This is a genomic window from Actinoallomurus sp. NPDC052308 (assembly GCF_040679195.1).
Classification (GTDB): domain Bacteria; phylum Actinomycetota; class Actinomycetes; order Streptosporangiales; family Streptosporangiaceae; genus Actinoallomurus; species Actinoallomurus liliacearum.
The window spans coordinates 1-56,078 of sequence record NZ_JBFAUM010000026.1; the positions used below are offsets into that span (position 1 = coordinate 1).

At 71.7% G+C, this 56,078-nt stretch carries 52 protein-coding genes and 2 tRNA genes (1 of these 54 running past the window's edge); 25 read left to right on the top strand and 29 right to left on the bottom strand.

Features of this window, described 5'->3' with window-relative positions; genetic code table 11:
* Nucleotides 1-87: 87 nt before the first annotated feature.
* Nucleotides 88-1,497 (bottom strand): trigger factor, encoded by a 1,410-nt coding sequence (gene tig / locus AB0L00_RS36800; RefSeq protein WP_364442012.1) that lies wholly within the window; start codon nt 1,495-1,497, stop codon nt 88-90.
* Nucleotides 1,498-1,795: 298 nt separating this feature from the next.
* On the opposite strand from tig, the gene AB0L00_RS36805 reads away from it, so the two are divergent.
* Both AB0L00_RS36805 and AB0L00_RS36810 read left to right on the top strand, forming a co-directional pair.
* Nucleotides 1,796-2,167: a hypothetical protein gene (locus AB0L00_RS36805; protein WP_364442013.1), complete on the top strand. Its 372-nt coding sequence runs from the start codon at nt 1,796-1,798 to the stop codon at nt 2,165-2,167.
* A 237-nt stretch (nt 2,168-2,404) separates the two neighbouring features.
* The gene (locus AB0L00_RS36810) at nt 2,405-2,815 is read left to right on the top strand and encodes a pyridoxamine 5'-phosphate oxidase family protein (protein ID WP_364442014.1); all 411 of its coding nucleotides are present in this window, start codon (nt 2,405-2,407) and stop codon (nt 2,813-2,815) included.
* Nucleotides 2,816-2,857: 42 nt separating this feature from the next.
* Here AB0L00_RS36810 and AB0L00_RS36815 read toward each other — a convergent pair whose 3' ends face one another.
* Entirely contained in the window at nt 2,858-3,088 is a 231-nt protein-coding gene (locus AB0L00_RS36815; RefSeq protein WP_364442016.1) for a hypothetical protein, read from the bottom strand.
* A gap of 147 nt (nt 3,089-3,235) precedes the next feature.
* On the opposite strand from AB0L00_RS36815, the gene AB0L00_RS36820 reads away from it, so the two are divergent.
* Together AB0L00_RS36820 and AB0L00_RS36825 are read left to right on the top strand one after the other, a co-directional pair.
* Nucleotides 3,236-3,688, top strand: coding sequence for a YbhB/YbcL family Raf kinase inhibitor-like protein (locus tag AB0L00_RS36820; RefSeq protein ID WP_364442017.1), 453 nt, complete (start codon nt 3,236-3,238; stop codon nt 3,686-3,688).
* A gap of 67 nt (nt 3,689-3,755) precedes the next feature.
* Entirely contained in the window at nt 3,756-4,124 is a 369-nt protein-coding gene (locus AB0L00_RS36825; protein WP_364442018.1) for a DUF3140 domain-containing protein, read from the top strand.
* Nucleotides 4,125-4,202: 78 nt separating this feature from the next.
* On the opposite strand, the gene AB0L00_RS36830 is transcribed toward AB0L00_RS36825, so the two are convergent.
* A tRNA-Pro gene (locus AB0L00_RS36830) sits at nt 4,203-4,276 on the bottom strand.
* Between the two features lie 837 nt (nt 4,277-5,113).
* On the opposite strand from AB0L00_RS36830, the gene AB0L00_RS36835 reads away from it, so the two are divergent.
* The 3 genes from AB0L00_RS36835 to AB0L00_RS36845 all read left to right on the top strand — a co-directional run bounded on the left by AB0L00_RS36835 (nt 5,114) and on the right by AB0L00_RS36845 (nt 6,855).
* A complete protein-coding gene (locus AB0L00_RS36835; RefSeq protein ID WP_364442019.1) occupies nt 5,114-5,749 on the top strand; it encodes a hypothetical protein in 636 nt (211 codons plus the stop codon).
* A gap of 114 nt (nt 5,750-5,863) precedes the next feature.
* Nucleotides 5,864-5,937: transfer RNA gene (locus tag AB0L00_RS36840), tRNA-Gly, on the top strand.
* Between the two features lie 384 nt (nt 5,938-6,321).
* Nucleotides 6,322-6,855, top strand: coding sequence for a hypothetical protein (locus AB0L00_RS36845; RefSeq protein ID WP_364442020.1), 534 nt, complete (start codon nt 6,322-6,324; stop codon nt 6,853-6,855).
* A gap of 57 nt (nt 6,856-6,912) precedes the next feature.
* Here AB0L00_RS36845 and AB0L00_RS36850 read toward each other — a convergent pair whose 3' ends face one another.
* Together AB0L00_RS36850 and AB0L00_RS36855 are read right to left on the bottom strand one after the other, a co-directional pair.
* Nucleotides 6,913-7,179 carry a hypothetical protein gene (locus AB0L00_RS36850; RefSeq protein ID WP_364442022.1) on the bottom strand — a complete coding sequence of 89 codons (267 nt, stop codon included), beginning with the start codon at nt 7,177-7,179 and terminating at the stop codon, nt 6,913-6,915.
* A gap of 102 nt (nt 7,180-7,281) precedes the next feature.
* Entirely contained in the window at nt 7,282-7,695 is a 414-nt protein-coding gene (locus AB0L00_RS36855) for a hypothetical protein (RefSeq protein WP_364442023.1), read from the bottom strand.
* A gap of 367 nt (nt 7,696-8,062) precedes the next feature.
* Between AB0L00_RS36855 and AB0L00_RS36860 the strand changes: the two genes are divergently transcribed.
* Nucleotides 8,063-9,085, top strand: a complete 1,023-nt coding sequence (locus tag AB0L00_RS36860) for an NADP-dependent oxidoreductase (RefSeq protein ID WP_364442025.1) — start codon at nt 8,063-8,065, stop codon at nt 9,083-9,085.
* Between the two features lie 13 nt (nt 9,086-9,098).
* Nucleotides 9,099-9,491 (top strand): MerR family transcriptional regulator, encoded by a 393-nt coding sequence (locus tag AB0L00_RS36865; RefSeq protein WP_364442027.1) that lies wholly within the window; start codon nt 9,099-9,101, stop codon nt 9,489-9,491.
* Nucleotides 9,492-9,613: 122 nt separating this feature from the next.
* Here the strand turns inward: AB0L00_RS36865 and AB0L00_RS36870 are convergent, their stop codons facing one another.
* Together AB0L00_RS36870 and AB0L00_RS36875 are read right to left on the bottom strand one after the other, a co-directional pair.
* On the bottom strand, nt 9,614-10,093 hold the full coding sequence (locus AB0L00_RS36870) for a GNAT family N-acetyltransferase (RefSeq protein WP_364442029.1): 480 nt from the start codon (nt 10,091-10,093) through the stop codon (nt 9,614-9,616).
* A 118-nt stretch (nt 10,094-10,211) separates the two neighbouring features.
* Nucleotides 10,212-11,330, bottom strand: coding sequence for a PP2C family protein-serine/threonine phosphatase (locus tag AB0L00_RS36875; RefSeq protein WP_364442030.1), 1,119 nt, complete (start codon nt 11,328-11,330; stop codon nt 10,212-10,214).
* A gap of 206 nt (nt 11,331-11,536) precedes the next feature.
* On the opposite strand from AB0L00_RS36875, the gene AB0L00_RS36880 reads away from it, so the two are divergent.
* Nucleotides 11,537-11,710 (top strand): hypothetical protein, encoded by a 174-nt coding sequence (locus tag AB0L00_RS36880; protein ID WP_364442031.1) that lies wholly within the window; start codon nt 11,537-11,539, stop codon nt 11,708-11,710.
* Nucleotides 11,711-12,048: 338 nt separating this feature from the next.
* Here the strand turns inward: AB0L00_RS36880 and AB0L00_RS36885 are convergent, their stop codons facing one another.
* The 3 genes from AB0L00_RS36885 to AB0L00_RS36895 all read right to left on the bottom strand — a co-directional run bounded on the left by AB0L00_RS36885 (nt 12,049) and on the right by AB0L00_RS36895 (nt 15,027).
* The gene (locus tag AB0L00_RS36885; protein ID WP_345362977.1) at nt 12,049-12,519 is read right to left on the bottom strand and encodes a ribose-5-phosphate isomerase; all 471 of its coding nucleotides are present in this window, start codon (nt 12,517-12,519) and stop codon (nt 12,049-12,051) included.
* Nucleotides 12,520-12,598: 79 nt separating this feature from the next.
* Complete coding sequence (locus tag AB0L00_RS36890) at nt 12,599-13,576, bottom strand: hypothetical protein (protein WP_364442033.1); 978 nt, start codon at nt 13,574-13,576, stop codon at nt 12,599-12,601.
* A gap of 41 nt (nt 13,577-13,617) precedes the next feature.
* Nucleotides 13,618-15,027, bottom strand: a complete 1,410-nt coding sequence (locus tag AB0L00_RS36895) for an aldehyde dehydrogenase family protein (RefSeq protein WP_364442034.1) — start codon at nt 15,025-15,027, stop codon at nt 13,618-13,620.
* Nucleotides 15,028-15,236: 209 nt separating this feature from the next.
* Here AB0L00_RS36895 and AB0L00_RS36900 point away from each other — a divergent pair, with 209 nt between their 5' ends.
* Both AB0L00_RS36900 and AB0L00_RS36905 read left to right on the top strand, forming a co-directional pair.
* Nucleotides 15,237-16,340 carry a HoxN/HupN/NixA family nickel/cobalt transporter gene (locus AB0L00_RS36900; RefSeq protein WP_364442036.1) on the top strand — a complete coding sequence of 368 codons (1,104 nt, stop codon included), beginning with the start codon at nt 15,237-15,239 and terminating at the stop codon, nt 16,338-16,340.
* 25 nt (nt 16,341-16,365) lie between these two features.
* Complete coding sequence (locus tag AB0L00_RS36905) at nt 16,366-17,169, top strand: heavy metal-binding domain-containing protein (protein WP_364442139.1); 804 nt, start codon at nt 16,366-16,368, stop codon at nt 17,167-17,169.
* A gap of 77 nt (nt 17,170-17,246) precedes the next feature.
* Here the strand turns inward: AB0L00_RS36905 and AB0L00_RS36910 are convergent, their stop codons facing one another.
* Nucleotides 17,247-17,861: a DsbA family protein gene (locus tag AB0L00_RS36910; protein WP_364442037.1), complete on the bottom strand. Its 615-nt coding sequence runs from the start codon at nt 17,859-17,861 to the stop codon at nt 17,247-17,249.
* 296 nt (nt 17,862-18,157) lie between these two features.
* Between AB0L00_RS36910 and pepN the strand changes: the two genes are divergently transcribed.
* Nucleotides 18,158-20,689: an aminopeptidase N gene (pepN, locus tag AB0L00_RS36915; protein WP_364442038.1), complete on the top strand. Its 2,532-nt coding sequence runs from the start codon at nt 18,158-18,160 to the stop codon at nt 20,687-20,689.
* 98 nt (nt 20,690-20,787) lie between these two features.
* Here pepN and AB0L00_RS36920 read toward each other — a convergent pair whose 3' ends face one another.
* A complete protein-coding gene (locus tag AB0L00_RS36920) occupies nt 20,788-21,366 on the bottom strand; it encodes an ATP/GTP-binding protein (RefSeq protein ID WP_364442040.1) in 579 nt (192 codons plus the stop codon).
* A 487-nt stretch (nt 21,367-21,853) separates the two neighbouring features.
* Here AB0L00_RS36920 and AB0L00_RS36925 point away from each other — a divergent pair, with 487 nt between their 5' ends.
* A complete protein-coding gene (locus AB0L00_RS36925) occupies nt 21,854-22,873 on the top strand; it encodes a hypothetical protein (protein ID WP_364442041.1) in 1,020 nt (339 codons plus the stop codon).
* On the opposite strand, the gene malQ is transcribed toward AB0L00_RS36925, so the two are convergent.
* Nucleotides 22,870-25,053, bottom strand: a complete 2,184-nt coding sequence (gene malQ, locus AB0L00_RS36930; RefSeq protein ID WP_364442042.1) for a 4-alpha-glucanotransferase — start codon at nt 25,051-25,053, stop codon at nt 22,870-22,872. The two genes, AB0L00_RS36925 and malQ, sit on opposite strands and share 4 nt — an antisense overlap.
* Nucleotides 25,054-25,075: 22 nt before the next feature.
* Nucleotides 25,076-26,485 carry an amidase gene (locus AB0L00_RS36935; protein WP_364442043.1) on the bottom strand — a complete coding sequence of 470 codons (1,410 nt, stop codon included), beginning with the start codon at nt 26,483-26,485 and terminating at the stop codon, nt 25,076-25,078.
* A gap of 202 nt (nt 26,486-26,687) precedes the next feature.
* Between AB0L00_RS36935 and AB0L00_RS36940 the strand changes: the two genes are divergently transcribed.
* Both AB0L00_RS36940 and ilvD read left to right on the top strand, forming a co-directional pair.
* The gene (locus AB0L00_RS36940; RefSeq protein ID WP_364442044.1) at nt 26,688-27,545 is read left to right on the top strand and encodes a nuclease-related domain-containing protein; all 858 of its coding nucleotides are present in this window, start codon (nt 26,688-26,690) and stop codon (nt 27,543-27,545) included.
* Nucleotides 27,546-27,651: 106 nt separating this feature from the next.
* Entirely contained in the window at nt 27,652-29,496 is a 1,845-nt protein-coding gene (ilvD, locus tag AB0L00_RS36945; RefSeq protein ID WP_364442046.1) for a dihydroxy-acid dehydratase, read from the top strand.
* A 120-nt stretch (nt 29,497-29,616) separates the two neighbouring features.
* Here ilvD and AB0L00_RS36950 read toward each other — a convergent pair whose 3' ends face one another.
* Complete coding sequence (locus AB0L00_RS36950; protein ID WP_364442047.1) at nt 29,617-30,423, bottom strand: methyltransferase domain-containing protein; 807 nt, start codon at nt 30,421-30,423, stop codon at nt 29,617-29,619.
* On the bottom strand, nt 30,420-32,525 hold the full coding sequence (locus AB0L00_RS36955; protein ID WP_364442049.1) for a prolyl oligopeptidase family serine peptidase: 2,106 nt from the start codon (nt 32,523-32,525) through the stop codon (nt 30,420-30,422). The genes AB0L00_RS36950 and AB0L00_RS36955 overlap by 4 nt, the downstream gene beginning before the upstream one ends.
* A gap of 115 nt (nt 32,526-32,640) precedes the next feature.
* Here AB0L00_RS36955 and AB0L00_RS36960 point away from each other — a divergent pair, with 115 nt between their 5' ends.
* The 3 genes from AB0L00_RS36960 to AB0L00_RS36970 all read left to right on the top strand — a co-directional run bounded on the left by AB0L00_RS36960 (nt 32,641) and on the right by AB0L00_RS36970 (nt 34,394).
* On the top strand, nt 32,641-33,336 hold the full coding sequence (locus AB0L00_RS36960) for a hypothetical protein (protein WP_364442050.1): 696 nt from the start codon (nt 32,641-32,643) through the stop codon (nt 33,334-33,336).
* Nucleotides 33,337-33,610: 274 nt separating this feature from the next.
* Nucleotides 33,611-34,120 carry an HNH endonuclease gene (locus AB0L00_RS36965; protein ID WP_364442051.1) on the top strand — a complete coding sequence of 170 codons (510 nt, stop codon included), beginning with the start codon at nt 33,611-33,613 and terminating at the stop codon, nt 34,118-34,120.
* A gap of 70 nt (nt 34,121-34,190) precedes the next feature.
* Nucleotides 34,191-34,394 (top strand): zinc ribbon domain-containing protein, encoded by a 204-nt coding sequence (locus tag AB0L00_RS36970; RefSeq protein ID WP_345362896.1) that lies wholly within the window; start codon nt 34,191-34,193, stop codon nt 34,392-34,394.
* Between the two features lie 123 nt (nt 34,395-34,517).
* Here AB0L00_RS36970 and AB0L00_RS36975 read toward each other — a convergent pair whose 3' ends face one another.
* A complete protein-coding gene (locus AB0L00_RS36975; RefSeq protein WP_364442053.1) occupies nt 34,518-36,443 on the bottom strand; it encodes an ABC transporter permease in 1,926 nt (641 codons plus the stop codon).
* Nucleotides 36,444-36,445: 2 nt separating this feature from the next.
* Complete coding sequence (locus tag AB0L00_RS36980) at nt 36,446-37,216, bottom strand: ABC transporter ATP-binding protein (RefSeq protein WP_364442055.1); 771 nt, start codon at nt 37,214-37,216, stop codon at nt 36,446-36,448.
* 420 nt (nt 37,217-37,636) lie between these two features.
* Here AB0L00_RS36980 and AB0L00_RS36985 point away from each other — a divergent pair, with 420 nt between their 5' ends.
* Both AB0L00_RS36985 and AB0L00_RS36990 read left to right on the top strand, forming a co-directional pair.
* Nucleotides 37,637-38,953: a sensor domain-containing protein gene (locus AB0L00_RS36985; protein ID WP_364442057.1), complete on the top strand. Its 1,317-nt coding sequence runs from the start codon at nt 37,637-37,639 to the stop codon at nt 38,951-38,953.
* Complete coding sequence (locus AB0L00_RS36990; RefSeq protein WP_364442058.1) at nt 38,938-39,597, top strand: response regulator transcription factor; 660 nt, start codon at nt 38,938-38,940, stop codon at nt 39,595-39,597. The genes AB0L00_RS36985 and AB0L00_RS36990 overlap by 16 nt, the downstream gene beginning before the upstream one ends.
* A gap of 334 nt (nt 39,598-39,931) precedes the next feature.
* Here AB0L00_RS36990 and AB0L00_RS36995 read toward each other — a convergent pair whose 3' ends face one another.
* The gene (locus AB0L00_RS36995; RefSeq protein ID WP_364442059.1) at nt 39,932-40,507 is read right to left on the bottom strand and encodes a GNAT family N-acetyltransferase; all 576 of its coding nucleotides are present in this window, start codon (nt 40,505-40,507) and stop codon (nt 39,932-39,934) included.
* Nucleotides 40,508-40,510: 3 nt separating this feature from the next.
* Nucleotides 40,511-42,172, bottom strand: coding sequence for a tetratricopeptide repeat protein (locus AB0L00_RS37000; protein WP_364442060.1), 1,662 nt, complete (start codon nt 42,170-42,172; stop codon nt 40,511-40,513).
* Between the two features lie 307 nt (nt 42,173-42,479).
* Here AB0L00_RS37000 and AB0L00_RS37005 point away from each other — a divergent pair, with 307 nt between their 5' ends.
* From AB0L00_RS37005 to AB0L00_RS37015, 3 genes are all read left to right on the top strand, one after another.
* Nucleotides 42,480-42,770 (top strand): hypothetical protein, encoded by a 291-nt coding sequence (locus AB0L00_RS37005; RefSeq protein WP_345362876.1) that lies wholly within the window; start codon nt 42,480-42,482, stop codon nt 42,768-42,770.
* 213 nt (nt 42,771-42,983) lie between these two features.
* The gene (locus AB0L00_RS37010) at nt 42,984-44,012 is read left to right on the top strand and encodes a mechanosensitive ion channel family protein (RefSeq protein WP_364442061.1); all 1,029 of its coding nucleotides are present in this window, start codon (nt 42,984-42,986) and stop codon (nt 44,010-44,012) included.
* 13 nt (nt 44,013-44,025) lie between these two features.
* The gene (locus AB0L00_RS37015) at nt 44,026-44,409 is read left to right on the top strand and encodes a globin (RefSeq protein WP_364442062.1); all 384 of its coding nucleotides are present in this window, start codon (nt 44,026-44,028) and stop codon (nt 44,407-44,409) included.
* A 1-nt stretch (nt 44,410) separates the two neighbouring features.
* Here the strand turns inward: AB0L00_RS37015 and AB0L00_RS37020 are convergent, their stop codons facing one another.
* The 5 genes from AB0L00_RS37020 to AB0L00_RS37040 form a co-directional block, all read right to left on the bottom strand.
* Nucleotides 44,411-45,607 carry an MFS transporter gene (locus tag AB0L00_RS37020; protein WP_364442063.1) on the bottom strand — a complete coding sequence of 399 codons (1,197 nt, stop codon included), beginning with the start codon at nt 45,605-45,607 and terminating at the stop codon, nt 44,411-44,413.
* A 144-nt stretch (nt 45,608-45,751) separates the two neighbouring features.
* Nucleotides 45,752-47,164: a S28 family serine protease gene (locus tag AB0L00_RS37025; RefSeq protein WP_364442065.1), complete on the bottom strand. Its 1,413-nt coding sequence runs from the start codon at nt 47,162-47,164 to the stop codon at nt 45,752-45,754.
* 73 nt (nt 47,165-47,237) lie between these two features.
* A complete protein-coding gene (locus AB0L00_RS37030) occupies nt 47,238-47,717 on the bottom strand; it encodes a thioesterase family protein (protein WP_364442066.1) in 480 nt (159 codons plus the stop codon).
* Between the two features lie 181 nt (nt 47,718-47,898).
* Nucleotides 47,899-48,471, bottom strand: a complete 573-nt coding sequence (locus AB0L00_RS37035; protein WP_364442068.1) for a YbhB/YbcL family Raf kinase inhibitor-like protein — start codon at nt 48,469-48,471, stop codon at nt 47,899-47,901.
* Between the two features lie 23 nt (nt 48,472-48,494).
* Nucleotides 48,495-49,370, bottom strand: coding sequence for an alpha/beta hydrolase-fold protein (locus AB0L00_RS37040; RefSeq protein ID WP_364442070.1), 876 nt, complete (start codon nt 49,368-49,370; stop codon nt 48,495-48,497).
* 64 nt (nt 49,371-49,434) lie between these two features.
* Here AB0L00_RS37040 and AB0L00_RS37045 point away from each other — a divergent pair, with 64 nt between their 5' ends.
* Nucleotides 49,435-49,881: a MarR family transcriptional regulator gene (locus tag AB0L00_RS37045; RefSeq protein ID WP_364442072.1), complete on the top strand. Its 447-nt coding sequence runs from the start codon at nt 49,435-49,437 to the stop codon at nt 49,879-49,881.
* Nucleotides 49,882-49,974: 93 nt separating this feature from the next.
* Here the strand turns inward: AB0L00_RS37045 and ettA are convergent, their stop codons facing one another.
* The 4 genes from ettA to AB0L00_RS37065 form a co-directional block, all read right to left on the bottom strand.
* Nucleotides 49,975-51,672, bottom strand: a complete 1,698-nt coding sequence (ettA, locus tag AB0L00_RS37050; protein ID WP_364442073.1) for an energy-dependent translational throttle protein EttA — start codon at nt 51,670-51,672, stop codon at nt 49,975-49,977.
* A gap of 10 nt (nt 51,673-51,682) precedes the next feature.
* Entirely contained in the window at nt 51,683-52,999 is a 1,317-nt protein-coding gene (locus AB0L00_RS37055) for a GGDEF domain-containing protein (protein WP_364442074.1), read from the bottom strand.
* Between the two features lie 888 nt (nt 53,000-53,887).
* Nucleotides 53,888-54,421: a single-stranded DNA-binding protein gene (locus AB0L00_RS37060; protein WP_364442076.1), complete on the bottom strand. Its 534-nt coding sequence runs from the start codon at nt 54,419-54,421 to the stop codon at nt 53,888-53,890.
* A gap of 138 nt (nt 54,422-54,559) precedes the next feature.
* A protein-coding gene (locus AB0L00_RS37065; protein WP_364442078.1) for an ABC transporter crosses the window boundary here: on the bottom strand, nt 54,560-56,078 show its 3' portion. Its footprint extends 221 nt past the window's final position; the window shows 1,519 of its 1,740 coding nt (coding positions 222-1,740); the start codon falls outside the window, past its right edge; the stop codon is at nt 54,560-54,562.

The following is a 56,078-nucleotide window of genomic DNA, read 5'->3' on the forward strand; positions in this document are numbered from 1 at the left end:
ATTCTGCCTTGCCGGCTTCCCTGCCGTCGCGGGCAAAACGTAGGGGCGGCCCCCCCCGGCCCCCCCCCGTCCGGAAATTCAGCCTGCTCAGGCGTCCGTCTTCTCATCTTCGGCCGCAGCGGACTCGGCGGTGTCGGCGCCGGCCTCCGCGGCGGCCTCCGCCTCGTCCTCACCGGCGAGCCGGCGCTGCAGCGCGGCCAAGTCGACCTCGGCGCCGTTCTCGTCGGTGGCCTTGACGTGCTCGACGACGAGGTTGAGGGCCTTGCTGCGCAGGACCTCGGACACCACGGCCGGGATCTGGTTGTTCTCGGTCAGGTGCCGGGCCAGGACGTCGGGCTGCACGCCCATCTGCAGGGCGTTGGAGACGACGTACTCGGTCAGCTCCTCGTTCTCGACGGTCAGCTCCTCCTGGAGGGCGAGCTGGTCGAGAATGAAGCCGCCCTTGACCGCCTCGCGGGCGTCCTTCTGCAGCTCCTCGTCGTACTCCTCGGCGGTCTGCTCCTGCTGCTCGAGGTACTTCTCCCGGTCCAGGCCGTACATCTGGAGCTGCTGGTCGAGCTGCTCGTTGCGGCGCTGGACCTCGCTCTCGATCACGCTGTCCGGGAGCGGGATGTCGATCTTCTCCATGAGCGCCTCGAGAGCCTTGTCACGGGCCTGGCCGAGCTGCTGGGCGCGCTTCTGCTGCTCCAGCCGCTTGCGGACGTCCTCGCGCAACTCCTCGATCGTGTCGAACTCGCTGGCGAGCTGGGCGAACTCGTCGTCGAACTCCGGCAGCTCCTTGATCTTCACGCTCTGCACGGTGACCGTGATCTCGGCCTCCTCGCCGGCGTGCTCGCCGCCGACCAGAGTGGAGGTGAAGGTCTTGGACTCCTCGGCGGTCATGCCGGCGAGCTGCTCGTCGAGCCCGTCGATCGAGGAGTTGCTGCCCACCTCGTAGGAGTAGCCGGTGGTGCGGGCGTCCTCGACGTCCTCGCCGTCGATCTTCGCGGCGAGGTCGATGGAGACGAAGTCGCCCTCCTGCGCCGGCCGGTCCGCGTTGGTCAGCGTCGCGAAACGCTCACGGAGGTTGGAGATCGTCTGCTCGATCTCCTCGTCGGTCACGTCGACGGAGTCAACGGTGATCTCCAGGCCGTCGTATTCCGGCACGTCGAACTTCGGCCGGATGTCGACCTCGGCGGTGAACGCGAACTGCTCGTTGTCCTGCAGCTCGGTGATCTCCACGTCGGGCTGGCCGAGCGCGAAGACCTCGCTCTCCTGGACGGCGCGACCGTACAGGTCGGGCAGCGCGTCGTTGACCGCCTCCTGCAGGACCGCGCCCCGTCCGACGTACTGGTCGATCAGGCGGGCCGGCACCTTGCCCGGGCGGAAGCCCTTGATGCGGACCTGCTGCGAGATCTCCTTGTACGCCTTGTCGAGGTTGGGCTTCAGCTCGTCGAAAGGCACCTCGACGGTGAGCTTGACCCGGGTCGGGCTCAGCTCCTCAACATCGGTCTTCACTGGGGCGGTCTCCTTGATCCGGCCGCGGCACGGATTTCACGTTGGATGTCGTGGGCGGCGGCGTTGTCAGCCGGTCGCGGGCACGCCGAATGCGGGCACCGCGCGCCTTCGCGCGCCAAGTCTATGGTGTTCGGCCATGTCCACGGACAGTCGGGGCGGCAATGCGTGCCCAAGTATTGCGAAAGGGCGCTCATTCCGGAGGCCCCCTGGCCGCCGTCGGGTTCCTCAGCACGAGGATCTCCACAGTGGGCACCAGGAAGCACCCACGAATCAGTAAATGTCGTGCCATGATGCTGCGATGCTCCAGACCCGCGTCCTCAGCCTGTGCCTGCTCGGCGCGCTGGCCCTGTCCGCGGCAGGCTGCGGCGGGGTGAACAAGAAGGCGTGCGGCCGCCTGGAGAACACCCTGAACGGCATCCGCCGGCAGGCCATGGCGCAGGTCGACGACCCAACCCAGGTGGCGCGGACGTACGCCTCCGGCGCCGCGACGCTCCGGGGCCAGGCGAAGAAGACGGACGGGAACCTGCGCAAGTCCGCCGAGAAGGCGGCCGGCGCGCTGGACCAGCTGGGCCGGCAGGTGCAGGCGGCCGCGGACGGTACCGGGTCGAGCGTCGACTCGTCCGCGCTGATCGCCGCCACCAACGATCTCAAGCACACCTGCGGCTCCTGAACCCCCGGATCACGCCGTCCGAGGCGGACCGGCCCCCTGGGGACGGCACGCCGTACCGCGCGTCATCCCTGGAGGCGACGCGCCGTACCGCGCGTCCGCACCGCGTTCGTACGGCGTGGCGGGCGGGACAAGGGACCTTCGTCCCCGGATTGGGGGATCTTCGTCTCACCGCGGCCACACCCGTCCTCATTAGCGTGGTACCCGTGTACACCCTGGACCCTGGGTGAGGAGTGTCCTGTGTACGACTCCGGTGGCCTGGAGATCCTGTCGGATGAGGAGTGCCGTCGGCTGATCACCGCGGTCCCGCTCGGCCGGATCGTCTTCACGGACCGTGCGCTCCCGGCGATCCAGCCGGTCAACTTCCTCATGTCCAACGGACAGGTGATCATCCGAACGTCGTCCGGGTCGAAGCTCGCCGCGGCGGCCCGTAACGCCGTGGTGGCGTTCGAGGTCGACGAGTTCGACCCGGCGATTCAGGCCGGCTGGTCCGTGGTGATCGTCGGACACGCCCGCATCGTGTCGGAGAACGGCGAACTCTCCGAACTCCGCGGGCTGCCGCTGCGTACGTGGGCGCCGACCGCCCAGGACCACTTCATCGCCATCACTCCGGAACTGATCTCCGGTCGCCGGCTGCCCAAGGCGGCCTGACCGCCGACGCCTCCTCAGGCCGTACCTGCTTCCCGGCGCGGATCAGGCGCGTACCTTCTCGACGCCGACCGCACGCGCGCACGCCGCGCAGCAGAAGATCCGGTCGCCGGCCTCCGTGCCGTGCCCGAGAACCCGGCAGCCGCAGTGCTCGCACACCGGGGCGATCGCGTGCGCGGCGCACTCCACGCTGTCGAACACACGAGACGCACCGTCCGCCGTGATGACGGTGAACGCCTTGTCGTACTCATTGCCGCAGACATCACAGTGAGCCATGAGATAACCCCCGAGTTTCGTCATACCGCCACATCCCTAGCGGTTCCCCGTCGGTCGGCGGTCGAAGCGACCGCGGAGAGAGTTCGCGCAGGTGGAGGACCCGCCCCGCACGGTCGGCCACGGTCCGGAGCGGGCAGGACCCTCACCATGCGACAGATCACGCTGGGCAGCCCCGCGTTCGGCGACCACGCGGAGATTCCGAAGGAGTACGCACACGAGGCCGGCGACGTCTCGCCGCCGCTGCGGTGGTCGGAGGTGCCGGAGGAGGCGGTCGAACTGGTCCTCAGGTGCGAGGACCCGGACGCCCCGGTCGGCACGTTCGTCCACTGGCTGCTCGCGGGGATTCCGCCGGAGACCGAGGGCATGGCGGCGGGCGACCCGCCGACCGGCGCCGTGCCGGGGCGCAACGACTACGGCCGTCCCGGCTACGGCGGCCCGCACCCGCCTCCCGGCGACCGGCCGCACCGGTACGTGTTCCGGTTGCTGGCCCTGTCCGAGCGTTCGGGCCTGGCGCCCGGGTTCTCGGCCGGGGATCTGGACGAGGCGGTGGCGGACAGGGTCCTGGCGACCGGCACCCTGGTCGGCCGCTACGGCAGGTGAGCCGCATGTTTCCCGTCCGGCGGGTAGGGCGGGGCGGGAAGAGGACGTCTACGACGGAGGAGGAAACGTGGCAGACCGTACCGCCCCCGAGGTCGGGACGCTGTGGGAGGAGTTCCACCGGCTCGTCAACATGACCTCGGAGGAACTGCGAACGTGGTTGCTGACCGTCACCTCGGGTGAGGAGGCCTTCCCCGACGATCCCGACAAGCTGTGGTTCGGCCTCGGGACCGAGGTGGTGAAGATCCTCGGGAAGCGCAAGGTGGACCTGACCGACGACGACCTGGAGACCATGCGCCGCACGGTCGACGAGATCACGCGGCGGCTGGAGTCGCGGCCGGAACGCGGCGCGGCGAACGACGCGTGGCGCCGGTCGCTGATGACCCTCGGACACGACCCGCTCAGGCCGGACCGGCGCGGAAGCGGCGACCTGCCGTGAGCCCGCACCGGCCGCGATGACCCGATGAGACGAGGAACCCCCGGGCGTGCCGCCCGGGGGTCCTCGTGATGCGGAATGTCGGGCTGGGGAGATTCGAACTCCCGACCCCTGCGACCCAAACGCAGTGCGCTACCAAGCTGCGCTACAGCCCGTGAGTCACCGAGTGTACCGAAAAGCCGCCCTTCCCGGCTGCCACACTGTTCTCACGTACGGTGACAGGGTCGCTGGTAGCGGGCAGGGCTCGGCGCACCGGCCGGGGGACCACCGTACGCCGGGCTCAGCGGCGCGGAAAATAACGGGCTAAAGGGAATTCAGCGCCAAACCGGAAATGTACCGGCGCGCCACGGGGCCCCTCCCCCACGCACTCGACGAGGACACTTCGCCCGGTTTGTCACCAGCCGATATTCACGGTCGGTAATCACGTCGGCGCTAAAAGTGATCTTATTAATGGTGCGATCAATTAATGCGTCCACGGTGGTCGCAAAGCGCCTCTGATCAGCTACTCTAATGCACACGTCACACGATCGGGAGTCCGGGAGCCCCGCGTCCGTCGCGGGTTCCGGCGCCTCGACCGTCACTGCCGGTAATGCGGAAGATCGCCTCGAGAGGCGTTACGAGATCGTTTTTAAGCGGCCGCTCAGCAGCGGGTTCGCCCGCGACCGCGGCGACCGAGGAGTGCCGCCGACACCCGCGGGTGTCGCACAACAGAAAAGGCATCAGGGCCGCCCCCATCTCCGACCGGGGACTGTTGGCGCAGCCGGCGGTAGACGCGGGCGGCCCCCTCCTCCATCGAACCTGCCGGTTTCGGGAACAGACAAGGCTCGCGGGAGTTCATGAAATGGCTATTTCACGCGTTTTGCCGCCATTGCACTGGCCACACGGCGGTCACGGGTTGCCATCGCGTCCTACCGTACGCCACCGGCGGTCCGCCGGTCGGAGGTTTGGCGCTTCCGACCGCGGCGAACCGCCCACGGTTACCGGCGGCCGCCATGGATGACCTGGGGACACGGTCGTCGACCGTCACAAGCGGGACATCGGGCGCGGCCGCCGTCCTGGCCGGGACGCCTCCGTCCTCGACCGTCACCGACGACGGGACACCACCGGTGGCGGCCACCATGGACGAACGGACGTCGTCCGCGCGCAAGGGGGGCGCGTCCTCGCCCGCGCGGCACCGCCACGCCCGTCCCCGCCCCCGGCGGAACCGCGGCGTCCTGTACGTCGCCGGCGGACTGTTCGGGGCGAGCGGGACCGGATGGTGGCTCTCGGAGGCCCGCCACGACGGCCTGCACATCACCGGCCTGCACCTGCCACCGTCGGTGGTGCTCTGGGGCCTGGTCGGGCTGGCCGGCTGGGGGACGATCCTCCTCCTCGGCGAACTGACGCTGTTCGTCCTCGCGATCGTCAACGTCGCGGATCGTGAGGTGCACGACCGCTGCCGCAACCTGATGATCTTGTGGGGATACGTCCTGACGCTCGGCACGCCCCGCCTCTTCCGGAGACTGCCCGCGCAGTTCGCCCAGCTGTTCACCGAGGAGGGGACGGCCTCCCGGCCCACACGGCCCGCCCGCGACCGGCCGGCCGGCCGACGACCGCGCCGTCCCCGGCCGCCGCAGGACCGAGGATAGGGGCCGAGCGTGCCTACGATCACCGCCCACGCGTGCACAACCGGGGCTCGGGAACCGGTACGCTACGCGAGGGACGTTGTGGGATCGGCGGTCATCCGCTCTTCTCCGGCGCACGCGGGCGTAGCTCAATGGTAGAGCCCCAGTCTTCCAAACTGGCTACGCGGGTTCGATTCCCGTCGCCCGCTCCAACGACAAGGCCCAGGTCAACCGGCATCCGGCGACCCGGGCCTTTGATTTTCGACCCCAGGTTCGCGCAGGTCAGAGGCGGTTGGAGGCACGGGGGCGTCCGGCTCCGCAAAGTCGTGTTGTGAGCCGTAAGCCAGGTCAACGGCGGATCAGGTGCTCGTCATGGTGGATGGCCATGACAGCCCAGGTCATCCGGCGTTCCGGAACGTGGACCTTCGTTCTTTGGCCGGTCCTGGTGGGCGTTCGTGCCAGATCCGACCAGATCAGGCTGCCGGAGGTGTTCCCGACGGCCGGCGCGTAGGGACGCCGTGGGGGACCTGACGCCCGTGCACCGAAGGGCTGGAACCGCGGGGGCGGCTGTCAGTCCCCATTCGTAGGATCACCGCATGTCCGATGCCTTCACCGTCTTGTGGACCCATGACACATGTCGTGCGCTGCGCAAGGCGGGTCGCGTGGGTGAGCGGCCGCCAGTCGCCTTCAGCGGTGTCCACTCCTCTCTGCCCGCCTGGTCGGGGGCACGCGTTGGGGACGAGGTGTACGCGCTGCACGTCAACCGGTGCGTCGTGTACGTGGTGACTCGGATGCGGGTGATCGACATGGAGCGGCGCGACTGCTGCGGCACCGAGCCGGCGACATGGCGGGATCCGGCTTTCGCCGGGCACGGCGACTGGTCGATGCTCGGCGCCGACGGCTGCGGCGCAGCAGCGGTGCACGTGGACGCGACGCCGGTGCGCTTCGACACGCCGATTCCGGGTGAGCTTCTGACAAGGCTCGAATGGCGTAACCGCCGAGGGCGGACACGCACGTTGAAATACGTCGTGGACGGCCGTCTCGAACGCTCGATCAGCCTCCAGGGGTTCTACCGTCTGGTCGCCGAGTCCGCTGCCGAGCTGGCGGAGCTCTCCGGCGACGCGGTGTAGACGGGCTGCCCGGCCCACATCCGTGTACTCACGCGACAGGTCCGGGGCCGCGCGGACTCACAGCTTGCCGTCGATCAGCACGGTGCGGTGGCCGTCCAGGCGCCGGGCGAACTCTTCGACGAACCCCGGTCGGAACGGGGGCCAGTTCCAGAATGTAAAGCCCAGGTGACCGAAGACGAAGTAGTCATCGGCCCACTTCCATGCGGTCGGCTGCACCCGGCGTGAGCACGCCGGGCAGGGGATGACGACGTCACGGCCTTCGTCCCAGCCATGTACGACGTCACGGAAGGACTCCCATGCCGCATCGTCGAGCTGGTCTCTCATCACCGCGAACGGTGCGAACCTACGGCAGGGAACCGATGAACATGCCCGATGCGGGCAGGCCCTCTTCCCGAGGCCTCGGGAAGAGGGCCTGCCCGCATCGCTTCACAGGAAGCGCTGCAGCATGACGACGAAGTCGTCATATCCCTGTTCGCGGAGATATACGAGGAACACGTCCATCGGCGGAAGGTTGCTCCGATAGGGCGCTGAGGACGGGCCCGCATAAAGCCCGCCGCCAGGCCCTGCGTATAAGCCACCTCCCGGGCCCGTGTAGAGGCCACCGCCAGGACCGGTGTACAGCCCGCCGCCCGGACCGGTGTACAGACCCCCGCCGGGCCCCGCGTACAGCCCGCCGCCGGGGCCGGCATAGAGGCCGCCGCCGGGGCCGGCATACAGTCCGCCGCCCGGACCGGTGGACCTCCCACCGCCCGGGCCGGTGTACTCGCCGCCGCCGGGCCCGGCGTAGAGGCCGCCGCCCGGACCCGCATAACGGTCCCTGGGCCACATGTTGATAATCATGCGGCGAGTGTAAGAGCGGTGCCTGACGCCGGGTACTGACGAGAACGACAGACAACGCCGTACGGCCACGGTCTGCGACGTCTCGCCAAGGTGCTGGTGGACGCCCAAGCCCACATGATCCAGCGGGGCCGGCCCGACCTGGCGGATCATCTCGCCGACTTGACCCACCGGTTGCGGGCCGACGGAGACGTGATCGCAGCGCACGGCGGGACAGCGTACGGCGGGACAGCGCATGGCCGAGCGGCGCACGGCGGGGCGGCGCACGGGCGGGCGGCGTACGGCGGGGTGGGCTTGCCTCTGACGTATGGGTCAGGGGTTAGCGTCTCGGCGCCCTGTCACCCGGTCGAATCCGTCAGAGGAGCGTTCGATGTCCGATCTGCCGTCCGTTTCCCGTGAAGTGCGTCTCGAGGCCGTCCCCTCCGGGTTGCCGCGGCCCGAGAACCTCGCCGTCGTGGAGGCGCCGCTGCCGGCCCCCGGCCCCGGCGAGGTCGTGCTGCGGAACCGGTTCTTCACCGTGTTCGCGTCCCTGCGCACTCTGCTCGGAGGCGGCGTGGAGGGAGCGCCGTTCCCTCCGGTCCGCCCCGGGGACGCTCTGTTCGGTCCGGCGATCGGCGAGGTGGTCACCGCGCCGGACTCCGGCGAACTGCGCGTCGGCGACCTGGTCTCCCACTGGTGGGGCTGGCGCGAGTACGCGGTCGTGCGCGCGGCCGACTGCTCGCCCCTCGCCGGTACGCTGCCCGATCCGGTCATGCACCTGTCGCAGGGCCGGACCGTGTACGGGGCGCTGACGCGCGGTGCCAGGCTGCGGCCGGAAGACACCGTCTTCGTCTCCGGCGGCGCCGGGGCCGTCGGCTCCCTGGCCGGGCCGATCGCCCGGCTGCTGGGCGCCGGACGGGTGATCGGCAGCACCGGATCCCCGGACAAGGCGAAGCGGATGGTCGCCGAACTGGGCTACGACGCGGTGGTCGTGCGCGGGGAGGGCCCCCTCGTCGGGCAACTGGCCGCGGCGGCGCCCGACGGCATCGACGTCCTCTTCGACAACGTCGGCGGTGAGGACCTGCGGGCCGCCGTGGCGACGGCGCGGGCGGGAGCGCGGTTCGTCCTGGTCGGCGCGCTGTCGGGGCAACTGGCCGTGGACGGCACCGGCGCCACGGCACCGGTGGAGCTCGACTCATACCAGCTCATCCTCAAGCAGATCACGATGCTCGGGTACAGCGCCGGAAACGATCCGGACGTCCAGGCCGAGTGGATCGAGCGGTTCGCCGGCTGGGCGCGGTCCGGCGCCATCGGCTTCCCGTACGTCCGCGTCGACGGCATCGATGAGGCGCCCAGGGCGTTGCACGAGTTGATGATCGGACGGCACCTCGGCACGGTCGTGGTCGCCTTGTGACCCCGGAGGACGAATGCGGATCGGCGACGCGGCGGCAGCGGCCGGGACGACACCCCGCGCCTTGCGCTTCTACGAGCAGAACGGCCTGCTTCCGCCGCCTCGGCGGACGGCCACGGGGCAGCGCGAGTACACCGAGTGGGAGGTCGCCCGGGTCCGCGTCATCCGTGGCCTGCTGGCGCTGGGGTTGACCGTCGCGGACCTGCGCGAGTGCCGGGACCGTCTGGACCTGCTGGACGACGACGCGCTCCCGCCGTACGGAGGGCCGGGAGCGTGCGCGCGGCCCAGCGGCGTCGCGGACCGGCGGCTCGCCGCCCTGGACGACGAGATCGCCCGCCTGACGCGGCTCCGGGACCGTCTCGCGGCCCGGATCGACACGCGCACCCCGCCGGTGCGGACCGGGCCGTGACCGGCGGGCGGTCCCCCGCGACGTAAGGCGGTCCGAACCGGCGACCCCGTACGGCGCGGGCAGTGCCATGGGCGCTGCGGTCCGAACCGGCGCCCCGTACGGCGTGGGCGGTGCCGTGCGGGTCAGTCGCCCTCGCCGACGCGGAGCGTGCCGTGCACCGATCCGGTGTCACGGTCCTCCCACAGCATGGTGCCGAGGGAACGCAGCATGGAGACGGCGGCCGTGTTCGAGACGTGCGTCTCGGCGATGATCGCGCTGGCTCCGTGCGCGCGGGCCTCGTCGATCAGCAGGCAGAACGCCTCCCTGCTGTAGCCCTTCCCGCGGGCCGAGCGGGCGAGCCAGACGTGTGCCTGGACCGCGCGCGGCGCCTCGGCGCGCGTGAAGCGCGCGCCGCCGACGAGCCGGCCGTCCACGAGCACCGCGTAGGCCGCCCCGCCCGCCGGCCGGTGGATTTCGGCGAAGGCGGCGCGGCGCGCGTCGGTCCACCCGGGTGCCCCGGGTTCACCGGGCATGACCTCGTGCGGGTCGGCGTCGGCGACCGCGAGCTCGAGCAACCTCGGCAACAGGTTGTCGTCGACCGGTTGCAGTGTGACAGTGCTCATACCCGCAGACTGCCAGGTCGGCGCGACGGTGGCGGGGAGGCACGACCCGGGAGACGTCACTTCCGCCGGTGCCCGTCCGGTAAGGCGCACTTCCGCCGGCGCCGGGACCGGACGGCCGTCACTTCCGCCAGATGAGGACCAGCGCGCAGTCGTCGTCGCGGGCGGCGGCCATCTCGGTGACGAGCTCGGTCGCGCCCTCGCGGAACCCGCTGGGGACCAGGCGCTCGACCGCCCCGAGCAGCCGGTCGATGCCGGCGTCGAGATCACGACCGGGCGCCTCCACCAGGCCGTCGGTGTACAGGAGCAGCGCGTCGCCCGGGCGGAGCCGGCCGCGCTCCGGCTCGGAGCTCATCTCGGGGACGACGCCGAGCACGATGCCCTTGGCCGAGCTGACCCGCCAGGTGCCGCTGCCCGCGTCGAACTGCACAGCGGGCGGGTGGCCCGCCGACTCGACGACGTACTCGCCGGTCCGCAGGTCGATGGTGAGGTGCACCGCGGTGACGAATCCCTCGTCCCACCGCTGCCGGTGCAGGTAGGCGTTGCAGGCGGACAGGAAGCGGTCGGGCTCGATGGATCCGAGCAGCCCGCCGAACGCGCCGGAGAGCATCAACGCGCGCGTGCCGGCGTCGACGCCCTTACCGGACACGTCGACCAGGGCGACCTCGAGCGTGTCGTCGCGGCAGACCGAGACGAAGAAGTCACCACCGAAGGACGAGCCGCCGGCCTGGAGCAGGACCACCTTGGAGTCCCAGCCGCTCGGCAGTGCGGGCATCTCGCCGTGGCGGCGCAGCCGATCGCGCAGCTCCAGCAGCATCAGCTCGCCGCGCAGGCCCTTGACCCCGATCTGCTCCCGGCTGCGGGCGAGCGTGGTCGCGAGGACCGCCGTGACGAGGATGGTCCCGACGACGCCGGGGCCGACCCGGGAGAATCCCATGGCGATCGCGTCGTACAGCAGGGCCGCGGCGACCACGCCGAGGAGCACCCCGAGGCTTCGGACACGTAGGAGGAGGCCGCCGGCCAGCACGGTCAGGACGACGGCGCTGGGCGAGAACCAGGTTTGTGAGGCCGGCGCGGAGATCCCGATCACGACGGTGACGGTGACGAGCGCGGCGAGCGCGTTGCGATCCTGCGTGAGCTGGCCGCGCTGGAGCCACTGGTACAGCCGCACGAGGACCGGGATCCGGCGCAGGAACGCGCGGACCCTCGGCGGCAGGAGCTGGACCAGGCGGCTAAGCATGATGCGGGCACTGTATCGAGCATCGCATGATCCGTGCTGAGGCACGGTGGACAGGATTTGGCTCTCGGCCGTCCGAAACGCCGGTGGATCACGCGACCGGCGCGCCGCCTCGGCAGCCGGAGAACGGGTGTGCCGCCGCGTGCGTGTTTTCCGGCGGCCCATCGAGGGGAGACCTAACGGATCATCGGATCTTTCGGAGGTGACGGATGGGACAGGCCATGCGTGTCACGGTCGGCGCGGCGATGCGGGCCCGCGACGTCTCCCGCGATCGTTCGGAGGACGAGCCGCCGAAACTCTCAGCCGCTCCCCCGCAGCCCGCCAAGCCCCGCCGGGGAGAGAAACGGCGACTGGCGAAGCGCCGCGCCGCCACGCAACTCTGATCCGCGGCCGTCCCCCGAGGCCACCCCGGCCGGACCGGGCCACCCCAGCGGGACCAGGAGCCTCAGCGGGACCGGACCGCTCAGCGGGACCAGGAGCCTCGGCGGGACCAAACGGACCGCCGGGACCAGCCGGACCGGACGGCTGCGTCTCCGGCAGGTTCGGCCCTTCCGCACCGCGGGTCGGGCCGTTCCCGCCTCTTACGTCTCGCTCCACGCCGGTCGGCCTTCTTGACGGCGCGCGCCGAGTCGGCCTCGGTCCACTGCGACCGGCCGGCCCTCCGAGCTGATCCAGGCCGCTCGCGCCGACCTGGCGGCGCGCACCGGGTCCGCCGCCGGAGTCAGTCCGACAGGCGGGGGAGCTCGCCCGTCTCTTCATACGCCGTCAGCATGGCGATGCGCCGTACGTGGCGCTGCTCGCCGGAGAACGGCGTGTCGAGGAAGATCTCCACGAACCGGGTGGCCTCGTCCGTGGTGTGCATGCGCGCACCGACGCTGATGATGTTCGCGTCGTTGTGCTCGCGGCCGAGCCGGGCGGTCTCCTCGCTCCAGGCCAGTGCGGCGCGTACGCCGGGGACCTTGTTGGCTGCGATCGCCTCGCCATTGCCGGAGCCGCCGATGACGACGCCGAGCGATCCGGGCTCCGCGGCGGTACGGGCGGCCGCGTCCATGACGAACGGCGGATAGTCGTCCTGGGGGTCGTACTCCTTGGGACCGCAGTCGACCGGCTCGTGCCCCTGCTCGGTGAGCCATCCGATCAAGTGCTGCTTGAGTTCGTAGCCCGCGTGGTCGGAACCGAGATAGACGCGCATGCGGCAAAGTCTGTCAGGTCGCCGCCTCCCGCCGTACGTCCGGGGGCTCGACGCGGGACCGTACGGAGGACGCGGGCCGTCAGGACGGGTCGGAACCGGGCTCGCGCCGCCACGGCTCCGGGTCGAGGGTGCGGTCCTCCGACCTGCCCGGCGCGGATCGCTCGGGCGGTTCCGCGCCCTTTCCCTGCTGCGGCGGCGCGGACGGGTCCGCGGGCCGGCCGGGGGTCGCGGACGGGCCGGTGGAAGGGCCGGGCTCCGGCGGCGCGGGCGGGTCGGCCGTCGTCCACCAAGGGTCCTGCCCCGGAGGTGGCCCCGGGGCGTACGGGGGCGGAGGAAGGGCCTGGGCCGGGCCGGCGCCCGGTGGGAGCGGGCGCGCCGTGGGGGGCGGGGTGGCCGGGACCTCGCCGAACCCCGGGTAGGGCGCGGGCGGCGGGAAGGCGCCCCGGCCCGGCTGCGGCGGGGCGTACGGAGCGGACAGGCCCCCTGGCGGCGCGGGCGTGCGCCGGCCCAGATTCAGGCCGATGAGGACGCCCAGGCCGGTGAGCCAGCCGAGAAAGAGTCCGTAGCCCAGGCCGGCGGTCAGGTTCGACCAGGTGAACTGCCAGGCCACGGTGCCGGGCAGTGGCTCGGAGGCGTTGAACAGCACGCCGCGGATCAGGCCGGCGAGTGCGCCGGCGACGATGGTCGCCCACCAGCCGCAGACGATCGCCCCGAACGCGCCGCCCCGGACCTCCCCGCCGGCGCCCGCCGGGACGGGCGCCCGCCCCGGCCCGCCGGCGCGCGGGGCGAAGGAGCGGACCGCCGGAACGATCAGCAGCGCGGTGACCACCACCAGGACGAGCGTGCCCACGTCGGCCGGCAGCAGAGTGGCGGCCCGCAGCGGGCTGACGCGCAGGCTCGGGAACGTCAGGAACCGCACGACGGGCCCGATCTTCTCATTCGTGAAGCCGTCGTGCCGGAGGATGGCGTCGACGACCCACTGGTTGCCCAGGAGGACGGCGACCACGAGGACCGCGCCGACGCCGCCGATGACCGCCCCGATCACCCGAGATCGCATGGCGGGACACTAATCCGCCGCGGGATCCGCCGGAAGACCCTTCAGAATTGCAGCGACTTGACCTCCAGGAACTCCTCCAGCCCGTAGCGGCCGAGCTCGCGCCCGAGGCCGGATCGCTTGTAACCGCCGAACGGCGCCGAGGGGTTGAAACGGCCTCCGTTGATCTCGATCTGACCCGCCTTGATCCGGCGCGCGACCGCGACGGCGTGGTCGCGGTCGGCCGACCAGACCGCCGCCGCGAGGCCGTACGGGGTGTCGTTGGCGATGCGCACGGCGTCGTCCTCGGCGTCGTAGGCGAGGATCGACAGGACGGGCCCGAAGATCTCCTCGCGGGCGATCGTCATCGACGGCGTGACGTCCGCGAAGACGGTGGGCGGCACGTGGTAGCCGGGGCGGAGCGAGGTCTCCGCGCCGCCGGTCACCAGGCGCGCGCCCTCTTCCACGCCCTTCTCGATGTAGTCGCGGACGCGGTCGAGCTGGGCGCGAGAGGCGAGCGGGCCGAGCCGGGTGCCCTCGTCGAACGGATCGCCGGGGGTGTAACGCTCCGCCGCCTTGGCCGCGAGCGCCACCGCCTCGTCGTACAGGGCGCGGGGCACCAGCATGCGGGTGAGGGCGTTGCACGTCTGCCCGGAGTTGACGAACGCCTTGGCCACGCCCACTTTGACGGCCAGGGGAAGGTCCGCGTCCGGGAGGATGAGGTTCGGCGACTTGCCGCCCAGTTCGAGCGCGACGCGTTTGACGGACGCGGCGGCCAACTCGGCGACGCGCCGCCCGGCCCGCGTGGAGCCGGTGAAGGACACCATGTCGACGTCCTCGTGGGCCGCGATGGCCTCGCCGACGACCGGGCCGGTGCCCGCGACGAGGTTGAAGACGCCGGGCGGCAGGCCGGCCTCGTCGATGAGGTCGGCGAGCGCGTACGCGGCGAGCGGCGCGACCTCACTGGGCTTCAGGACGATCGTGCAGCCGGCCGCGAGGGCGGGGCCGACCTTGGCGACCACCTGGTGCAGCGGGTAGTTCCACGGCGTGATCGCGCCCACGACGCCGACCGGCTCGCGGACGATCACCGAGTTGCCGCAGCGCTCCCCCGCGAAGTCGTACGTCTCCAGGAGGTCCACGACGTCGGCCAGCACCGCGATCGGCGTGCCGACGTGCACCTTCTGCGCCAGCGCGTACGGCGCGCCCAGGTCGGTCGCGATGATCCTCGCGAGGTCGTCCTGGCGGGCCTCCAGACCGGCCAGGATCGCCCGGAGGTACGCGGCGCGGTCCTCCGGCGTCGTCGCCTCCCAGTCCGCCTGAGCCCGGCGCGCCTGGGCCACCGCCCGGTCGGCGTCCGCCGCCGTGCCCGCCGGTATCCGGTCGATGACCTGCTCATTCGCGGGGTTGATGACGTCGATCGTCGCCGTGGCCGTCGAGTCCGCCCACGCCCCGCCCACATAGATCACATCGCGCATGTCCTCCATCCTTCCCCCGGTCGCCGAGCGCCGACCAACCGTCCAGGTGAGGGATATGGGTCCCCGGCCGAAGCCCGTCCGGGAGCCGGTCGACGGGGTCGTGACGGCCCGGTCGGCATACGGACGGCTGTTGCAAGTCTTTTGCAATAGGGATTGAATGGCGGAAAGGGGGCGCCTTCCCGCGCTCACGACCGGCACGAGGAGGATGGATGACGACGGTGCGGTCCACGACACGTACCCGGCTGGGCCGGGCGGAGTGGGGACGCCTCGCCGGGATGGCCGGCTTCGTGGCGCTGTTGCACGTCGTCGGCTGGGGGATCCTGCTGCTCCTCGTGGTGCCCGGGCACTACCACCTCGGCAACGGCAAGCTGTTCGGCGTCGGGATCGCGCTGACCGCGTACGCCCTCGGCATGCGGCACGCGTTCGACGCGGACCACCTCGCCGCGATCGACAACACCACCCGCAAGCTGATGTCCGACGGCCAGCGCCCCGTCTCGGTCGGGTTCTGGTTCTCGCTCGGGCACTCCTCGGTGGTGTTCACCGCCTGCGTGCTGCTCGGCTTCGGCATCAAGGCGCTGTCCAACGGGATCTCCGACGAGAGCTCCGGACTGCACCAGATCACCGGCACGATCGGCCCGACCGTGTCCGGCACCTTCCTCGCCATCATCGCGATCATCAACCTGGTCATCCTCATGGGGATCATCAAGGTGTTCCGCGAGATGCGCGCGGGCGTCTACGACGAGGCCGCGCTGGAGGAGCAGCTCAACAACCGCGGCTTCATGAACCGCTTCCTGGGCCGCTTCACCAAGGCGATCACCAAGCCGTGGCAGATGTACCCGCTCGGCTTCCTGTTCGGGCTGGGCTTCGACACCGCCACGGAGGTCGGCCTGCTGGCCCTCGCCGGCTCCGCCGCCGCCGCGAGCTCCCTTCCCTGGTACGCCGTGCTGTGCCTGCCGATCATCTTCGCGGCCGGCATGTCGCTGTGGGACAGCATCGACGGCACGTTCATGAACTTCGCGTACGGCTGGGCGTTCTCCAACCCGGTCCGTAAGATCTTCTACAACATCGTCCTGACCGGCATCTCGGTGGCGTTCGCGTTCGTGATCGGCGGCACCGAGCTCCTGCAGGTCGCCCAGGACCGGTTCGGGCTGCACGGGGGCTTCTGGGACTGGATCTCGGGCCTGAACCTCAACACGGCCGGTTTCGTGATCACGGGCCTGCTCCTGGTGGTCTGGGCGGGCGCGCTGGCGGTGTGGAAGTTCGGCCGGATCGAGCAGCGGTGGTCGGCCGCCCTCCAGGACTCCGACGCCTGAGCGGGTCTACGCTCGGCGCGTGAGTATGCCGGAGTCACAACAGCCCCAACCGCTTCCCGACAGCGCCAGGTCCCGCCTCGCCGCCGCGTCGCAGGGCCGGCCGTGCTTCACCTCCGACCTGTCGGTGAACGAGTTCGTGCTCACCACGCAGGCGGGATTCGAGCCGCTCGGCCTGGTGATGGGGACGTGCATCTACCACATCGGCACGCAGCCGACCCGGTGGAAGGTGAGCCAGGAGCTCTCGGTCCTGACCCAGGCCATGTACAACGCGCGCGAGCTGGCCATGGCCCGCATGGAGTCGGAGGCGGACGCGCTCGGCGCCGACGGCGTGATCGGCGTCGAGATCCGGTCCCGCCAATACGCGTTGTCCTCCGACGTCATGGAGTTCGTGGCGGTGGGCACGGCCATCCGGGGCAACCCGGCGCTGCGCACGCCCGCGGGCCGGCCCTTCACCTCGCACCTGTCCGGGCAGGACTTCTGGACGCTGATCCAGCACGGCTGGGCGCCGCGCGCGATGGTGCTGGGCACGTGCGTCTACCACGTCGCCCACCTGTCGTTCCGCCAGGTCCTCCAGAACGCCGGGCAGAACACCGAACTCGACACCTACACGCAGGCGGTGTACGACGCCCGGGAGATCGCCATGTCCCGGTTGCAGTACGAGTGCCAGCAGGTGGGAGCGGACGGCGTGGTCGGCGTCTCGGTGTCGGAGGACGACTGGATCTGGGGCGAGCACGCGGTGGAGTTCTTCTGCATGGGCACCGCCGTCAGCCGGTTCCAACCCGACGTCCGCCCGGTGAACCCGACGATGACCATGCCGCTCACCGACTGAGCCCACCCGGCGGGGCGCCGCCCGATGATCGTCCATCCGGCCCCGCCGGCCGGAGTGGACGATCACCGGAGCGCCGCTCAGTCGAAGATCGGGTCGCGGGTGCGGCTGCGCTTGAGCTCGAAGAAGCCGTCGGTGCCCGCGACGAGGCGGACGCCGTCCCAGAGCTTGGCCGCGGCCTCGCCGCGCGGGATCGGCGACACGACGGGGCCGAAGAACGACGCGCCCTCCACCGAGATCACGGGCGTGCCGACCTCGTAGCCGACCCGGTCCATGCCGTCGGTGTGCGAGGCGCGCAGCGCCTCGTCGTACTCGTCGGTGTCGGCGGCGGCCGCCAGGGCGCGGTCGAGACCGGCCGCCTCGAGGGCATCCTCGATGACCTGGCCGACGTCCTTCCGCTGCTCGTTGTGGAAGCGGGTGCCGAGCTCGGTGTAGAGCTTGCCCAGCACCTCGGCGCCGTACTTCTTCTCCGCCGCGATGCACACGCGGACCGGCCCCCACGCCGTCTTCATGAACTCGACGTACTGCTCCGGCAGGTCGCGCCCCTCGTTGAGCACGGCCAGGCTCATGACGTGCCACCGGACGTCGATCGGCCGCAGCCGCTCGACCTCGAGGATCCACCGCGAGGTCATCCAGGCCCACGGGCACCTCGGGTCGAACCAGAAATCCACCGGCGTGCGCTCGGTGTCGGTCACCGCAACCTCCACAATGCATCGGCGCGTCCTCCCGGACCGCCGTCGAATCGCCGGGGATCTCACGCCGAGATCACCGGCCCGTCTGCCGGGCTCCGGCGTCACCGCGACACAGGGGCCCGTAACCGGCAACCGACGCGTTCCGGTCGGCATTCCGCGAAGAGTTCGCCCAGATCCGGGGGCGTGATCGCCATGTCAAGGTTAGATGGGTGCTGGGGCGGCCCGCCGTACGTGCGGCCACCCCTCGAGCCGTACCGTTGGAAACACCACGACGTCGTGAAACGAGGCGAGGAGTTCACTTGGCTGGCAATCTGACGCGCGATGAGGCGCGGGAGCGCGCCCGGCTGCTGACCGTCGAGTCGTACGAGGTCGATCTCGACCTCACGACGGGAGCGGAGACGTTCGTCTCGGACACCACCATCAGGTTCGGCTGCGCCGAGCCCGGCGCGTCCAGTTTCGTCGACCTCCACGACGCGACGGTCCGCGAGATCACCCTGAACGGCAAGGCGCTGGACCCCGGATCGTACGACCCGGAGAAGGGCCGCGTCCCGCTGCCCGGGCTGGCCGCCGAGAACGAGCTGCGGGTGGTCTCCGACAACGCCTACTCCCGCACCGGTGAGGGACTCCACCGCTTCGTCGACCCGGTCGACCAGGAGGCGTACCTCTACACGCAGTTCGAGACCTGCGACGCGCACCGCATGTACACCTGCTTCGACCAGCCGGACCTGAAGGCGCGGTTCGAGCTGAGCGTGACCGCGCCCGAGCACTGGCAGGTCATCACCAACAACGCGCCCGACCGGGCCGAGGGCGGCCGCTGGCACTTCCCGGCGACGCCCGGGATCTCCACCTACATCACCGCCCTGGTGGCCGGCCCGTACCACGTGGAGCGCGACGAGTACGTCGCCGACGGCCAGCGCATCCCGCTGGGCGCCTACTGCCGGGCCAGCCTCGCCGAGCACTTCGACGCCGACGCGATCTTCGAGGTCACCAAGCAGGGCTTCGACTTCTTCCGCGACGTCTTCGCCCGGCCGTACCCCTTCGACAAGTACGACCAGCTGTTCGTGCCGGAGTTCAACGCGGGCGCGATGGAGAACGCCGGCTGCGTCACGTTCCTGGAGGACTACGTCTTCCGGTCGCGGGTCACCGACGCCGCCTACGAGCGCCGCGCCGAGACGATCCTGCACGAGATGGCGCACATGTGGTTCGGCGACCTGGTCACCATGCGCTGGTGGGACGACCTCTGGCTGAACGAGTCGTTCGCGACGTACATGAGCGTGCTCTGCCAGTCCGAGGCCACCCGGTGGAAGGGCGCCTGGACGACCTTCGCCAACCTCTGGAAGGCCTGGGCGTACCGGCAGGACCAGCTCCCGTCCACCCACCCGATCTCCGCCGACATCCCCGACATCCGGGCGGTCGAGGTCAACTTCGACGGCATCACGTACGCCAAGGGCGCCAGCGTCCTGAAGCAGCTCGTCGCCTACGTCGGGCGCGACAACTTCATCAGCGGCGTCCGCGCCTACTTCGACCGGCACGCGTGGGGCAACACCTCGCTGTCCGACCTGCTCGACGCCCTCGAGGAGACCTCGGGCCGCGACCTCACCTCCTGGTCCAAGGAGTGGCTGGAGACGGCCGGCGTCAACACGCTGCGCCCGTCGTACGAGATCGACGACGAAGGCCGCTTCACGTCGTTCGCGGTGCTGCAGGAGGCGCCGGAGAACCACCCGACGCTGCGCTCGCACCGCATTGCGATCGGCCTGTACGACCGGACCGACAAGGGCATCGTGCGCCGCCGGCGGGTGGAGCTCGACGTCGTGGGCGCACGTACGGAGGTCGCCGAGCTGGTCGGCGAGAGCCGCCCGGACCTGGTGCTGGTCAACGACGACGATCTGACCTACGCCAAGATCCGCCTCGACGAGCACTCGCTGCGCACGCTCGTCGCCGGGATCGGCGAGATCACCGAGGGCCTGCCGCGCGCGCTGTGCTGGTCGGCGGCCTGGGACATGTGCCGGGACGCCGAACTCGCCGCGCGCGACTACGTCCGGCTGGTGCTGTCCGGCATCCGCGGCGTCACCGACGTCTCGGTGGCCCAGACGCTGCTGCGGCAGGCTCGCCTGGCGACCTCGCAGTACGCCGACCCGGCGTGGCGGGACACCGGCTACCGCCTGCTGGCCGACGAGCTGCACACGCTGCTGACCGAGGCCGAGGCGGGCTCCGACCGGCAGCTCTCCTACGCCCAGGCGTTCGTCTCGGTCGCCGCCTCCGACGAGCACATCGCGTACGTCCGCGGCCTCCTCGACGGCTCCACGACCCTGAACGGCCTGGTCGTCGACACGGACCTGCGCTGGTCGCTGCTGCGCCGTCTCGTGGTGCGCGGCGCGGCAGGCGAGGAGGAGGTCGAGGCGGAGCTGCGCCGCGACCCGACCGCCGCGGGCGAGCGGCACGCGGCCGCCGGCCGCGCCGCGGTCCCGACCGCCGAGGCCAAGGCCGCGGCGTGGGAGCGCATCATCGGCGGGGAGCTGCCCAACGCGCTGTTCCGCGCCACGCTCGGCGGTCTCGTCGACACCGACGACGTCTCGCTGCTGGAGCCGTACGTCGAGAAGTACTTCGCCGAGGTCGGCCGCGTCTGGTCGTCCTGGTCCAGCGACATGGCCAGCACGTTCGCCGAGAGCGCCTACCCGTTCCTGGTGATCTCGCCGGCCACGATCGACCGCACCACGGCGTACATCGAGGCGGAGAACCCGCCGTCGGCCCTGCGCCGCCTCCTCGTCGAGGGGCGCGACGGCCTCGCCCGCGCGCTGCGGGCGCGGGAGAAGGACCGCCAGAGCGCCTGAGGCACGAGAAAAGCCCCGGCCGGTCCGGCCGGGGCTTTTCCCTTGGTGCGTGGTGGCCGCGCCTCCTCGGGTGGCGGTGGTGGGCCGTGCCTCCTCGGTCAGCCGTGGTAGGCGGCGGCCGACCGCTGGCGCTGCCGGGTGCCGAGGACGTGCTCGACCAGGGTGATGAGCACCTGCTTGACCGACTCCCGCTCCCGGGCGTCACAGGTGATCACCGGGATGTGCGGTTCGAGGTCGAGCGCGTGACGGACCGCCTCGATGTCGGGCTGGGCCGCGCCCTCGAAACGGTTGAGCCCGACGATGAACGGCATGCCGCGGCGCTCGAAGAAGTCGATCGAGGAGAAGCAGTCGGCCAGCCGCCGGGTGTCGACGAGGACGACCGCGCCGATCGCGCCCACGGCCAGTTCGTCCCACATGAACCAGAACCGCTTCTGGCCCGGCGTTCCGAACACGTACAGGACCAGTCCGTCGCCGAGCGTGATACGACCGAAGTCCATCGCGACGGTCGTGGTGGTCTTCTGCTCCACGCCGGAGGTGTCGTCGACGCCGACGCTCTGGGAGGTGAGCATCTCCTCGGTGCGCAGCGTCTGGATCTCACTGACGGTGTTGACCATGGTGGTCTTGCCCGCCCCGAATCCGCCGGCGACCAGCACCTTGACGGAGAGCTGGGTTCCCATCTGCATTTCAGTACCCGCTTTCACTGGAACGGGCGCCGGGGTGGAGACGCGAGGAGACGGCGTCCGCTTCCGGGGCCATGGCTGCGGCGAACCAGGGCAGCCAGTCGGAAGTGCCGGTCGATACGGCGCGCTGCGGCGTCACTTGCAAATCTCCTCTTCCTGCCTTTTTGTGTGCCGGTACGTCGTCCGGCGTCCGCCGGCGCGTCGCCCGGCGTCTCATGCGCGCCACCCGACTCGTCACCCTGACCGCCGTCGCGGCAGGCCGGGCCACTTGATCGCTGCGGTGGCACGGAAACCGGACGATCGCCGTGTCAGCCGACATGATCCCACCGTGAGCGAACCAAGATCCATCAAATGGAATACGGATTTGTAACTCGGTCCTAACGTTGCCGCGGAATGCCCGATTCACCGGGTTCGCCGCGCTGGTGCGTGAGATCGGCCGCTACGGGCGGCCGGTCAGGTCCCCACGGCATGGCAAAGTTAACGGGTGGAGACGGCACGGGAAGTACTCAGGACGCTCGCCAGGCGCTACGCCTTCGGGGATCTCGCCGCCCTGTGCGAGGCCGGGGCGGCGGGGCTGCGACCGGATGTCGCCGCCGAGGTCCGGCTGCTGTGCTCGTTCGGGCAGCGGCTGATCGACCTGGACGCGGAGGACTTCGGCGTGCCGGAGGTCACCGGCGACCCGGTCGTCGACGCCCACAAGGTGCCCGACCACCTGCTCTCCCGCGCCCGGGCCAGCAGGATGCCGCAGTCCGCCAAGGAGCGCACGCGCGGCGCGCTGCGGACCCTGCGCCCGGCGTACGGCCTGCTGCTCGAGGTGATCGAGGCGCGGTGGCGACGGCGGGAGATGGCGGCCCTGGTCGCCGCCCTGCACATCTCCGCCGAGTACCTCCCGCTGCTGGCCTGGGAGCCGGTCCTCGGCCACGCCGGCGACCCGGCGCTGCTGCCCGCGGCGGTCGGCGGCACGGGCAGCAGGTTCGGCGTCATGCCGCAGCCGGGCCGGCCCCGCGAGTGCGACCTGACGCGCCCCGAGCAGTCCGCCGCCGAGCGCGCGCTGCGGGTGGCCGGTGAGCCCGGCCCCGGCTGGCGCGCGTACCTCGACCGCCAGCACAGCACGCTCGCCTCCGCCCTCGGCCGCTGCGCGGCGTCCTGCCGCACCCCCTGCGACGTGATCACGCGGCTGTCCCCCGACGTGCTGGAGTCCCTGACCGCCCGCTGCCGGCTGGCCGGGGAGTTCTCCGACGGCGCGCTCGTGCGCCTGCGCCACGCGGCGCCGGTCGGGCACGGTTTCGGGGTGCCGAGCCCGGAGGAGGTCGAGGAGGCGTGGGGGCGCACCCGCCGGTCGGTCGGCAAGCAGCCGCTCGGCCGCGCGGTCGCCGAGCCCAGCACCGTCTACTGCCTGCCCGGTCTGCCCGAGCTGTTCTCGGCGGCGGCCGGGTGCCCGATCCTGCCCGACACCCTGCTGCACGACGTCGCCGCGCGCATCGTCGACGTCCTCGACCGCTAGGGCCCCTCGTCCGTGGTCCTGTCCGTGGAGCGTGATCCACCTTCTCCCCGGCAGACGGGAACGATCGCGGCCGGCAGCCGGGGATGACGGGGCAGGTCGTCGAGGAGCACCGGGTCGCCGGTCGCGTCCGCGAGGGGGATCCGCCAGTTCGGGTACTCATCCGTCGTGCCCGGCTGGTTCTGCGTGCGGCGCTCGCCGACCGCGTCCGCCAGTGACACGCCGATCAGCCGCGCCGGCGTACGCGCGAGGAAGGCGTGCAGCGCCGCCGTCATGTCCGCGGTGTCCAGGCCGAGCGTGGTCAGCAGTTCCTTCCACTCGCCCAGGAACCGGGCGAGCTCGCCGTACTCCTCGGCCGCCGGACGGGTGAGCAGGCCGAGGCGTTCCCGCAGCGCGATGTGGTCGCCGTTCAGGTAGCCCTCGATGGGCGGCATGTCGTGGGTGGCCACGGTGGCCAGGCACAGCTCCCGCCACCGCTCCGGCGGCAGCGGCGCGCCCTTCTCGTCGCGTTCGAACCACGCCATCGACGTGCCGAAGACCCCGCGTTCGGCGAACACGTCCCTCATGTACTCCGCCACGGTGCCCAGGTCCTCGCCGATGACCACCGCGCCGGCCTCGTGCGCCTCGTACAGCAGCTCGCCGAGCAGGTCGCCGTAGGGGTAGGAGACGTACGTCCCCTCGGCGGGCGAGGCGCCCCGCGGCACCCACCACAGCCGGAAGACCTGCATGGCGTGGTCGAGCCGGAGCCCGCCCGCGTGCCGCAGGACGTGCCGGAGCATCTCGCGGTACGGCGCGTAGCCCGCCGCCGCGAGCCGCTGCGGGTGCCAGGGCGGCTGGCCCCAGTCCTGGCCGCGCTGGTTGAACTCGTCCGGCGGCGCGCCCACGCTCATCCCCGACGCGAACAGGTCCTGGTACGCCCACGCGTCCGCCCCGCCGGGGTCCACCCCGACGGCCAGGTCGTGCACGATCCCGAGGTCCATGCCGGCCTCGCGCGCGGCGTCCTGGACGGCGCCGAGCTGCTCGTCGAGCCACCACTGCAGCCGGCGGTGGAACTCCACGCGGTCGGCGCGACGCTCGCGCTCGGCGGCGACCGCCGGGGAGCCGGGGCCGTGCAGCTCGGCCGGCCAGGACGGCCAGTGGGACCCGTGCTCCTCCGCCAGCGCGGACCAGGTCGCGAACGCGGTCAGCGCCTCGCCCTCGCGCGCGCGGAACGCGGCGTACGCCGCCGCGCGGTCCGGGGCGAGCGGCACCTCGGCCAGGAGCTCCAGCGCCGCCCGCTTGGCCGTCCAGGCCGCGTCGCGGTCGATCTCGTCGGCCGTCCGCGACCGGGCCCGCTGCGGCGCGGCGAGCTCCTCGATCCGGCGCCGCGTCTCCGGGCCGGCCGCGGCGTACTCCGGGACGTCCTCCGGCCGCAGGTACAGCGGGCTGGTGTAGCGGCGGCTCATCGGCAGGTACGGCGACGGGCGCACCGGCGGCGCCGGCTCGCCCGCGTGCAGCGGGTTCACCAGGACGAAGCCCGCGTCCAGCTCGCGGCCGCTCCAGGCCGCCAGCTCCCGCAGGTCGGCGAGGTCCCCCATGCCCCACGAGCGGCTCGACCGCACGGAGTACAGCTGGGCCATCAGGCCCCAGCCGCGCGCACCGGGGTCCGGCGCTCGCGAAGGCGCGACGAGCAGCGGCGCGACCTCCTCCCGCGCGCCGCGCCGGGCCCGTACCCGATGCCGGCCGAGGGGCGTCCCGGGCGGCATCCGGTACGCCGTACGGAGCCCGGCGGCCTCCGCCGAGGTGGCGGGCGGCCGCCCCGTCACCTCGGGGGGCGCCGACTCCGCGGGCACGAGGCGGAGCTCCTCGCCGGTCGCGAGCTCGACCCACACCTCGGCGTCGTCCGCCGCGAGCAGGTCCTCCCCGGCGAAGACGACGGCGGTCGGCGGGAGCAGCCGGGCGCGGCGCTCCCGGTCGATCCGCTCCCGCTCCCGGCGTACGGCCTCCGGCGAGGAGACGTCCGCGCCCAGCGCGCCGAGCACCGCCTTGATCGTCTTTTCCGGGACGTCGGCGGGCCGGCCCCGCCAGTCCGTGTAGGAGGTCTCGACGCCGTACGCGGCGGCCAGAGCGTTCAGGTCCTCGGTGCCCGCTGCCACGATGTCGTCTCCCACGGTGCCCCCGTCCTCGGTGCCGGTTCCTGCCACGTTGGCTACGATGCCCCGTCGATCAGTCCCAAATCGGGGGATGGCGATGTGCCCAGGGCCGGGCCTCCTCCAGTTGCGCCGACAGGGCGATCAGGGTGGCCTCGTCGCCCATCCGGCCGGCGAGCATGACGCCGATGGGCAGGCCGCCGTCGGTCCAGTGCAGGGGGACGTTCACCGCGGGCTGGCCGGTGACGTTGTACACCGAGGTGAACGGCGTGAAGAGCGTCTGCCGTACGAAGTTCTCCTCGGGCCCGACCTCGTCGAAGTGCCCGACGGGGACGGGCGGCAGCGCAAGGGTGGGCTGCAGGATCACGTCGTACTGGTCGAGACGCGGCAGCCCCGTGCGTACCGCCAGTTGCAAGGCCGCCTGGGCGCGCAGGAGCTGCGGCGCGGTGACCGCGTTGCCGCGCTCGCGCAGGTAACGGGTCAGCGGGCGCAGCCGCTCCTCCCTGTCGGGCGGGACCGGGGTCATCGTGGCCATGGACGCCCAGAGCACCTCGAAGTGGGGCATCAACTCCTCCTTCCACGGAGTGTCGATGTCCTCCACCTCATGGCCCAGCTCCGCCAGCAGTTCGCTCGCGGCCTCGTACGCGGCCAGGCAGTCGGGGTGCACCTGGGCGGCGGAAACCGGGGGGACGGCGGTCCGGCCGACGCGCAGCCGTCCCGGCGCCCGGTCGGCGGCCTCGAGGAAGGTCCCCTCCGGGGGCGCGGCGCGGTACATGTCGCCTGGAGCGTTCCCGGCCATGACGTCGAGGAGCAGGGCGGCGTCCCGGACGGTCCGCGTGATCGGGCCGCTGGTCGACAGGCCGACGAGGTCGGGGACGATGGGGCCCTGGCTGATGCGGCCGCGCGTCGGCTTGATCCCGAAGAGGCCGCACACGCTGGTCGGGATCCGGATGGACCCGCCGCCGTCGCTGCCGTGCGCGGCCGGTGCCAGGCCGGCGGCGACCGCGGCGGCGGCGCCGCCGCTGGACCCGCCGGCGGAGCGTTCGAGGTCCCAGGGCGTGCGCGCGGGAGGCGCCACGTCGTTTTCGGTGTAACAGGGCAGTCCGAATTCTGGTGTATTGGTCTTCCCTAGGAGAATCGTCCCTGCCTGCCGCAGAAAAGCGACGACGTTGTCGTCGGTGAATGCGGTGAAGTCGGCAAAGGCCGCCGAGCCGAGGGTCGTCCGTACGTCCTTGACCATGTTGAGGTCCTTGACGGGGATCGGCACGCCGAGCAGCGGGGCCTCCTCACCCGCCATGACCGCCCGCTCCGCCGTCTTGGCCTGGTCACGCGCGAGGTCCGCGGTCACGGTGACGTAGGCGCCGACGCGGTCCGCGAGACGGTCGATGCGGTCGAGGTAGTGCTCGGCGATGTCGACGGGTGAGAGTTCCCGGTCGCGGATCGCGGCGGCCTGCTCGCGCACGCTGAGATCATGAATATGCGTCACAAGTGAAAACGGTACGCCCACCGAAAGTTGCAGCAGAGCAGTGGGGGATGGGATTTATCTACCCTGGTAACATGCCACTGAACCGCGCATGAGCGGAGACAAAAGTATCAACCGGACACGACTATGCACCCGGCTCCGGCTCTGGTTACGCTTCGCACGGAAGATCATGTGTGCTGCAGTCAATCGAGCACGGAGTGTCGACATGGCCAGTGTGGAGCGAGGCGAGTCCACTCAGACGTCCACACGCGAGCACCCCGACGACGAACGTCCGTTCGAGCTGCCCGGCGAAGAAGGCTCGGCCGAACGTCCTGACGAGGGACGCCCGCCAAGGCGGCGGAGGGAGCAGGCGATCGGGGGGCGGATCAGCGATCCGCAGATCCAACGCTGGATGATCCGGGCGGGCGCGGCCGCCGTTCTGGGCCTGCTGTTCGCGATCATCTTCGAGATCCGGATCGGCCTGGCCGTGGCGGTGCTCACCGTGGTCGTCGATGTCGTACGGCGATCACGTCAGCACTCCAGCGTGGAGGCGTGGCGCAAGCCCTCGGTCGCGGAACGCCGGACCGAGCGGCAACTGCGGGGCATGGAGAAGGCCGGCTATCGAACCCTCCACGCCCGCGCGGTGCCCCGCGACGAGGACGGCGTCAGCGACGGGCAGATCGACCACCTCGTCATCGGGCCGACCGGCGTGTACGCCGTCGACTCGGAGAAGTGGGACAAGCGACTGCCCGTACGGGCGCTGTCGCACCGCAAGCTGTTCTTGGGACCGTTCAACAAGAAGGAGCGCCTGGACGAGGCCCGCTGGGAGGCCGACCAGGCCAGCAAGCTGATCAGCGGGGAGCTCGGCTACGAGGTCCCGGTGCAGCCGTCGCTGGCCATCTACGGCCCGGCGATCTCCTGGAAGGTCCTGATGGTGCGCAACGTCGACGTCTACTCCGGCGGGCGGGCCCGCAACTACCTGCGTCGCCGGCCCAAGATCCTCACCGCGGTGGACATCGAGCGGATCTACAACGCCGCCGAGCGCGTGCTGCCCCCGAAATACCCCGATCCCGACCAGGACTGACCTGACGCTCGACGCGCGAGCATCTCGGAAACTGAGACCACCGTCTCATCCGGGCCGCCGACCCCATACGATCGAATCCTGAGCACGGAATCGATGGGAGAGGCAGATGCCCCCGCTGAGGTCACGAACGGTCACGCACGGCAGGAACATGGCGGGAGCCAGGGCCCTTCTCCGGGCCACCGGCGTAGCGCGTGAGGACTTCGGCAAGCCCATCATCGCGGTCGCCAACAGCTTCACCGAGTTCGTTCCCGGCCACGTCCACCTGCGCGAGGTCGGCCAGGTCGTCGCCGCCGCGGTGAAGGAGGCGGGCGGGGTCCCGCGCGAGTTCAACACGATCGCGGTCGACGACGGCATCGCGATGGGCCACGGCGGCATGCTCTACTCGCTGCCGTCCCGCGAGCTGATCGCCGACTCGGTCGAGTACATGGTCAACGCGCACTGCGCCGACGCACTGATCTGCGTCTCGAACTGCGACAAGATCACGCCGGGCATGCTGATCGCGGCCATGCGGCTCAACATCCCGACCGTGTTCGTCTCCGGCGGGCCGATGGAGGCGGGCAAGCCGGTCGACGGCACGACCAAGCTCGACCTGATCGACCCGATGATCGCCGCCGCGGACGAGTCCGTCTCCGACGAGACGCTCGCCCAGATGGAGGAGAACGCCTGCCCGACCTGCGGGTCCTGCTCGGGCATGTTCACCGCCAACTCGATGAACTGCCTGACCGAGGCGATCGGCCTGTCCCTCCCCGGCAACGGCACGATCCTGGCCACGCACGCGGACCGCAAGAAGCTGTTCCAGGACGCCGGGCGCCGCGTCGTGGAGATCGCCAACCGGTACTACGCCGGGGACGACGAGTCCGTCCTCCCGCTGAACATCGCGACCCGCGACGCGTTCGAGAACGCCATGGCGCTCGACGTCGCGATGGGCGGCTCGACCAACACGATCCTGCACCTGCTCGCCGCGGCCCGGGAAGCCGGCGTCGACTTCGGCCTGAAGGAGATCGACGAGCTCTCCCGCCGCGTGCCCTGCATCTGCAAGGTCGCCCCGGCCACCGCCAAGTACCACATCGAGGACGTCCACCGGGCCGGCGGCATCCCCGCGATCCTCGGAGAGCTCGACCGGGCCGGGCTGCTCAACCGCACGGTCCACACGATCCACAGCGGGTCGCTGGGCGAGTTCCTCGACGCGCACGACGTCCGGTCCCCCGGCGTGCGGCCGGAGGCCGTGGAGCTGTTCCACGCCGCGCCGGGCGGGGTCCGCACGACGAAGCCGTACAGCCAGAACAACCGCTGGCAGGAGCTCGACCTCGACCGCGAGCAGGGCTGCATCCGCGACGCCGAGCACGCCTACACCAAGGACGGCGGGCTCGCCATGCTGTACGGCAACCTCGCCGTCGAGGGCGCGGTCGTCAAGACCGCCGGCGTCGAGGAGGCCCTGTGGACCTTCGAGGGCCCGGCGGTCGTCTTCGAGAGCCAGGAGGACGCGGTCGAGGGTATCCTCGGCAACCGCGTCAAGCCGGGCGACGTCGTCGTCATCCGCTACGAGGGCCCCAAGGGCGGCCCGGGCATGCAGGAGATGCTGTACCCGACGTCCTTCCTCAAGGGCCGCGGGCTCGGCAAGGCCTGCGCGCTGATCACCGACGGGCGCTTCTCCGGCGGCACCAGCGGCCTGTCCATCGGCCACGCCTCCCCGGAGGCCGCGGCCGGCGGTGACATCGCCCTGGTGGAGGACGGCGACCGGATCGTCATCGACATCCCGCGCCGCGAGCTCCGCCTCGACGTGCCCGCCGACGAGCTCCAGGCGCGCCGCGAGCGCCTCCTGAAGGAGCTGGGCTCCTTCCGGCCCCGCGACCGGCACCGCCCGGTCAGCGCCGCGCTCCAGGCGTACGCCGCGATGGCCACCTCGGCCTCCACCGGCGCCGCCCGCGACATCTCCCAGCTCGGCGGCTGACCCTCCGGATCCGGTGGGCGTGCCACGCCCACCGGATCGCTTCCCGTTCCCGCGAGAACGACGCAGACGACGTCGTCCTAGCCCCCGGCGAACCCGGCCCGCTCCGCGAGGTCCGGGCGTTCAGCCGCGGGTGGCGCCGACGAACTGCATCAGGCCGTACGTGCGCTGGCGGAGAGCGGTGAAGCCGCGTCCGCGCAGGGCGTTGCAGAGGTCGTCGGCGCCGAACATCCGGATGCCGGTCAGCCGCCCGAGGACGGAGCTGCCCGTGCCGATGACGGGCAGCTCCGGCTTCCGGGTCGTGAGGAACGCGGCCCGGCCGCCGGGCTTCAGCACGCGGGTGACGCCGTCGACGGCCGCCCATGGGTCGTCGAAGAGGTAGAGGCCGCCGAAGCAGCACACCGCGTCGAACACCTCGTCGCCGAACGGCAGGTCGGCCGCGTCGCCGCGGACGTACGCGACCTCGGCGGCGCCGTTCGCGCCCCGGGGGCTCGGCCGCACCGTGTCGGTCACGGCGCGGTCGAGCATGGTCGAGGAGGCGTCGACGCCCACGACGAGCCCGTGGCCCGTCATCCCGGCGGCCAGCGCCCGGGTGACGTTGCCGGGACCGCAGGCCACGTCGAGCACCGTGCCGTCCGGGATCGCGGCCAGGTCCAGCCAGTCCCGGGCGAGGGCGTACTCCTCCTCGATGTCCGGGCCGAGCGGGCCCTTGAACATCCCGAACAGCACCGGCCGCCACAAATCCTCGTAGATCTTCGGGAGGAAGCCGGAGCGCATCAGGCGCTGCGCGATCGTGTCGTGCGGCCGGTCCTCCTCGCCGAGCAGGTCGAGGTAGCCGTGCGCCACGTCCGGCTCCGCGGGCGGCCGGTCCAGCAGCGGCAGGACACGGTCGAGGGCGTTCGACCGGCCTCCCCCGCTCGCCTCACTCATGGCCGCGGAGCCTCCCCGTCCACCGTGAGCCCCGTGTGGGCGGCCATGAAGGACAGCGTGTCCACGCTGAGGTCGATCGAGCGGCTGACGGCACGGGCGCCGTGCCCGACCTCGGCCTCGTTGCGCAGGAGGATGGGCCCGCCCGCCTCGGAGGTCGCGTGCTGCAGCGCCGCGCACATCTTGCGGGCGTGCAACGGGTCGACGCGCGTGTCGCTCTCGAACACCGTGAAGAGGGTGGCGGGGTAGGCGACGCCGTCCCGCACGTGGTGGTACGGCGAGTAGGAGTACAACCAGCCGAACTGCTCAGGGTCCTCGGCGGAGCCGTACTCGACGTTCCAGGTCTGGCCGAGGCCGAACCGCTCGTACCGCACCATGTCGAGCAGCGGCGCCGAGCAGACGGCGGCCGCGTACAGGTCCGGCCGCTGGGCGATCGCGGCGCCGACGAGCAGGCCGCCGTTGGACCCGCCGGAGACGGCCAGCCGGTCCGCGGTGGTCCACCCGTCGGCGATCAGCTTCTCGGCGGCGGCGTGGAAGTCGTCGAAGACGTTCTGCTTCTTGTCCAGCATCCCCGCGCGGTGCCACTCCTCGCCCTCCTCCGAGCCGCCGCGCAGGTTGGCGACGACGTAGACGCCGCCGGCCTCGACCCAGGCGAGCGTCCCGGCGGAGTAGGCGGGGGTCAGCGGGACGTTGAAGCCGCCGTAGCCGTACAGGATCGTCGGCCGGGGCTCGCCCGGCGCCGCGTCGGCGCGGGCGACGATGAGCATGCGGACCTCGGTGCCGTCCTTGGAGGTGTACGTCACCTGGCGCGCCTCGACGTCGGGGACGTCGACGGTGCCGGGCGGGGACGCCCAGAGCGTCGTCTCGCCCGTCGTGGCGTCGAAGCGGTAGACGGACGACGGCGTCGTGTGGTCGAGGTAGGTGAACCACGCCTCGTGCCCGCCCTCGGGGCGTTCGACGATCCCGCCGATCGACCCGAGTCCGGGCACCGGGACCTCGCCGATCCGCTCCCCCGTCGCCAGGTCGTGGACGGTGATCTCACTGATCGCGTGGCGGGTCCACCCGGCGAGGAGGACCGGCCGGTCCAGGTCGTCGAGGATCGCGAAGTCGGTGAGGACCGCCTCGGCGTCCTCGGGGATCAGGTCGCGCCAGGTGTCGGGCGACACGTCGGCCGGGTCGGCGACGCAGAGCCGGCCGCGCGGGGCGTCCAGGTCGGTGAAGGCGTACGCGCGGCCGTCCCGCGCGACGTGCACGCCGGTCTCGGCGTCCACGCCCTCCTGGATCACCCGCAGCTCCGGGGCCTCCGGGTCGGAGGCGCTCAGGTCGGCGATCCACAGGTCGTTGCGCGGCGCGGTCCCCTGGGAGGAGGAGAGGGTCAGCCAGCGGCCGTCGCGGCTGACGCCGACGCCGTAGTAGTTGGTCTTCTCCCGCCCCGACCCGAAGATCATCACGTCGTCGGTCTCGGGGTCGGTCCCGACCCGGTGCAGGTAGACGCGGCGGTGGTACTGGTCCTCCCCCGCCGGGACCTGGTCGGCGGGGAGCCGGCGGACGTAGTAGTACGCCTCACCGCCCGGCAGCCAGGCGACCGGCGTGTAGCGGCACCGCTCGATCGGTCCCTCGACGGTCTCGCCGGTGGCGACGTCCATCACGTACAGCTTGGACTCCTCGTCGCCGCCGTGGGACAGCTGGTAGGCCAGCAGGCGGCCCTCCTTGTCCGGCTGCCAGGAGTCCAGCGTCGTCGTGTGCGTCGGGTCGAGCGCCATCGGGTCGATCAGTGCCCGCTCCTCGCCGCCGGGGTCGACGGTGTAGAGGACGGCGTGCTCCTGCTCGGCGGTACGGCGCATGAAGAACCGGCGCTCGCCCCGCCACACCGGAGCGCCGACACTGCCGGCGCCGAGCAGCTCGCGCACCCGTGCCCGCAGCCGGTCCCGGCCGGGCAGGCCGTCGACCTCCTCGTGGAACAGCTCGTCCTGGGCCGTCAGCCACTTCTTGGTGTCGTCGGCGTTCGGATCCTCCAGCCACCGGTAGGGATCGGCGACGCGGTGACCGTGGATCTCCTCCACGAGGTCCTGACGATGCGCGGACGGGTACTGCGGTCGGCTCATGAACCGCACTTTACGAGGTCGGCGGAGCGCCCCGTGCGTGGCGTGGCGGTTTCCCCCCGGTCGCCGCACCGAGAAAGATGTGGGGCGCGTCTTTCCACGTTGATCGGGGGGAACAATGGAAGACACGCACGGCCCGCACAGAGCGGCCTCGCGCGGCGGCGGGCACGCCCGCCGTACGGCGCTGGTCGCGGCGCCCGGCCTGGCAGCCGTCGGCCTCGCCGCCGCGGTCCTGGCCGCCGGGCCCGCGCACGCGCGCACGCCGCATCCGGCGGCGCAGTCGCACGCGAAGCAGGCGGCGCACCCGGGACACACGGCACCACCGTCCCCGTCGCCGTCGCACTCGGCTCAGCCGGCTCCGTCACCGTCGCGTTCGGCCCAGCCGACGCACACGCCGTCCCAGCCGGCTCGGGAGGGATCACCGCGCTCTCGGGAGGCGCAGCGCGGGCACCGGGCGAAGGGCGCGGACCTGCATCTCGTGTTCGACCGGCCCGAGGCCGCGAAGGACTCCGGCGTCATCTGGCGCTGGACCGTCGTGAACGAGGGAGCCGGCACCGCCGACGACGTCGTCGCGACCCAGCAGGTCACGTCCGGCCACAAGATCCTCGAGTTGTCGAAGCCCTGTGCCTCGGACCACGAGACGGTCGTGTGCCGGTACGACACGATCGGCGCCGGCGACAAGCGCGCCGGCTGGATCAAGACCTCGGGCAGCCTCAAGGGCGGCCCGCTGCGCGTCGACGCGAAGATGACGTGGCGCGACCGGCGGACCGGCTCGGACGCGGGGGCCGAGGGGAACCACCACCCGGGCCACTGACCGGACCGGCTCGGGAACCTCGGCGGGGTACGCCCGTCACCCGGGCGGCCGACCGGCCCGAGCCGCCTCCCGGGCAGCGCTTCCAGCGAATACCCCGATTTATGGGGTAGCGAAATCGGCATCTCAACAGCCACACTGATTGCAACTCGGGTATCACCCGTGAGGAGGTCCTCGTGGCGGGTGCGCTGGTGAGAACGATCGACGAGCCTCATGCCGAGGCGCGCTGGAGCGTGGCCCGGGAGGCAGCCGGCGCCTGCGACGCGGAGGCCGTCTGATGAGACAGGTCCTGCTCCTCAACGCGACATACGAGCCCCTGACCACCCTCCCGATGCGGCGCGCCGTCTGTCTGGTCCTGCGGGAGAAGGCGGAGATCGTCCACCACGACGCATCCGGAGCGCGGCTGCACTCGGCCTCCCTCGTCCTCGAGACACCGTCGGTGATCCGGCTGTTGCGCTACGTCCGCATCCCGTACCGACAACGCGTGCCGCTCACCCGGGCGGCGCTCATGCGGCGCGACAACTTCCGGTGCGCCTACTGCGGCCTTCGCGCGGAGACGATCGACCACGTCATCCCGCGCAGTCGTGGCGGCAAGCACATCTGGGAGAACTGCGTCGCCTCCTGCATGCCTTGCAACCACCGCAAGGCCGACAAACTACTTGAAGAGATCGGCTGGAAGCTGCACGTCGCCCCCGCTGTTCCACGCGGCGCGCACTGGCGGCTGATCGGCCTGATCAACGACGGCGACCCGCAGTGGGCGCCCTACGTCTCCGAACACGCGGCCTGATCGCTCGCCCGATCGCTCCGAGCGGCGGACGGGGCATGACGGACGGGCGGTGACGTCGTACGCTGTGGCCGTGCCACGTTACGACTACCGCTGCCGCGCCTGTGGCGCGACGTTCGAGGTGTCCCGCCCGATGGCCGAGGCCTCCGCCCCGGCCGCCTGCCCCGACGGCCACGACGACACGGTGAAGCTGCTGTCCACGGTGGCGGTCACCGGCGGCGCCACCGCCGCCCCGCCCACCGGTGGCGGCTGCTGCGGAGGCGGCTGCTGCGGCTGAGCCGAGCGCGGCGGCCGCCGCTGTACGGCGTCCGCCACGCAACCGGCCACGCTCACCCCCGTGCGCCCCGATCCCGCTCGACTCCCGCCGCCGGAGCGCGGCCGCCGTCGGCCCGGCACCGGCTCACTCGCGAGCGACCGCCAGCGTCACCGGTGGGGTCCGGGTCGCCGCGAGCGTGCTCCAGATGCTCGCCGCGGCGGTCGCGATGAACGCGCCGGGCACCAGCAGGGCCAGGAGTTCCCAGGGCACCGCGACGAGCGGCCGGCCGACGGCCCGGGCGGACGCCGTGCCGAGTCCGGCCAGCGCGCCCGCCGCCACGAGCAGCCCGAGGAACAGGCCGATCGCGGTGACCGCCGCCGCCTCGATCAACGCCATCCGTACGACCTGCGGCCGGCTCATCCCGGTGAGCCGGACGACCGCGAACTCCACCTCGCGTTCGGCACCGGCGATCACCACGGCGTTGACGACGGCGACGGCGGCATAGAGACCGCCGAGGCCGACGAGCACCGCGAAGATCGCCATGTTGCCCTTCTGCTGCGCGGCCGCCTCGTCGTCGGCCCACTTCGCCACGGTACGGACGGTGCCGATCCCCGCCGCGTGGATCCGCGCGGCGACCTGTGACGGAGCGGCGCCCGGGCCGACCTGGACGACCGTCCGGGTCGGCGCCTTGGCGATCATGTCCGCCGGGACGAGGTCGCGCGGGACGAGGAAGCCGTCCGCGCCGTTCTCCAGGACGGGGGCGAGCAGGGCGACGATCCGCACCCGTACGCGCCGCGCGCCGATCCGGACGGTGGCCGGCTGTCCACGCCGCAGGCCCTCCTCGCTCAGGCCGGGCCCGACCGCGATCGTCGCACCGTGCAACCGTTCCAGGGAGCCGGACCGCGGCGGGCGCCGGTGGGTCCGGCCGTACGCCGCCGGGTCGATCGCGACGATCCCCGAGTAGTAGGTGTGCCGCCGGACCGTGACCGAGATGGGGACGGTCGACTCCGGCGACGCGGCCGCGACGCCCGGCACGCCCGCGATCCGGGCGGCCTGGGCGCCGTTCGAGTCGACGACCAGTTCCCCCGCCACGAGGCGTCGCTGCTCCTCGCCGGCCATCCTGCCGAGTGATTCCAGGGCCCCCATCAGGCCGACGACCAGAGACACCAGCACGATCAGCGGCGCGGCCGTGGAGGCGCTGCGCCGTACGCCGTCCCGCAGGTTCGCCTGGGCGATCTCGCCCAGGGTGGTCCGCCGCAGCGCGCGGCCGAGCAGCCCGCCGACGAGCGGTACGACCAGGGGACTCAGCAGGCTCAGGGCCACCGCGCCCACCACCGACACGGTCATCGCGATGAGGAGCGCGCCGAGCACGTCGACGTGGCCGGTCTGCCCGGCGGCGACCAGCCAGATCACGCACGCCAGCAGGGAGAGACCGAACACCCAGCGGGCGGCGGTCATCACGCGGGCGGCGCGCCCGGTGGCCCGGAGTGCCTCCAGCGGACGCACGAGCGCGGCCCGCCGTGCGGCCGTGAGCACGCCCAGCACCGCCACCGTGAGGCCGACGCAGCCCGACGCCAGCATGATCCCGGCGTCCAGCCGCGGGGAGACCCCGCCGGGCAGGAACCCGAACGCCGCCAGCAGCCACCCCTGGACCCAGGTACCGGGGACGCCGAGCAGGACGCCCGCCCCGGAACCCACCGCGCCGAGCAGCGCCGCCTCCGCGAGCAGCAGGCCCACGAGCTGCAGGCGGCTCGCCCCGGCGAGCCGCAGCAGCGCGAGCTCACGGCGCCGCTGCGCCACGGTGAACGCGAACGTCGAGCCCACGATGAACAGCGCGAGGAACCCGGCCAGCATGACCGTCATGCCGAGAAGCGTCGCGGCGCCCGCGTAGGAGTCCTGGATCCGCTCCCTGGCCTGCCCGGGCACGCCGGCGGGGATCCGGGCGTCGGCGACCGCGGCCATCATCGACAGCGAGGACTGCATCAGCGCGACGCCCAGCGCGACGGCCAGGATCGCGCCGGCGAACATGCGGCGGTGTTCCCGGAAGTTGCTCCACGCGAGCCACGGCATGCTCAACCCTCCAGCCGTGCGAGCCGATCGGCGACCTCCCGGGCCGACGGGCGGATCGCGCGGTCGACGATCCGCCCGTCCGACAGGAACACCACCGCGTCCGCCCGAGCCGCCGCGACGGGGTCGTGGGTGACCATGACGATCGTCTGCCCGGCCGAGTCGACCATCTCCCGCAGCAGCCCGAGCACCGTACGGGCCGAGCCGGAGTCCAGCGCGCCGGTCGGCTCGTCGGCGAACAGCACCGCCGGCCGGGTCACCATCGCCCGCGCGATCGCCACCCGCTGCTGCTGCCCGCCCGACAGCTCCCGTGGCCGGTGCCGCAGCCGGTCCCCCAGGCCGACGGCCCGCAGCACGTCCTGCACGGCCTGCCGGGAGACCTTGCGCCCGGCGAGCCTCAGCGGCAGCGCGACGTTCTGCTCGGCGGTGAGCGAGCCGACGAGGTTGAAGCTCTGGAACACGAACCCGACGGTCTGCCGCCGCAGTGAGGTCAGCGCCCAGTCCTGCGCCGAGGTGATGTCGCGGCCGGTCAGCAGCACCTGTCCGCCGGTCGCCCGCTCCAGACCGGCCGCGCAGTGCAGGAGGGTCGACTTCCCGGATCCCGAGGGCCCCATCACCGCCGTCCACGACCCGGCCGGAAACCCGATGCTCACCCCGTCCAGGGCCCGGACCGCGGCCTCGCCCTTCCCGTACTCCCTGCTGACCTCGCGCAACTCCACCGCGGGCGCGGCCGGCCCCGCGGCCCATGGCCGTCCGATCCCCTGTCCCACCGTCATAGGACGATCCCATCGCCCCGGCCGCTCGGACACATCAGGGCGAAGCACCGACCCGAGGTATACCTGGCCCTACCCCGCCCTACGCGATGGCTCCCGAGAGACCGGCAGGCCGAGGACGCGTGACCGGACGGCTCGGCGACCGCGGCCGCAGCCGCGAAGCGGGATGTCGCGGAACGCCCCAGCGCGTCCGGGGCGGAACGCTCGGTGATCGCGAGCGCAGACCACCGGGAACCGCCACGGGTCGCCCATCGGCTCAGGCGTTCACCGAGCGTTGTCACCCGCCCTCCGGCCCGCGGCCCCGCTCATCCGCCGTACGTGGCCTCGGACTCCCCCAGCACCGTGGCGAAGTCCGCGGCGAGCCGGTCGGGGCCAGGCCGCATTCCCGTACGAGAGGCGCACTGGGCCGGTTACCGTACGTACGTGGCAGATTCCGCGGCTCGTACCGCGCTGGAGGCGGTGCTCCGGCGCCGTTTCCTGATCAGCGGCTGGCCGTGGCGGTGCCTGGCCTACCTGGTGACGGCTGCGATTCCGCTGGTCGCGATGGCCGTGCCGGTCCTGATGTTCGGGGTGCCGTGGGTGTTCGCGCTGCGGCGGGCCGCGGACGGCGGCCGGGCACCGCTCACCGTCGCCCTGCTCGTGACGCTCGGCATACTGCTCGTCGCGGGCGTCGGCCCGCTGTTCGCCGTTCCGCTGGCCGAGCTGGAGCGCCGCCGGCTGCGCCTTGTGGACGCCCGGCCGGTCGAGTCGGGGCACCGTACGGCCCGGGGGTCGCGGGCCTGGCTGCGGACCCGGTACACCGAGGCGGCGACCTGGCGGGAGCTGGGCTACGTCTGTCTGCTCGGCGCGGTGGCACCGGCGCTGTACATGGCGCTGCTGGCGTTCGCGCTGGTGGTCGGGGCGTTCCTCATCAGCCCGCTGCTGGCCGATGGCACCACGGTCGCGCTCGGGTTCGACAACGTGACGAACGCGACGGAGGCCCTCCCCTACGCGCTCGCCGGTCTGGTGCTGCTGCCCGCCGTCCCGTACCTGACGGCGGTGGTCGCCGGGGCGCACGGGGCCGTGGCCCGGGCGCTGCTGGGACGCGGGCCGGACGATCGGCTGCGGGCCGAACTCGTCGAGGTGTCGCGGTCCCGGGCCCGGCTGGTAGACGCGTTCGAGGCCGAGCGCCGGCGCATCGAGCGGGACCTGCACGACGGCGCGCAGCAGCGCCTGCTGGGGCTTACGCTGCACCTGGGCATGGCCCGGCTGGACCTCCCGCCCGGCTCCACGGCGGCCCAGAGCGTCGCCGACGCGCACGAACAGGCCAAACTGCTCATGACGGAACTACGGGAGTTGATCCGCGGCATCCACCCGCGGGTGCTCACCGACCGGGGACTGCCCGCCGCGCTGCGCGAGCTCGCCGACCGGTCCGCCGTCCCCGTGACGGTCGACGCCGACCTGCCGGATCGGCTGCCGGCCCACGTCGAAGGGACCGCGTACTTCGTCGTCGTCGAGGCGCTGAACAACGTCGCCAAGCACAGCGGCGCCGCCGAGGCGGTGGTCACCGTACGCCGGCGGGGCGACCTGCTGACCGTGGAGGTCCGCGACGACGGCGAGGGCGGGGCGGACCCCCACGCGGGGTCCGGGCTGACCGGCCTGGCGGACCGGGTCGCCGTGATCGACGGCAGAATGCTCCTGTCGAGCCCGGTGGGCGGGCCGACCGTCGTCCAAGTGGAGCTTCCGTGCGGGAAAGAGTAGTCCTCGCCGAGGACGGGGTGCTGCTGCGCGAGGGGCTGGCCGGTCTGCTCGGCCGGTTCGGCTTCGAGGTGGCGGCCACGGTCGGCGACGCCGACGCGCTCCTCGCCGCCGTGGCCGACCACCGGCCGGACCTCGTCGTGACCGACATCCGGATGCCTCCGGGCTTCACCGACGAGGGGCTGCGCGCCGCCGTCGAGCTGCGGCGCGCCGACCCCGGACTGGCCGTGGTGGCGCTCAGCCAGTACGTCGAACTGAGCTACGCGGCCGACCTGCTCGACTCCGGGGACGGCCGGGGCGTGGGGTACCTCCTGAAGGACCGGGTGGTCGACGTCGAGGAGTTCGTCGCCGCCCTGCGCCGCGTGCTCGACGGGGGAACCGTCGTCGATCCCCAGGTCGTACGGCAGCTGCTGCGCCGCCGGCGCGATCCGCTGGCGCGGCTGTCGGCGCGCGAACGCGAGGTGCTCGGCCTGATCGCCGAGGGGCACTCCAACACCGCGATCGCCCGGGCGCTCGTCATCTCCGAGGCGACCGTCGGCAAGCACGTCGGCAGCATCCTCACCAAGCTCGATCTGCCTCCGACGGAGGACGCGCATCGCAGGGTCCTGGCGGTCCTCGCCTACCTGCGCAGCGGCACCGGTGGATGAACGAGAGCGCCCGGCCTCATCCGTGAGCGGCGGCGGGCGCACAGACCGCTCCGCCCGCGCCGACCATGACGTGAGGCGTCGGTGCGCACGATACGCCGCCCACGCCGACCATGACGTGAGCGGCGGCGGTGCACACCAGACGCCGCCCACGCCGGCCGTGACGTGAGCGGCGGCGGGTGGCACCGCCGCCTCTCACGGCCCCCTTCTTCAAGCCGGCCGCCCGCCGCGCGGGCACCCGCTCGAAGTCGGCGACGCCGCCCGGCCCCGTGCCGGGGCCGGCGGCCACCGCGTACGGACGGCTTCCCCCCGCCAGGTCACCGCCCGTACGCGGCGCTCACCTCACCGGGCCCGCACCTTCGCCCGGGGCACCCTCGTCCAGACGCTTCTCGAGGTAGACGGTGACGGTGCCACCGGTGACCTTGCGATCGACCTCCCGCCACTCGAACGTGCGGTACAGCGCGAGCGCGGCCCGCTGCCGCACGGTCGTGTCGGCCCGGAGCACGCGGTAGCCGAGTTCGGCGGCGCGCTGCTCCAGGACGGTGACGAGCAGCGCGCCGTAGCCCCGGCCCTGCAGGTCGGGCCGGACGCGCAGGCGCACCATCTCGGCGGTGACGGCGTCGACGCGCCGTAGCCCGCCGAGCGCCGCCATCTCGCCGCGTACTTCTCCGACCAGGAACTCGCCCCGGTCGCGTAGGTAGATCTCCTCGATGCGAGCGAAATCGTCGTCGTAGTACACGCCGTCGCCCGGACGCACCCCCACCCGGAGCAGGCACTCCTGGTGGAGGTTGAACGCCGCCTCCTGGTCACGAGCGGTGTAGCGCCGCAGGTGGAGGCCGGCGACCTCCCACTCGGGCGGTTCGTACGACAGCCGCTGCACGCTCGCCGAGATGCCTCCCGGCAGGCGGGCCACCCGTCAGGCCTGCTTTCGGGTGATGCCCGCCGTGGCCGGACCGGCGAGTGCGTCACGGAACTCGCGGGCCGCCCGGATGTCGCCGTACTGCGCGACCACCGCGCTGGCGAGCTGACGGGCCCGGTGGATCACGATGTCGGTCCGGTGCGCGGCCGACACCGCGAGGATGGTCTCCTTGGCGGTGCGCAGCGCCTCTTCGGGCTCTCCTTCCTGAAGCCGGCACGACGCGCGGTCGAGCCAGATGAGCGTGCGGTCGAGTTCCTCGGTCGCGGGGTAGAGGGTCAGCGCCTTGCGGAGCGTCTCCTCGGCGTTCCCGTGATCGCCGAGGTTGGTGTAGGTGTCGCCCGTGTGGAAGGCCAGTTGGCGCTCGGTGTAGCCGAAGGCGGTGTCCTTGACCTGGTCCTTTCCGAGTTGGGAGAAGACCACCTGGCCGCGGGCGATCGCGCGCTTGGCGCTGGGGGTCGCCTCGTTGCGGCCCCGCTTGACGAGCATGCCGAGCGCGCGCGCCTCGACGATCGGGGCCATGGCGCCGGCCACGCTGGGTACGCGGCCGGCCAGGTCCTGCGCCCGGCGGGCCAGGTGCAGTGCCTCACGGGGATCCCCGTAGTACATCGGGACGAGCGACTCGCGCACGCTCACCCAGGCCCGGAGCGCCCGGTCGCCGGTCTCGTCGGCGGCCGTCCGCGCCGTGCGGAAGAAGGAGCGGGAGAGGCGGTGGTCGCCCAGGTCGATCATGATGACGCCGGACAGACCGGACAGTTTCGCCGCGATGCGGCAGAGTCGTTCCTGCAGCTCGATCGGTTGCCGCTGCTCGCACATCCGGCGCACCTCGCTGAAGTCCAGCAGGACGTCGCAGAGCAGCCGCAGCGGTGGGGTGGACATGTACTGCTGTCCGTACCCCTGGACGGTCTCCTCCCACTGGTCGAGCATGGTCGGGGACACCGAGGCGTTGACCAGGGTGTCGTCCATGCGGCGGCGGATGCCGTCCACCGCCCCCAGGATCTGGCCGTCGAGCACCACGCCTGCTCCGGCCAGGAGTTGCAGGAGAGTTCGCCGAAGCACTATGTCCTCCTCGTCTCCGTCCGTGCCGCTCGCCGGGCCTTCGGCGCGGTAATGAACCCGGGAGAGGCGTGGACCGGAGGTTCGTTCGAATTTGGCCGCCCATTCGCTGCCGCCGGTGACGACGGTTCGCGGCCCGATCACACTGTCGGGCTCGCGGGGGCCGGACTCCTGGACGCCGGCACGTGGGCGGTCGTGCCGGTTGCCGCAGACGCACGGTCCTTGAAGACCGAGGTCCGCGGGCTCTACGCGATAAACGCCGCAGAGGTAGTGCAGATATTCGGGACCCGGGCGCTTGTAGCCGCTCTCGTACGCCGACAGCAGCGTCTCACCGAGCTTGGGACGAGGTTTTCCCTCGAGCTCGTACAGCGCCCTGACCTGGGCGACGACATCGGACAGGGCGATGCCGTGCGCGAGTCGCTGGGCTTTGATCTGACTGGTTCCGAAGATCGGCGCGCATTGATCGTGAATTTCCCGTGCGATGTCCGGCGGCGCGAGGCCCTGGGCCAGCCCACGGGCACGGATACGACGTGCCGTATCAGCCTCTTTGCGAGGTGGGTCCTTTTTGCGGGGATCTGTTACTTCCGCACTTGGGGGATCTGTCATTCCCGGCCTCCTCGGGGGGAAAGAGCCGACCGGATAACTCATGGCCACGGAGATGAAATCTCGCGTACGCAGCGTAACTCCGGCATCGCCGTACGCCAACTGAATCAGTCAGATAGAGGTGCGTTACGGTCGCACTCCCCATACCTGAGCAGAAAAAGCTTCAACGTCAGTAGAAAAACTTCTACCCGAGTGGACAGATGTTGGTCCCCGGCCAGGCCGGCGGTCCCTTGACCGCTCTTACGGGGCTTGCGATCCTCGCACCGCGTAACGAGATGAGTTCACCGTGTGAGTGAGGGAGGCACGCTCCGTGTTCGACGAACGTCGACTGGGATACCTCGAAGGACTGGTGCGGGAGTTAGGCGAACGCGGCCTGGTGGCCCGCGTGGTCCGCAGCCGGTCCGGCCCGGCGTTCTGCCGGGTCGTCAACCCGGACGCCGCGAGCATGTCGGAGAACGTCATGTGCGCGCCGGCGCCGGACATCCCCGACCAGCGGTCCTGGTACTTCTGGTGGTCCTGGGGCGAGCCCATGCACCAGGTCGACGACCCCTGCGGCGCCGCCGTGAAGGTGGCCCGCGTCCTGGAGGCGCGCGGCGCCTAGGGAGTGTCCGGCAGAGATCCAGCGGACACCCCTGAAGATCCCCCCGCGGAGCCGGTTGCCAGTGGCGCGGACTGACCGGCTCCGCGGGGCCCGCGCGCGGCGCGCATGCCCCGGATGGCACCAGGGACCCGCCGTCGTCGCCTACGATCCATCCCGTAGGTTCGCCGGTCCAACGCGGTCGCCGATCACGGGCACCGCTCGGGAGGATGTCTCGTGTTCGCGCGTCTTGCGATGTCGGTCTTGCCGTCCATCAGCGGAAAGACGAACCTGGACCAGGCATGCAAGACCGACCCGAAGTCCACGACGGAGCCGATCACCAACGGGTGCCGGCTCACCTGGAACATCACGCACAACGGCGACCTCGCCCACTGGTACCACGTGTGGCTCGACGGCAGCAGCCCGATCACCTGGACCGTGAAGGTCATCCTCACGATCGTGATCGCGTACGTCCTGCGCAGGCTGGCGCACAAGCTGATCACCAAGGTCACGGTGCGGATGGCCGAGGGCACCATGCCCGAGCGGCTCCGTGAGAAGACCCGCACGATCTTCGACGGCAGCCCCGTGCTGGTCAGCGAGCGGCGCAGGCAGCGGGCCGAGACGATGGGGTCGGTGCTGCGCAGCATCTCCTCGGTGATCATCCTCGGTGCCGCGACGCTCACCGTGCTGGGGTATTTCGGGCTCAACCTCACGCCGTTCCTGGCCAGCGCCAGCATCATCGGCGTCGCCATCGCCTTCGGCGCGCAGAACCTCGTCAAGGACTTCCTCACCGGCATGTTCATGCTGCTGGAGGACCAGTACGGCGTCGGTGACGTGATCGACGTCGGCAGTGCCAAGGGCACGGTCGAGGCGGTCACGCTGCGCACGACGCGCCTGCGCGACGCCGACGGGGTCGTCTGGTACGTCCCGAACGGGGAGATCAAGCGGGTCGGCAACGAGTCCCAGAACTGGGCCCGCGTCGTCCTCGACGTCCCGGTCGAGTACGACGTCGACCTGGACAAGGTCCGTACGCTCCTGAGCGAGACCGCCTCGGCCATGGCCGCCGAGCCGCCGTGGGACGAGATCATCCTGGAGGACCCGACGGTCTGGGGCGTGCAGGCCCTGTCCAACGAGGCGGTCGTCGTCCGCGTCGTCTGCAAGACGGCCCCCGGCCAGCAGGGCGACGCCGCGCGGGAGCTGCGCGAGCGCCTCAAGAAGGCGCTCGACTCGGCCGGGCTGTCCATCGCGGCCTTCACGTCCGCGTAGGCTGGGGCGCGTCATGGCACAAGAGGTCACTTTCTACGAAGCCGTCGGCGGCGAGGAGACCTTCCGCCGCCTGGTACACCGGTTCTACGAAGGGGTGGCCGCCGACCCGCTGCTGCGCCCGATGTATCCCGAAGAGGATCTCGGGCCGGCCGAGGAGCGGCTCCGGCTCTTCCTGATCCAGTACTGGGGCGGTCCGCGCACGTACGGCGAGCGGCGCGGCCATCCGCGGCTGCGCATGCGGCACGTGCCCTTCCGGATCGGCGAGGCCGAGCGCGACGCCTGGCTCGGCCACATGCGCACCGCCGTCGAGGAGCTGCAGCTTCCCGGGCCGCTGGAGACGATGCTCTGGGACTACCTCGTGATGGCGGCGAACACCCTCATCAACGCACCGGGCTGAGTCACGACCGCGCGCCGGCCGCCGTCGCGGCCTCAGCGCGGGCCGGTGCCCGTTCGGACCGTACGGGGAGCAGCAGACCCGCGACGACGGGGAACGCCACCGCGACCGCGAAGGCCGTCCCGTAGTCCGACCCGCTGATGAGGGAGCCGAGCACCGGCGGGGTCGCCGCGGCGAGGAGGTTCTGGCCGGTGTTCTGGAAGCCGAGCGCCCGCCCGGCCCAGGCCCGCCCGGCGTACTCCGCCACCGCCGTGAAGGCCAGCCCGTTGGGGGTCACGGTGATCACCGCGGCGACGACGAGGACCGCGGTGGCCGCGCCCCAGTCCGCCAGCGCGCCGATCGTCAGGGCCAGCATCACGACGCCGATGCCGATCGACAGGACGCGCATCGGCCGCAGCCGGCTGCCCGCGCGGTCCGACCAGTGGCCGACGGCCAGCCGGGCCGCGGCCCCGCCGATCTGGGCCGCCGCCAGCAGCCGGCCGGCCGTACCGGCGTTCCAGCCCTGCGCGTCGACGAGGTAGACGAGGGCGAACGCGGACACGGTGAACTGCGGGACCACGAGGAGCGCGCTCGCCGCGTGGATCCGCCACAGGACGGGCGTGCGGTACGGCGAGCGTCCGCCGTGTGGTTCGTCGCCCGCGGTACGGGCCGGGTCGCGGACGAACAGGGCCACCAGCAGCGCTGCGGCGAGGCAGACGCAGCCGAGGAAGACCAGGCCGCCCGCCAGACCGGCTCCGGCGGCGAGAGGCGGCAGGACGACGGCCGCCAGCCCGACGCCCAGCGGCTGCCCGGTCTGGCGTACGCCCATGGCGAGACCGCGCTCATGGGCGGCGAACCAGCCGAGGATGAGCCGGCCGCTGGCCGCGTGGATGGACGCGCCGCCCGCTCCGGCGAGGAAGAAGCAGCCGCCGAGCGGCACGGGGTGGTGCACGGTGGCGGCGGCCAGCAGCGCCGCGCCGGCCACCGTCAGACCGGTGGCGAGGATGATCCGCTCGCCCCAGCGGTCGGCGGCCATGCCCCAGAGCGCGAGCGAGACGAGGAGGCCCGCGACCGGGCAGGAGATGAGGGTCGCGGCCTGGCCGAGGGAGAGCCCGGCGTCGGCGCGCAGGGCGGGGATGAGGTACGGAAGGCCGTACTGATACGCGCACCCGGCGACCATGGCGAGCAATCCGACCCCGAGGACCAACCACCGTCTGCTCATATGGTGATATTAACGTACCAATATGTGAGACGATCGGGCCGGGAAAAGGACGCGCCACCGGCCCCTCGCGGGGTCCGGTGGCGCGTCTTCCGTACGACGGTCCGTCACTGCGGACGGCCGGCCGTCACCGCGAGCGGCGGCTCGTCACAGCGGCGGGCGCTGGGCGAGGCTCGGGTCCTCGGCGACCTGCGGCGGGACCGAGAGCGTCCGCGCCTGCTGCGACGGGGAGACACCGGCCCAGCGGAGCAGGTCCGCGGTGGCCCGCGCCCGCTGCGCGTCGGGCAACTTGGCGATCAGCCGGCCGCTGTGGTTCTGCCCCGGCGCGACGTACACGGCGGAGTCGCGGCTGCCCGGACCGACGCGGAACGGCTCGGCGCCCCACGGGTCGTTCTGGCCGTAGACGAACATCATGTGGGTCGCGTGGGTGCGGACCCAGTGGTCGACGTCCTTCATCGCCGCCGGGTCGAACCGCATCGGGATGTCACTGGGCACGTACGTCCGCGGCTGGTAGCTGCTCTCGTACCGGAGCAGCGGGCGCAGGTGTTTGAACTGCGGCGACGGCCAGCCGAGCTGGGTGCCCGCCTGGTAGTAGTACGGGATGTACGGCTCCAGGCTCTGGTCCGTGTAGGTCAGCGCGCCGGAGATCGCGTCGAAGTAGGAGTAGATCACGTCCGTCGAGGCGGTCGTCGCCGGGATGTCCGCGCACTCCGACTGCAGGTGGTACTGCCAGAACGCCCACTCGAAGTCCATCACCGAGTTCTCGAAGGCCCGGTCGACGGTCTTGATGATCTTCCAGGTGTAGCCGGCCTTCTGGGCGTCGGCGGTCATGCGGGCGAGGATCTCCGGACGCCGCTTGAGCAGCTCGCGCTGCAGGCTCTCCAGGTTGGCGCGGCACTTCGGGTCGGTGCCGACGGTCTTGAAGAAGCGGTCGTACGCGCTGTCGTCAGTGTTGTTGACGTCGTTGGGGGCGACGTAGGCGACCGTGCCGTCGACGTCCGAGGGGTAGAAGCGCTTGTGGTAGGTGGCGGTCATGCCGCCCTTGCTGGCGCCGGTCGAGATCCACTTGCCGTGGTAGATCGTCTTGAGGGCCGTGATCAGCCGGTGCTCGTCGGTGGCGGCCTGCCAGATCGTGTCCTTCTTCCACACCGCCGGCTCGGGCCGCGACGGCGTGAAGTAGCGGTACTCCACCGAGATCTGGTTGCCGCTTACCAGCGCCGTCGGCTCCGAGAGGAACATCGTCTCGGGCGTGTTGTAGCCGCTGGTGTACAGGACCATCGGCCGGTCGGCGGACTTGTGCTCGAGCAGCACACGCTGCTCGAACCAGCCGCGCTCCGGGTGGCGGTGGTCGACCGGCTGCCGGTAGTTCAGCCAGAACCACCGGTACCCCGACAGAGCGGAGGTCTTCTCCTCCACCGTCATGCCGGGAATCGCCTTGAGCCTGGTCAGGACGTCGTCGTCCCCGGATCGGCCGGGCGCCGCCGCGTGCGCGGTACCGCCGAGGCCGCCCAGCCCGGCTGCCAGCAACAGTGCCAGCACTCCTCGAGAGAGGTTGCGCATTCTTACCCCTTTTGTGTCGGATCGCGAGAATGCAACCGCGACATTACGGGGCAAAGAACGCTTAAATCCTGATCTACTCGAAGTTCGTTACGGAACTGTCGCCCGTCCCGGTCACGAGGTACTGCTCCAGAAAGGCGCGCTCCTCCTCGTCGAACCGCCGGGTCCGGTTCTGCTTCAGGTCGTAGCCGACCATCACCGAGGTCGCCCGCGCGTACACGTGCTCGTCGTCGCGCACCTCGTACGCCAGGCGAAAGGACGCCGCGCGGATCTCCGTGACCCGCGTCTCCACCCGCACCGGCTCGGGCCGCAGCAGCAGGGGCCGCTTGTAGTCGATCTCATGGCGGGCCACCACCAGGCCGTGCAGGGGCCGCCGGCGTTCCTCACGGTCCGGGTCGGTGTAGAACATCGCCACCCGGGCGTCCTCCAGGTACGTCAGGTACCGGCAGTTGTTCACGTGGCCCAGCGAGTCGATGTCGCCGAACCGCACGTGGAACTCGTGCACGTGCCTGTGCGGTACGCGGACGTGGCCGGGGTCGAGGGCAGGCTGGGTCATCACTGGTCCATCTCGTGTCATGGGTCGCACGGTCGGCGTCCAGTCTCCCGGTTCCCATCCCGCCGGACCGCACCCGGGGTACGCCCATCGACACCGGATGACCGACGGATCGGCGTGGCACGTCGCCGGGGCGACGCCGACGGCCACGCGCCGACCACCACGGGCCGGCCGCGCCTCCCGGTCAGGTGCGTTCGTACCAGCCGTCGATACGGCCGCGACCGAGGACGTCACCGGCGGCGGCCAGCACGTCGCGCGGCTTGGCGGAGTCCAGTGCGGCCCCGCTCGCGGCCTCGGTGACCGGTTCCGCCAGGGCGAAGAGCTGGAACACGTAACGGTGCGCGCCATGTCCCTTGATCGGCGCCGGGCCGAGGTAGCCGCGGCCCATGCCCGAACGCAGTAGGCGCACCCCGTCGGCCGGGCCGCCGTCGCCCAGCCCCCCTTGGGCCACGCCGGTCACCGAGGGATCCACCAGGGCGACACCATGGATGAACGGTGCGCGTGTCGGCGCGTCGGGATCCTCGATGACCAGCAGCAACTGTGCCGTGCCCTCGGGTACGGCGGTCCAGGTCAGGGCCGGTGACAGGTCCGTGCCGCCGACTCTCTTCGCGGCGTGGACGGTCGGGATCATCGCCTCGTGCTCGAAGTCCGGACTGCTCAACGCCAGCGTGTCCGCGCCGGTCAGGTTCGGCGCGTTCCAGGCGAGGCCCGCCTGCCCGGCCCGCCGGTTCTTCAGCAACTTGCCCAGCACTGCCATAGGTCTCTCCTGTCTGTCCGCGGTCATAGCCGCCGGGTGTCCGTCAGGGCGCACAGGGGTTCGGCGAAGCGGCAGATCTCCTCGGCCGCGTCGAACTCCCGGGTGATCGGCTCGGCCGACTCGGGCGGAGCCGGCGCGCCCGGCCAGGAGTGACCGCCTCCGAACACCGTCCAGGTGACGACTCGGGTTCCGCCGACGCCGGCGTCCGTCGTCGTGCGGCTGGAGAACTCGGTGGTGTGCGTCCGGCCCGGTCCGGGCGGGCACCGATCGATGGCGCGCCAGCGCCCGGCCGTCTCCTCGAGGGACAACGTGCGGCCGCGCGGCTCCCCGCCCGGCCCGCGGTGCCGGGAGTACCCGCCCTCGATCGGTGAGATCCTGTCGGCCGTGCCGTGAATCAGCAGTGCCGACACCGCGTGCGTCGGTGATACGTCGCACAGGGCCGCGGGCATTCCGCCGGCGACGGCCGCCAGCACCGCCACCCGTTCGCTCGCCTCCAGCGCCAGCCGGTGGGCCATGAACGCGCCGTTGGAGATCCCCGCCACCACGGTCCGGTCCGGCGAGGTACCGCACCGGTCGGCCGACCAGTCGGTCAACGCGCGGAGGAACGCGACGTCGTCCACGCCCGCCTCGTCCGCCGTGGTGACACCACGGCCGTCCGCCCAGCACCCTCCGTGGCCGTCGGGATAGGCGATCGCCATGCCCCACGTGTCCGCCTGCCGGTCGAAGGTGGTCCACTCGCGCATGATCCATCCTCCGAGGTCGGGATGGTTGCCGTGCAGCACGAGCACGAGCGGCACCCGCCGGTCGTCCGGCGCCGCTCGGGGCAGCCGGATCGTGAAGCGACGGTCCCTTCCGCCGACCCTCAGCTCACCGGTGACCAGATCCCCATTGGTTGCCATGCGCCCGCACCCCACCGGATATATGCGCAGCCTACCTGCGCAGTTTTTCGGTACTCTAACGGATGTGGGAGGGAACACGACACGCCCGGCGGAAGACGCGACGGCGATCGCCGACGAACTGCAGACGGTGGTCGGCGCGCTGGTCCGGCAGATACGCGCGGTGTCGCCGGGCCGTGAAGTGACGCTGTCGCAGGTCTCGATCCTCAAACGGCTCGACCGCGAAGGGGCGCACACCGTCGCCGACCTGGCCCGGCTGGACAAGATCACTCACCAGTCGGTCACCGTCTCCGTGGCCGGACTGGTCGACCGGAGGCTCCTGCGGCGCGTCCCTGATCCCCACGATCGGCGACGCAAGCTGCTGGTCATCACGGATGAGGGCAAGCGTCTGCTGACCGAACGCCGGGACGCGGGTCACGAGAATCTCACCGACGCGATCGCCGACCGGCTCACCGCCGCGGAGCGGAGGCGACTGTCCGAAACACTCGTCCTGCTCCGCCGGCTGCTCGACTGACAAGGCCGTCCCCGCTATTCGGACCGTCCTCCTGAGCCGAAAGGAAACGGGCCGCGGGACCCGGAGGTCTCGCGGCCCGTTCTCGCCGATATCTCAGCGGGTCAGCTTGCGGTGGGTGACGCGGTGCGGGCGGGCCGCCTCGGCGCCCAGCCGCTCGACCTTGTTCTTCTCGTAGTCGGCGAAGTTGCCCTCGAACCAGAACCAGTTCGAGCCCTCTTCCCACGCCAGGATGTGCGTGGCGATGCGGTCGAGGAACCACCGGTCGTGGGACGTGATCACGGCACAGCCGGGGAACTCCAGCAGGGCGTTCTCCAGCGAGCTGAGCGTCTCGACGTCCAGGTCGTTGGTGGGCTCGTCGAGCAGCAGGACGTTGCCGCCCTGCTTGAGGGTGAGCGCGAGGTTGAGCCGGTTGCGCTCACCGCCGGACAGCACGCCGGACGGCTTCTGCTGGTCCGGGCCCTTGAAGCCGAACGCCGCGACGTACGCCCGGCTCGGCATCTCCACCTGGCCGACCTTGATGTGGTCGAGCCCGTCGGAGACGACCTGCCAGACGTTCTTCTGCGGGTCGATGCCGCCCCGGCTCTGGTCGACGTAGGAGATCTTGACGGTGTCGCCGACCTTGAGGGCGCCCTCGTCCGGCTTCTCGTCCGCGGTGACGCCGTCGGGCGCGCCCGCGCCGGCCGCGTTGACGATCATGCGGAACAGCGTGGTCTTACCGACGCCGTTCGGGCCGATGATGCCGACGATGCCGTTCGGCGGCAGGTTGAAGGACAGGTCCTCCATCAGGAGACGGTCGTCGAAGCCCTTGGTGAGGTGCTCCGCGACGATCACCGTCGTGCCCAGGCGCGGGCCCGGCGGGATCTGGATCTCCTCGAAGTCCAGCCTGCGGGTCTTGGCCGCCTCGGCCGCCATCTCCTCGTAGCGCTGGAGACGGGCCTTGCTCTTGGTCTGGCGGGCCTTCGGGTTGGAGCGGACCCACTCCAGCTCCTGCTCCAGGCGCTTCTTGCGCTTGGCGTCCTTCTGGCCCTCGACCTTGAGGCGCTCGGCCTTCTTCTCCAGGTAGGTGGAGTAGTTGCCCTCGTACCCGACGAGCCGGCCGCGGTCGACCTCACAGATCCAGCCGGCGACCCTGTCGAGGAAGTAACGGTCGTGGGTGACGGCCAGCACGGTGCCGGCGTACTTCTCGAGGTACTGCTCGAGCCACTGCACGCTCTCGGCGTCGAGGTGGTTGGTGGGCTCGTCGAGCAGCAGCAGGTCCGGCGCCTCCAGCAGCAGCTTGCACAGCGCCACGCGGCGCCGCTCGCCACCGGACAGCTTGGTCACGTCGGCGTCCGGCGGCGGGCACCGCAGCGCGTCCATCGCCTGCTCGAGCTGACTGTCGAGGTCCCAGGCGTTGCGGTGGTCGAGCTGCTCCTGGAGCTTGCCCATCTCGTCGAGCAGCTCGTCGGAGTAGTCGGTCGCCATCTTCTCGGCGATCTCGTTGAACCGGTCGAGCATCGCCTTCGTCTCGGCGACACCCTCCTCGACGTTGCCGAGGACGGTCTTCTCCTCGTTGAGCGGCGGCTCCTGCTGCAGGATGCCGACGGTGAACCCGGGCATCAGCCGGGCCTCGCCGTTGGAGGGCTGCTCGAGGCCGGCCATCATCCGCAGCAGCGTGGACTTACCGGCGCCGTTGGGGCCGACGACACCGATCTTCGCTCCGGGGAGGAAGCTCAGGGTGACATCGTCCAGAACCACCTTGTCGCCGTGCGCCTTGCGCACGCGCTGCATCGTGTAGATGTACTCCGGCATGGTTTCAAGACTAGAGCCTCCGAGGGGATGGCCTTGCCGTGATTCGGCGCGGCTCGCCCGGCTTCTTCGTCGCCGGCAGGCAGATCCGGTTGCGCCCGGACTCCTTCGCGCGGTAGAGCGCGAGATCCGCCGAGGCGAGCAGCTCGATCAGGTCGTGCCCGTGGGTGCGGAACAGGGCGACGCCGATCGAGATCGTCACCGTGATCGTGGCGTCGTCGGCGGGGACGCACATCCGGCCGACCCGGCTGCGGAGCCGTTCGGCCACCCGGCAGGCCTCGAGCATGTCGGCGTTCGGCAGCAGCACGGCGAACTCCTCCCCGCCGAACCGACCCACCACGTCGTACTCCCGCAGTTGCTGGACCAGGGTGCCCGCCACCCCGGCCAGCACCTGATCGCCGGTCAGGTGCCCGTACGCGTCGTTGACCCGCTTGAAATGGTCGATGTCGATCAGGAGCAGGGCCAGCGACTCGTCGGTGCGCACCGCGCGGCTGATCTCGGTGCCGGCCTCCAGCTGCCAGGTCGCGGCGTTCAGCAGGCCGGTCTTCGAATCGAGCCGGGCGGCGGCCCGCAACTGGGTGTGCATCAGGCTGCGCTGCAGCATCATCACCGGCGGCAACGCGATCACCAGCAGCACCGGGGTCAGCGCGCAGGAGATGGTGATCAGGATCCCGACGCAGATCTCCACGAGGTCGAGGAGGAGGATCTCACGGTTCCACAGCAGGTCGCGCCACGAGCGCTCGGTGTTCGCGATCTGCGCCGCGACCACGACGATCGCCGTGTTCACCACGGTGAACAGCACGGCGCAGATGACCACCATGGGAAGCCTGGTGTCCAGGTCGGTGAGCCACGAGGCGGGGTCCCGGAGCGGATGCGGCACGACCGCGTGGAACGTGGCGGAGGCGGCCGCTCCGGCCAGGCCGTGCGCGGAGGTCACGATCACCCGCCGGTGCAGCATCGTCCGACGCACCCGCAGTTGCAGCAGGATCTGCAGCGGGATCGGCATCAGCAGCGCGTACACCGGCTGCATCAGCAGCGCCCCGGGCAGCCACCACGCCGACAGCAGGTCACGCGCCACACCGGCCGGCATGCCGAGCCGCCGGGACGCCTCGATGCTGATCGCCCCGCAGGCCAGGAGCGCCCCGAACAGGACCGGCGCCTGCGGGCACCACGTCGTGTGCGTGGCGGCGACACCGATCAGCGCGGCATGCAGCGCGACGACCACGAAGACGTACGGGGCGAGCAAGGGCGGCTGCTCCAGCAACGGCCATCGCCGCGGGGCGGCGGCGACGTCACCGTGTCCGTCGGCGGAGGTTTGCAGTGCCGTCATTCATCCCCCTACGGGTCAGACCGTGACCGCCCCTTCGGGCGGCCGCCGACGCAGGACGGCGGCTCATGCTCGCTCTTGATCGAATCACGTTCAGTAATAGGATAGTTGCAATGTGTGCGGAGTGGGCAAGAAATTCGGTACCTTCTTAGGGCGGTCCGGTGGCGGGCCGCGGCGGCCCGCAGCGATGGGCGCCGCGCCGACCCCATCAGACGTGCTCGTGACCACCGGCTCCCCACGCCGGCGGACGCGCCATCCCGAAAGGAAGGCACGATGCGCGGCATCTCCTGGATCTGACGGCGTCACACACCGTTCCGACAGCCTGAGCATGGGTGGCGCATGCTCGGCCGGGCGCTCCGGACGGTGTCGGGCGTTCTGGTCGTCCGCGTTCGCCCCGTGTCCGGGCGGCGCTCATCATGTCGGTGGCCCCAGGGTGCCGGTGTGGGCTGCCTCACGCCCTGGGACCGCCGGTACCGATCGGACGAACCTCCTGGCGGCCGGCGCGGCGCTCCGTCGTGCGGTGGCCGCTTGCGGCCAACTCATGATCCGCCATGCCGCAGCCCCTCGCGCCGACCGCGCGAGCCACGCACCCGCCGCCTGCCGACAGACCTCAGGACCTCAGAGGCCGCTGAACGTACGAAGGCCGGCAGCGAACGCAACGCTCAGAGGCCGACGGTGGGCGCAACGCGCGAGGGCCGAAGGCGGACGCGACGCTCAGAGGCCGACGGCGAAGGCGCGACGCTCAGACGCCGACGACGAAGGCGCGACGCTCGACGGGCGGTGAGCGGAGGTGCCGGGCGGCGCCTCCGCTCACCGGTCGTCGGTGTGCCTACCGTCCCCGTGCGGCCTGGGTGCTCACCCGGCGGGCCCAGGAGACCCCGGAGGGGCGCATCAGGCGACCGCCCGGATCTCGGTCCGCTCGGCGGTCTCGTCGGCGTCGCCGGAGCCCTCCGTGACCTGGGCGGTGAGCTCCTCGGCTCCCTCGGCGTCCTCCTTCGCGTCGAGCCAGCGGTCGGCGAGGTCGTCGGCCTGTCTGCGGTCCTCCGACAGGTTGATCGAGGAGCGCTGGGAGCGCTGCAGGCGGGCGACGCCGCGGCTGAGGTCGTGGCCGACCGTGGTCGCCTCGACCTGGGCGGAGAACCGCGTCTGGCCGTCCTTGGCGTACTCCCGGATGCGGAGGCGGCCCGTGACGATGACCGGATCCCCTCGTTTCAGATCGCTCTCCTGGAGGTTGGTGGCGAGGGAACGCCAGCAGGTCACGGTCAGGAACATCGGGTCCTCGTCGCGCCACTGGCCGAGGTCGCGGTCGAAGCGGCGCGGGGTGCTGCCGATGCGGAGGGACATCAGGGACGTGCCGCTGGACAGGACCTCGAAGTGGGGCTCGGCGGCCACGAAACCGATCACGGTGATCAGCGCGTCGTTCACGAAGGCTCCTGGGGTGCGTGCGCGGCGGCCCTGCGCCGCCGCCGTCACCCCACCGTCGAGGATGCGGGACCCCGCCCACCAGTCCCCTCCGTGAACTGTGGATAACTCCCCGTGCCCGGCCCGTCTCGGCGCGGGCGGTCAGGGCGCGACGTCGCGGATGGCGTGCCCGGCCTGGTCGCGGAACCGCGCGTACACGGCGAGCTCCTGCTCGACGGGCGCGATGACGAGCTCGCGCGCCGCCGAGGCGACGCCCTCGCGCATCTGCTGCTCCATCCGCTCGCTGTGCTTCACCGAGGTCAGCGCGATCGTGTTGCGCGCGGCCAGCGCGGTGAGCAGGCCGAGGCCGAGAACGCAGACGAGGACGAGCGCGGCGTACGGCGCGACGCCGGCCTCACCGAGGAGACGGGTCGGCGCGTGCGCGAGCTTGAGTCCGGCGAAGGCCGCGATGGCGCCGAGCCAGACGACGCTGATGGCGGCGACGACCAGCAGGAGGTACTGCCAGATCCGTACGGCCCACCACCAGCCCGGAACCTGGTTGAAGGACGGCACCACGGCGCGCAGCGCGGCGCCGAGCGTCTCCGGGAGCGCCTCGGCGTGGGACCGGCCGGCCTCGCGTACCGACCGGCGCCAGGAGGGCGGCAGGTCGCGGACGACGTCCTCGGTGACGTCCTGCAGGGCGTTGTCGACGTGGGCCTGCTGGGCGTTGACGGGCGTGGTGAACGCGGCGCGCAGCTCGTCGCGGAGCTCGCCGAGCCGCATGCGGCGCAGCGGGTCGCTGCGCAGGCGGGCCACGAGACGGGCGAGGGGCCAGCCGACGTAGTCGAGCGCGCGCAGTGCGTACGCGCTCTCCATCGCCTCGGCCACGGCGGAGATGCCGGCGGCGTCCACCAGCGCCTCGACGAGCGCCGCCGCGCGCTTGTCGTCCACGGCGGTGGGCGGCTCGACCGAGCCGAAGGCGCCCTCGAACCGCTGGATGAGCCGGTCCATGTCGGCGATGAGCCGCCGGGTGCGGGCCCGGCGGGCGGCCACGGTGTCCGCGATGACGTCGCGGAAGTCCTCGATGCCCGCCCCGGACTTGGCCGAGGTGGTCAGGATGCGCGGAGCGCGCAGGCCCTCGGCCTCCAGCAGCCGCCGCAGGTCCTTGACACACTCGTCGATCTCTTCGGGCGCGAGCCGGTCGACCTGGTTGAGGACGATCAGGCTGATGCCGTCGTGGCCGGCCAGCGGCTCGAGGTAGCGCCGGTGCACGGCGAAGTCGGCGTACTTCTGCGGGTCGAGCACCCAGATGAGCAGGTCCGCGACGCCGACGTACCGGTCGACCTCGGCGACCTGCTCGGACCGGACGGAGTCGTGGTCGGGCAGGTCGAGCAGGATGAGGCCCTGCAGCGAGCCGGCGCCCTCCGCGCCGTCCGTCTGGTCGAGCGCGCTGGCGCGGGCGTAGCGGTGGCGCTTCTCGATCTCCAGCCAGTCCAGCAGCGGTCCGGCGCCGTCGAGGCCCCACACGCAGGCGTGCGCGGAGGACGTCATCGGGCGGCGGAGCCCCGTCGGGGACAGCTCGAGGCCGCAGACGGCGTTGAACAGCGACGACTTGCCGCTGCCGGTGCCGCCGGCGAGCGCGACGATCGTGTGGTCGCCGGACAGGCGCAGCCGGTCGCCG

Bases quoted from the DNA above. Each gene is read 5' to 3' on its own strand.
- AB0L00_RS37025 (WP_364442065.1), bottom strand. From the start codon at position 47,164: ATGCGCAACCTCTCTCGAGGAGTGCTGGCACTGTTGCTGGCAGCCGGG.
- AB0L00_RS36955 (WP_364442049.1), bottom strand. From the start codon at position 32,525: ATGAGCCGACCGCAGTACCCGTCCGCGCATCGTCAGGACCTCGTGGAG.
- AB0L00_RS36815 (WP_364442016.1), bottom strand. From the start codon at position 3,088: ATGGCTCACTGTGATGTCTGCGGCAATGAGTACGACAAGGCGTTCACC.
- AB0L00_RS37055 (WP_364442074.1), bottom strand. From the start codon at position 52,999: ATGACGGCACTGCAAACCTCCGCCGACGGACACGGTGACGTCGCCGCC.
- AB0L00_RS36855 (WP_364442023.1), bottom strand. From the start codon at position 7,695: ATGATTATCAACATGTGGCCCAGGGACCGTTATGCGGGTCCGGGCGGC.
- AB0L00_RS36965 (WP_364442051.1), top strand. From the start codon at position 33,611: ATGAGACAGGTCCTGCTCCTCAACGCGACATACGAGCCCCTGACCACC.
- AB0L00_RS36880 (WP_364442031.1), top strand. From the start codon at position 11,537: ATGGGACAGGCCATGCGTGTCACGGTCGGCGCGGCGATGCGGGCCCGC.
- AB0L00_RS37020 (WP_364442063.1), bottom strand. From the start codon at position 45,607: ATGAGCAGACGGTGGTTGGTCCTCGGGGTCGGATTGCTCGCCATGGTC.
- AB0L00_RS36980 (WP_364442055.1), bottom strand. From the start codon at position 37,216: ATGACGGTGGGACAGGGGATCGGACGGCCATGGGCCGCGGGGCCGGCC.
- AB0L00_RS36805 (WP_364442013.1), top strand. From the start codon at position 1,796: ATGCTCCAGACCCGCGTCCTCAGCCTGTGCCTGCTCGGCGCGCTGGCC.
- AB0L00_RS36865 (WP_364442027.1), top strand. From the start codon at position 9,099: ATGCGGATCGGCGACGCGGCGGCAGCGGCCGGGACGACACCCCGCGCC.
- AB0L00_RS36870 (WP_364442029.1), bottom strand. From the start codon at position 10,093: ATGAGCACTGTCACACTGCAACCGGTCGACGACAACCTGTTGCCGAGG.
- AB0L00_RS36895 (WP_364442034.1), bottom strand. From the start codon at position 15,027: ATGCGCGATGTGATCTATGTGGGCGGGGCGTGGGCGGACTCGACGGCC.
- AB0L00_RS37035 (WP_364442068.1), bottom strand. From the start codon at position 48,471: ATGGCAGTGCTGGGCAAGTTGCTGAAGAACCGGCGGGCCGGGCAGGCG.
- AB0L00_RS37040 (WP_364442070.1), bottom strand. From the start codon at position 49,370: ATGGCAACCAATGGGGATCTGGTCACCGGTGAGCTGAGGGTCGGCGGA.
- AB0L00_RS36975 (WP_364442053.1), bottom strand. From the start codon at position 36,443: ATGCCGTGGCTCGCGTGGAGCAACTTCCGGGAACACCGCCGCATGTTC.
- AB0L00_RS36905 (WP_364442139.1), top strand. From the start codon at position 16,366: ATGCCGGAGTCACAACAGCCCCAACCGCTTCCCGACAGCGCCAGGTCC.
- AB0L00_RS36940 (WP_364442044.1), top strand. From the start codon at position 26,688: ATGGCCAGTGTGGAGCGAGGCGAGTCCACTCAGACGTCCACACGCGAG.
- AB0L00_RS37000 (WP_364442060.1), bottom strand. From the start codon at position 42,172: ATGACAGATCCCCCAAGTGCGGAAGTAACAGATCCCCGCAAAAAGGAC.
- AB0L00_RS36820 (WP_364442017.1), top strand. From the start codon at position 3,236: ATGCGACAGATCACGCTGGGCAGCCCCGCGTTCGGCGACCACGCGGAG.
- AB0L00_RS36950 (WP_364442047.1), bottom strand. From the start codon at position 30,423: ATGAGTGAGGCGAGCGGGGGAGGCCGGTCGAACGCCCTCGACCGTGTC.
- AB0L00_RS36850 (WP_364442022.1), bottom strand. From the start codon at position 7,179: ATGAGAGACCAGCTCGACGATGCGGCATGGGAGTCCTTCCGTGACGTC.
- AB0L00_RS36900 (WP_364442036.1), top strand. From the start codon at position 15,237: ATGACGACGGTGCGGTCCACGACACGTACCCGGCTGGGCCGGGCGGAG.
- AB0L00_RS37030 (WP_364442066.1), bottom strand. From the start codon at position 47,717: ATGACCCAGCCTGCCCTCGACCCCGGCCACGTCCGCGTACCGCACAGG.
- ettA (WP_364442073.1), bottom strand. From the start codon at position 51,672: ATGCCGGAGTACATCTACACGATGCAGCGCGTGCGCAAGGCGCACGGC.
- ilvD (WP_364442046.1), top strand. From the start codon at position 27,652: ATGCCCCCGCTGAGGTCACGAACGGTCACGCACGGCAGGAACATGGCG.
- AB0L00_RS36860 (WP_364442025.1), top strand. From the start codon at position 8,063: ATGTCCGATCTGCCGTCCGTTTCCCGTGAAGTGCGTCTCGAGGCCGTC.
- AB0L00_RS36835 (WP_364442019.1), top strand. From the start codon at position 5,114: ATGGATGACCTGGGGACACGGTCGTCGACCGTCACAAGCGGGACATCG.
- AB0L00_RS37015 (WP_364442062.1), top strand. From the start codon at position 44,026: ATGGCACAAGAGGTCACTTTCTACGAAGCCGTCGGCGGCGAGGAGACC.
- AB0L00_RS36920 (WP_364442040.1), bottom strand. From the start codon at position 21,366: ATGGGAACCCAGCTCTCCGTCAAGGTGCTGGTCGCCGGCGGATTCGGG.
- AB0L00_RS36890 (WP_364442033.1), bottom strand. From the start codon at position 13,576: ATGCGATCTCGGGTGATCGGGGCGGTCATCGGCGGCGTCGGCGCGGTC.
- AB0L00_RS36845 (WP_364442020.1), top strand. From the start codon at position 6,322: ATGTCCGATGCCTTCACCGTCTTGTGGACCCATGACACATGTCGTGCG.
- AB0L00_RS36875 (WP_364442030.1), bottom strand. From the start codon at position 11,330: ATGCTTAGCCGCCTGGTCCAGCTCCTGCCGCCGAGGGTCCGCGCGTTC.
- AB0L00_RS36960 (WP_364442050.1), top strand. From the start codon at position 32,641: ATGGAAGACACGCACGGCCCGCACAGAGCGGCCTCGCGCGGCGGCGGG.
- AB0L00_RS36885 (WP_345362977.1), bottom strand. From the start codon at position 12,519: ATGCGCGTCTATCTCGGTTCCGACCACGCGGGCTACGAACTCAAGCAG.